Raw genomic sequence first — 49,715 nt, 5'->3', positions numbered from 1 at the left:
TTAGACATAGGCGCATTATCTCCTTAATTATTGGTTGTAGGATACTTCTAATTATAGAGATAATTGCGCTTTTTTTGTATCAAAAATAGGACTAGTGATTATCACCAGTCCTAAATAGTATAGAGCCTCTTATTTTTATACTCAGATATTATCTTTTTTCAATCGCGCAAATATAAGGCGGATTATTTTGTTGGTTAATAAAACCGTATTGTAAGACATGTGCTTTTTGTTGATCGAATTGTTGAAGATATTCAAAGACAACATTGCTTTCTATTCGACCTTCAGGATGGCCAGGGTAAATCACAATTACAATAATACCTTCTGGTGCTAACATTTCAAAAAGTGACTCAATGGCTTGTATAGTAGTTTCAGAAGTCGTCACAATATGTTTATCACCTTTAGGCAAGTATCCTAAATTAAAGATTGCCGCATCAATCGGCAAATCTTCTTGTTTGATGTAGCGTGATACATGTTCATGTCCATCTAAGATCAAAGTAGTGTTGTTATAATCTTTTACTTTCTCTCGTGCTGCTTTGATAGCCGCTTCCTGTATATCAAACCCATACACATGCCCCTTTGGAACATGCTGGGCTAAAAATAATGTGTCATGTCCATTGCCGCACGTAGCATCTACTACTGTGCTAGTTTCATTGATGTGAGAAATAATTAATGACTTCGCAAAAGGTAAAATACGTTCTACTTTCATGATTGTTCTACTTTCTCTACAGGTTGATAATGTTCACCTTGTGCGGAATGACGACGTGCTAATTCTGCATCAATCGCATTCAGCACTTCCCACTTATTAACACTCCACATTGGTCCAACCATTAAATCAATTGGGCCATCACCTGTAATACGATGAATAATCATTTCAGGTGGCAAGATTTCTAATTGATCACAAACTAAGTTGACATATTCTTCTTGTGACATAAAATTCAACATGCCTTTTTCATATTGTTTTACCATCGGTGTACCTTTAAGTAAGTGTAATAGATGGATTTTGATACCTTGAACATCCATTTGTGCGACAGTTTTTGCTGTTTCCATCATCATGTCATAATCTTCACCAGGCAAACCATTAATAATGTGGGTACACACGTTAATATTATGTTTTCTCAATTTAGCAACACCATCATAATATGTCTGCATATCATGTGCACGGTTGATTAAATCGGAAGTTTCTTGATGTACGGTTTGTAATCCTAATTCCACCCATAAATACGTACGTTTGTTTAAATCGGCTAAGTATTCAACCACATCGTCAGGAAGACAGTCAGGTCTTGTTCCAATGGATAAGCCGACAACACCAGGTTCTTTCAACACAGGTTCAAATTTTTCTTTTAACACTTCGACAGGTGCGTGTGTATTTGTAAAGGCTTGGAAATAAGCAATATATTTACCTTCATGCCATTTTTCATGCATGCGTTCTTTAATTTCTTTAAATTGTACATCAATCGGATCTGCACGATTTCCCGCAAAGTCACCACTTCCTGCAGCTGAGCAGAATGTGCAACCGCCATGTGCAACAGTGCCGTCACGGTTTGGGCAATCAAAGCCTCCATCTAATGCGACTTTAAATATCTTTTGTCCGAATCTATTTTTTAAATGATAATTCCATGTATGATAACGTTTATCTTCAAATGCATACGTAAAATATCGACCCATATGACATTTTCCTTTCTTAAATTAATCCATTGTAAGATTTTACCATAAATTGAAGGGACATGTTGAGGAGAAAATCCGAATTAGGTCTTTTATTCATTTGAAAATTATAGTAAGATGATTTGGTTGCAAAATCCAAAATTCAATTCAATATAAATCCTAAACACGTTTCGCTTACAGTTATTTGTCTCTGTTTGCGAAATTTTTATTGGTAAAAATACAGAACGTTTTTGCCTGAGAAAAAGATAAAAAGAATAGAAAGCGGGTGGAACAGTATGAATATGCCTAAATCCATTTGGTGGTTAGTTATTGGTATGGCCATCAATATTATGGGTGCTAGTTTTTTATGGCCTTTAAATACGATTTATATGAGTCAGGAATTAGGGAAGAGTTTGACGACTGCCGGAATGGTTTTAATGATCAACTCTTTAGGTATGGTTGTCGGGAACTTATTAGGTGGCTTTTTCTTTAATAAGCTCGGTGGTTTTATTACGATTATGAGCGGTGCAGTGATTTGTTTATGTGCAACGACATTATTGAATTTCTATCATGGATGGCCTTTATATGCGGTATGGTTAGTCATGTTAGGATTTGGGGGCGGTATCATTATCCCGGCAATTTATGCGATGGCAGGTGCAGTTTGGCCGAATGGTGGACGCCAAACCTTTAATGCTATCTATTTAGCACAAAACTTAGGTGTCGCATTTGGTGCTGCTATTGCTGGGTATGTAGCTGAACTCAGCTTTAATTACATTTTCATCGCAAACTTGTTAATGTATGTCGCATTCTTTATCTTGGCAGTGACACAATTTAATTTACAATATCGCGGTAAAGTTAAAATACCCGATGCAAACCAATGGGCACAAAAGAAATATCGCAAACGTTTTGTGGCTTTGTTATTACTTTGTGTTATGTTTTCAATTTGTTGGATTGCATATATTCAATGGGAAAGTACTATCGCTTCATTCACTCAAGAAATGAATATTTCATTGTCTCAATACAGTGTTCTATGGACAATTAACGGTATTATGATCTTAGTAGCCCAACCTTTAATTTATCCGGTTATTCGCTTACTTAGAGGTAATTTGAAGAAACAGATGTTTGTCGGAATTTGCGTATTCATCGTGTCATTCTTTGTGACAAGCTTTGCGGAGCAATTCTCAGTATTTGTGATTGGGATGATCATTTTAACGCTTGGTGAAATGTTCGTATGGCCAGCCGTTCCAACTATTGCGAATCAATTAGCGCCTGAAGGTAAACAAGGTGCTTATCAAGGTATTGTTAATTCAGCAGCGACGGTCGGTAAAGCATTCGGACCTTTAATCGGCGGTATTTTAGTTGATAGTTTCAATATGCAAGCCATGTTCTTAACGATGATGGGCTTATTGTTTATTTCGATGTTTTTCTTATTTATATATGATAAACGTTTATCACCAGATGAATTTGATGTTTAAACAAGGTATACGTGGTATATCTTGTTTTTTCTTTTTATGGATAAGCAGAGACGTAGAAAATCTTCATTAATATATCAATGAGAATAGAAGCGGTGACTAGGAATTTAAGACTTGCATTAAGAGTTAGAATAAAATATAGTTATAAGTGTATATGGAGTAGTAATTTAATGGACTTATCAAGAGAGCTGGTGTTCGGTGCAAACCAGTTAAGTCATTTAAATGAACTTACCAGCGATTATATTAAGAATAATACAGCTCGAGCTATTATGTATGAGGTGCGTAGAAGATACGAATGAAGGTGGTACCGCGGCACAATGTCGTCCTTCATAAGCAAAGCATAATAGTTTGAGTTGTATTTTTTTATTAGGAGGAAAGCAAAGTGAGTTTTAATCATCAAGAAATTGAGAAGAAATGGCAAGATTATTGGGCAGAACACAAAACGTTCAAAACGAACGATAACTTGGGTCAAAAGAAATTTTATGCTTTAGATATGTTCCCGTATCCATCAGGTGCTGGACTTCATGTTGGGCACCCTGAAGGTTATACAGCAACAGATATTATTTCACGTTACAAACGTATGCAAGGGTACAACGTGTTACATCCTATGGGATGGGATGCTTTCGGTTTACCAGCAGAACAATATGCGTTGAATACAGGTAATGATCCACGTGAATTCACTAAAAAGAATATTCAAACGTTTAAACGCCAAATTCAAGAATTAGGTTTCAGTTATGACTGGGATAGAGAATTAAGCACAACAGATCCTGACTATTATAAATGGACACAATGGGTATTCATCCAACTGTTCAATAAAGGTTTAGCTTATGTTGATGAAGTAGCTGTGAACTGGTGTCCTGAGCTTAAAGCGGTTTTATCTAACGAAGAAGTTGTAGATGGCGTTTCAGAACGTGGTGGTTTCCCAGTATATCGTCGTCCTATGCGTCAATGGGTACTTCGTATTACAGAATATGCAGACCGTTTATTAGAAGACTTAGAAGATTTAGATTGGCCTGAATCAATTAAAGATATGCAACGTAACTGGATTGGTCGTTCTGAAGGGGCAAAAGTTACGTTTGAAGTTGAAAATCATGGCGGTAAAATTGATGTGTTTACGACACGTCCGGACACTATTTATGGTGCGACTTTCGCAGTATTAAGTCCAGAACATGAGTTAGTCTCTCAAATTACAACAGAAGATCATAAAGCAGAAGTGGAAAAATACCAAAAAGATGCTTCTATGAAATCTGATTTGGAACGTACAGATTTAGCAAAAGACAAAACAGGTGTATTCACTGGTGCTTATGCGATTAATCCATTATCTGGTGAAAAATTACCAATCTGGATTGCGGACTATGTCTTATCATCTTATGGTACAGGAGCTGTGATGGCTGTTCCTGCGCATGATGAACGTGACTATGAATTCGCACAAAAATTTGATTTGCCAATCAAAGAAGTTATTGAAGGCGGAGATATTTCAGAAGCGGCATACACAGGCGATGGTCCACATGTAAATTCTGGTGCTTTAAATGGCTTGCATAATGCTGAAGCCATTACAAAAGCAATTGAATTGTTAGAAGAAAAAGGTGCCGGCGAGAAAAAAGTCAATTATAAACTTCGTGACTGGTTATTCAGCCGTCAACGTTATTGGGGTGAACCTATTCCAATTATTCATTGGGAAGATGGCACTATGACAACTGTTCCGACTGATGAATTACCATTATTATTACCAGAAACTGATTCTATCGAACCTTCTGGTACTGGTGAATCTCCACTTGCGAATATTGATGAATTCGTAAACGTTGTAGATCCAGAAACTGGTATGAAGGGTCGTCGTGAAACGAATACGATGCCACAATGGGCAGGCAGTTGCTGGTACTACTTACGCTATATTGATCCGCATAACGATGAAATGTTAGCAGATCCAGAAAAATTAAAACATTGGTTACCGGTTGATTTATATATCGGTGGTGTAGAACACGCTGTACTTCACTTACTCTATGCAAGATTCTGGCATAAAGTACTTTATGATTTAGGCGTTGTACCAACGAAAGAACCATTCCAAAAATTATTCAACCAAGGTATGATCTTAGGTGAAGGTAACGAAAAAATGAGTAAATCTCGTGGTAACGTTGTAAACCCTGATGATATCATCCGTTCTCACGGTGCTGATACATTACGTTTATACGAAATGTTTATGGGACCTTTAGATGCGGCTATCGCTTGGAGTGAAAAAGGTTTAGATGGTTCAAGACGTTTCTTAGACCGTGTATGGAGATTGTTTGTAAATGAGGATGGTTCATTATCTTCTAAGATTGTAGATACTGATGATAAGTCACTTCAAAAAGTTTATAACCAAACTGTTAAAAAGGTGACAGAAGACTTTGATACATTGAACTTCAACACAGCAATCAGTCAATTGATGGTCTTCATCAATGAAGGTTATAAAGCTGATCAATTATACAAACCATATGTTGAAGGTTTCGTTAAAATGTTATCACCAATTGCACCACACTTAGGTGAAGAACTATGGGCTAAATTAGGTCATGATGAGACAATCAGTTACCAACCTTGGCCAGATTTCGATGAAGCATTGTTAGTAGATGACGAAGTTGAAATCGTTGTCCAAGTTAATGGCAAAGTAAGAGCAAAAGTCTTCATTCCAAAAGATGCGTCAAAAGAAGAAATGGAAGATATTGCGTTACACAATGAGAATGTTAAATTAGATATAGGGGATAAAGACATCAAGAAAGTCATCGCAGTTCCGCAAAAATTAGTTAATATTGTAGCTAAATAATAAAGGAGGATGATTAAGTTATGGAATCAATCACAACTGATGAATTGAAAAAGAAAATGTTCGATAATGAACCAATTCATATCGTTGATGTCCGAGAAAACGAAGAAACAGCGAAAGGTATTATTCCAGGAGCAACAACTATTCCAATGAATGAAATTCCTGATAACCTTAATGAATTCAATGAGAATGATACGTATTACATTATCTGTGCTGCAGGTGTTCGCAGTGCGAATGTAGTGAATTACTTGAAAGAACAAAACCCTAATATTCATGCGGTTAATGTAGAAGGCGGTATGAAAGCTTGGGGCGATGAAGGTTTAGAAATTAATAGTATCTAATTGAATGATAATAGCCGAAACTGGTCGTAAAATTACGATGCAGTTTCGGCTATTTTTCATTTTGTTGATTAAATTATGTGAAAAACTATTCAAACTGTCCGGCATTGATACCTGATACACGGCCTGTAACCAATGCGCTTGTAATATTGTAACCACCAGTATAACCATGAATATCTAAAACTTCACCGCATAAAAATAGGCCAGGTGTAATTTTTGACATCATTGTATGCGGTTCAATTTCTTTAATAGAAACACCGCCACCTGTCACAAATGCTTTTTCAATAGGTAACGTACCATTCACTGTAAATGTAAAACCTTTGAACAGTTGTGCAAGCGTCAGGATTTGTTGGTTGGAAATATGATGACCTGTAGTGTCTTCAGCTACACCAGCTTGTTCTAGTATAAAGTTGAGATAGCGTTCTTCTATAATCCCACGCAGACTGTTTTTAACAAGTTTATCTGGTGTTTCTTTAATTAAAGATTTGATACGCGCTTGAACCTCATTTTCTTTTTCGTCAGGGAACACATCTAATTGCATTTGAATGTCTTGTTTCTTTTGAGATTTTTGTTCTTTGTAGACGAATTGGCTGCATCGTAATGCGGCTGGACCACTGATTCCAAAATGAGTGAAAATCATATCCATTTGATGTGTGATACGCGGTTTGCCATTTTTTCTAAGCACTGATAATGCGACATCTTTTAAACTCAATCCTTTTAGAGTCTTCCTGATAATAAAAGGTTCTTTAGAAGTAATTGGGACTTCAGTAGGGAAGAGTTCAGTTATTGTATGACCGAGAGACTCAGCAAACGTATAGCCATCTCCAGTTGATCCTGTTTGCGGAACACTTGTCCCACCCGTCGCAATAACAACGGTCTTACTATGATAAACTTGATCATTTTGATCTGTCACAATAAAATGGCCGTCCTCATCTAGCTTAATATGTTTGACTGCAGTTTCTTCTTTAATTTCAACATTATTATTTTTGAGTTCTTGAACTAAAGTATCTACGACGTCTTGAGCACGGTTAGAAACCGGGAACATTCTGCCGTGATCTTCTTCTTTAAGTTTCACACCGCGAGATTCGAAGAACTCAATAATGGATGCGTTATCAAAGACTGAAAAAGGACTGTATAAGAATTTTCCGTTACCTGGAATGTGGCGAATAATTTCATCATAGGGCAGTCGATTTGTGACATTACATCGTCCGCCGCCTGAAATTTTTAATTTCCTGCCGAGTCCTTTTTTCTTTTCTATTAATAATACTTTTTGTTTGTTTTGACTTGCGGCTGCTGCAGACATTAAACCACTGGGTCCGCCGCCGATAATAATCGATTGATACATATAATCGGTACGCGCTGAAATGAATATGCGCGTCTGCCTCCTTTAAATTTGATTTCTGTATTGTATTTAGGTTATTGTGAAAGCTTAGGTAAGTCATTTGCTTGTTTTGCAGTGTCTGCGATATATTTCTCTGACACTGTTGTGAAATTATTTATATAATCTTTCCTGTTAACACTATTTTAAGCTATAATACTAATGAAAAAAAGTAACTGCTGACAATTGTTGGTAGTAGGATAAGATTAAAATTATTTTCAGATAGGAAGATTGTAATGAATGAAAGTCAAGAATTAGTAAGAGGGACCTTTCTTCTAACGGTAAGTATTTTAATAACTAAAATACTAGGTGTGCTATTTATCATTCCGTTTTATGCCATTATCGGCGGAGAAGAAAACTTGGCCCCGTTCAACTATGCATATGCACCTTATAACATTGCGATTGCGGTAGCAACTGCTGGTGTGCCATTGGCCGCATCAAAATATGTTGCGAAATATAATGCAATCGGTGCATATCATGTCAGTCAAAAGTTATATCGATCAAGTTTTATCGTTATGTCAATCAGCGGTGTTATCGGTTTTATTATTTTATATGCATTATCACCATTGATTGCCAATGTGACACTTGCGCATAAATCAAACATAGAGGGCGGCTGGACTGTCGAAGACATCACGTGGATTATTCGTATTATCAGTACAGTTGTTATCTTCATTCCGTTACTTGCAACTTGGCGAGGTGTGTTCCAAGGATTTAAATCTATGGGACCTACAGCTGTTTCTGAAGTAACTGAACAAGTTGCACGTATTATTTTCATTTTAGGCGGCAGTTATGTCGTGTTAAATGTGATGGGTGGATCAGTATTGATGGCGAATGGTGTCGCTACGTTCGCGGCAGCAATCGGTGCTATCGTCGGTATCTTTACGCTATGGTATTACTGGCGTAAGCGTAAACCGCATATTGATAAAATGGTAGCGTCTGATACCACTGGTTTAGATGTACCATATTCAAAAATGTATAAGGAAATTATTTCTTATAGTATCCCGTTTGTCATTGTGAGTTTGAACTTCCCATTATTCAATATTGTAGACCAATTAACACATAACAATGCGTTAGGTATGGCAGGAGTACCGCAACAATTGCATGACTACTTCTTTACAATCTTGAATATGACAACAAATAAAATTGTGATGATACCAACATCTTTAGCTGCTGGTTTCGCGATTAGTTTAATCCCTTATATCACTAAAACTTATGAGTCAGGGGAATTATCAGAAATGCATCGTCAAATCAGAACATCATTAGGTGTATTGATGTTCATCACTGTTCCAGCAAGTTTAGGTATTATGGCTTTAGCAGCACCGTTATATACAGTGTTCTATAGCAGTAACTTTGACGGAAGTCGTTTATTATTCTTCTACGCACCCGTCGCGATGCTGATTTCTTTATTAAGTATTACAGCATCAATGCTGCAAGGAATTGATAAACAGAAATTGACAGTGTTTGTTATTTTAGCAGCAGTCGTCGTAAAGGTTGTCTTGAACTTCCCATTAATTGTCGCATTCCATACAGCAGGTGCGGTATTAAGTACAGGTATCGCATTATTGTTTGCGAACATATGTAACTTTTATATTTTGAAAAAGTATGCTAAGTTTACATTTACAGAAACTTGGATACAGTTTGCGAAAATCTTTATCTATGGCTTTATCATGATGCTTTGTGTTGAAGCAGCATATTGGGTAACGCAACTGATTGTGTCACCGCAAACTAAAATCGGAAGTCTGATTATCTTAATTGTGGGGGTTGTTATCGGCATGGTTGTTTATGGCGGTATCACGCTGAAAACAAGACTTGCTGACCAATTTTTAGGTGAATTGCCAAGCAAGTTACGTAGAAAGTTGAGAATCTCATAATGCGATTGGATAAATTTTTATCGAACATGGGTGTCGGAACACGCAGTGAGGTAAAACAATTGCTTAAACAGAACGCTGTTGAAGTGAATAACAAAAAAGAAAAACAAAGCAAACGACAAATTGATCCGAATTCAGATATCATTACAGTCAATGGAGAACAAATAACTTATATTGATAAGATTTATCTGATGCTCAATAAACCTGAAGGCTATGTGTCTGCTGTAGAGGATGCAGAACACTTAACGGTTATCGGATTAATTGAAGACTACCAATATTTAGACATATTTCCGGTAGGTCGTCTTGATAAAGATACTGAAGGCTTATTATTGATTACGAATGATGGGCAATTTAATCATGATGTAATGAGTCCGAATAAACACGTATCGAAAGTATATCGTGTTGAAGCAGCACTGCCTGTAACAGAGGAAGATGTACAAAAGTTTGAACAAGGTATTGAATTATCAGATGGACCGGTTAAACCTGCAAAGCTTGAACTAACGGAAAATCCAAGGATTGTGTACGTTACAATTCAAGAAGGACGTTACCATCAAGTAAAAAGGATGTTTCACGCAATTGAAAATGAGGTAACTAAATTAAAGCGAGTTCAAATCGGAAGCTTAAAACTAGATGATAATCTGTCAAAAGGTGCATATCGTACTTTGACGGAAGCAGAATTAGAACTAGTGAAAAACTAATTTCTTAAAGGACAAGGTGATTATTATGGCAAAATCAAGTAACTTTTTTAAAGCAGTACTAGGTATTGGTGCAGCAACTGCAGCAGTATTATTATCAAGAAAAGAAAGCAGAGATCGTCTAAAACAAGAGTATGATAAATACAAAGAAAATCCAGAATCATACAAAGAAAATGCTAAAGAATTAGCGAACCAAGTTGCATCTAAAGCAACTGAAACGTTCAACGAAGTAAAACAAGATCCTAAAGGCTATGCTGAAAAAGTAAAACAAGATCCTAAAGGTTTCTTACAAGAGCAAAAAGCTCGCTTCTCTAATTCAGAAGATGCAGCATCACCAACTTTAGATGATGTTAAACAATCTGATGAAGCACAAAATAATATCAGAATTGTGACTGAAGAAGACTTAAAACAAAATGACAATAAAGGTTCAAACGATACTAAATAATAGCAATTGAACTTTCAGTACCTTAGCGAATAGCTAAGGTACTTTTTTTATTTAAAAATTTCATTCTGAGATGACTGTGATGACAACATTTTGAGATTAAGTCAGAAAATTAAGTAGGTTCCCACTGTTGTTTAAGAATCAGTTAGGGTAAAATATAGAGTGAACTAAAATTTGAGAAGGAAGTTGATCACGAATGTGGAAAGAAAAAGTGCAAGAATACCAAGATCAAATTATTGCTGATTTAAACGGCTTACTTTCAATTGAAAGTGTCAGAGATGATAGCAAAGCTACACCTGATGCACCGCTAGGTCCAGGTCCTAGAGCTGCGCTTGATTATATGTATCAAATTGCAGAACGTGACGGATTTAATGTCCACGATGTCGATCATGTTGCAGGAAGAATTGAAGCAGGTAAAGGTGAAGACTTATTCGGCATTCTTTGTCATGTTGACGTGGTACCTGCAGGTGAAGGTTGGGATACACCACCGTTTGAACCGACTGTAACTGAAGATGCCATCATTGCACGTGGTACATTGGATGATAAAGGTCCAACAATTGCTGCGTACTATGCGGTTAAAATCTTAAATGAAATGAATGTAGACTGGAAAAAACGTGTACACATTATCATTGGCACAGATGAAGAATCAGACTGGATTTGTGTAGATCGTTATTTCAAAACAGAAGAAATGCCTGAACTAGGCTTTGCACCTGATGCAGAATTCCCTGCAATCCATGGTGAAAAAGGTATTACAACATTCGATATTGAATTAGCTGGCGAAGCAAAAGATTCTACTGATACAAATTCAGAAGTTACACTTTTATCATTTGAATCTGGACAACGCTATAACATGGTTCCAGATGAAGCAGTTGCACATCTCAAAGTTAAAAATAACAATTCAGAAGTAACAGAACGTTACCAACAATATCTAGAAGCACATGAACTTGTAGGTAACAGTGAATTAGAAGACGATAAGCTGGTTTTACGATTAAAAGGTAAAGCGGTACATGGTATGGACCCATCTATCGGTTTAAATGCCGGCTTGTTCTTACTCCACTTCTTACGTGGATTAGAATTAGATACTCAAGCAGCTAAATTCGTTGATTTAAGTGAACGTTACTTATTCGAATCTCACTTCGGTGAAAAAATGGGTATGAAATTCCATACTGATAAAATGGGAGACTTAACAACAAATATCGGTATTATTTCATATACATTGCCTGAAGGCGGAAGATTCGGTGTGAACTTACGTTATCCAGAGGGATTTGAATTTGATGAAGCAATTGAAGGATTCAAGCATGAAGTGAATGATTTAGGATTCGAACTTAAACTTGGGAAAGTTCAACGTCCGCACTATGTAGATAAAGAAGATCCATTTGTACAATCATTAGTTCAAGCTTATCGTAATCAAACAGGTGACATGACTGAGCCTTATACAATTGGCGGAGGTACTTATGCACGTAATCTAGATAAAGGCGTAGCATTCGGAGCAATGTTCAGCGACTCAGAGGACTTAATGCATCAAAGAAATGAATATATTACGAAAAAACAACTTTTCAATGCTACTAGCATTTATTTAGAAGCGCTATACGCATTATGTGTGGAGGAATGAGTATGACAAACAAGGTATTTTTGAACGGCCAATTTGTAGATGAACAGGATGCAAATGTACCATACAATGACAGAGGTTATAACTTTGGTGACGGTATTTACGAATACATTCGTATTTATGACAATACATTATTTACTGTAAAAGAACACTTTGAAAGATTTTTACGAAGTGCGTCAGAATTAAATATTGATTTAGATGAAACAATAGAATCACTAACTGACAAAGTAAAAAAACTTGCAGAAGTAAATAATGTTGAAAATGGTGGGGTGTATATCCAAGTTACTCGTGGTGCAGCACCAAGAGATCATGCATTCCCTGGACCAGATGTTAAACCTCAGATGATGGCATTTACAAGAAGCTACGGCAGACCTGTGGAAAAACTAGAAAATGGTATCAATGCTGTTACTGTAGAAGATATTCGTTGGTTAAGATGTGATATCAAAAGCTTAAATTTATTAGGCAACGTGCTTGCGAAAGAATATGCTGTGAAATATAACGCTGATGAAGCAATCCAACATCGTGGCGAAACAGTTACTGAAGGAGCTTCAAGTAACGTTTACGCAATTAAAGACGGTGTTGTTTATACACATCCTACGAATAATTATATTTTGAATGGTATTACGAGACGAGTTATTAAAGCAGTTGCTGAAGAACAAGAAATCCCATTTAAAGAAGAAACGTTTACAGTGGATTTCTTAAAACAAGCAGATGAAATTATTGTTTCTAGTACGTCTGTTGAAGTGATGCCTGTAATTAAATTGGATGGTGAAGCGGTCGGCAATGGTGAAGTCGGTCCAATTACTCGCCAATTACAAAAAGGCTTCGAACAAAAAATTGAGGAAAGTCATTAATTGCATGATTTTCTCCAACTTACCTTGAAAATGTGTTATAATTTTATTTTGTCGCTACTGAAAATTTAATTATTTTCAATAGCTTTCTAGAAAGTAAAATGTGTCTTTTTGTTTCTCATTTTTGGTTGAAAACCAAGGTTAAAAATTATAAAATTAACAATGAGTGCTAAGGACGTAAAAGTATTAAACTTTTTAAAGAAATATAAAATATGGCTCTTGAAATACACTTCTAGAGCCATTTTCTAATTGAAAGCGAGGTGAACGTGTTGGAGCAGTTCTATCAGTTAGGATGGACTTTAGATTCTGCTGGAGGCGCATCCGGAGAGGCTTATATGGCCGAACAAGATGGTCAAAAGCTGTTTTTGAAAAGAAATTCCAATCCATTTATAGCGGCATTATCAGCTGAAGGTATTGTCCCTAAATTAGTTTGGACAAAACGAATAGAAACAGGGGAAGTTGTCACAGCGCAACATTGGAAAAATGGCAGAGAATTAACTTTCGAAGAAATGACTCAGACAAGAGTGGCTAAGTTATTGAAAAAAATTCATAGCTCAAAAACATTATTGACCATGTTGAAAAGAATGGAAATGGAACCTATTACACCAGATATTCTATACAATAAAATCAATACCTCGCTTTCCAGACAGGTACTGACGCACCATGTAGTCAGAAAAGCCTTGACGTATCTTGAAGAGCATAAACCTCATTTGGACCCTCGCTTTTATACAGTCGTTCATGGAGATGTAAATCATAATAATTGGTTGCTATCTGATCGTGATGAACTTTATTTAGTCGACTGGGAAGGTGCAATGTTAGCAGATCCTGCCATCGATATCGGAATGCTGCTTTACAATTACGTTCCTCAAAATGAGTGGTCAGAATGGCTTGAAAAATATGGTTGCAAAGAATCATTAGATTTAAGTAAAAGAATGAAATGGTATACCGTTATTCAAGCGATTGGTCTTGTAGAGTGGTCTGAAGAACAGAAACGTTATAAAGATATGAATATATGGCTGAAATTTTTAAATGAAGTGATGAACAGCAACGTATTTATTTGAGGAGAGTAAGCAAATGAGATTAAGAAATAAACCTTGGGCAGAGGATTATTTGCGCAAACATAATACAGTTGTAGATATGGATGGAACGCATGCTGGCGAGATGTCAGCATGGTTCGATAAATCACAACCGATTTATATTGAAGTCGGTTCTGGAATGGGGCAGTTTATTACAGAACTCGCTGCACAACATCCTGAAGTCAACTTTGTCTCTTTAGAAAGAGATAAAAACGTGATGATTCGTGTGTTAGATAAAGTGTTGGAAAAGGATTTGCAGAATATCAAACTAATTTGTAATGATGCAATGGAATTAACTGATTACTTTAAACCTGGCGAAATTGATCGTGTTTATTTAAATTTTTCTGATCCATGGCCGAAAAAACGACATGCGAAGCGAAGACTAACGTATCACACGTTCCTTGCATTATATAAAACGATTTTGAAAGAAGATGGAGAAATCCATTTCAAGACTGATAATCGAGGATTATTTGCTTATAGTTTAGAAAGTATGTCTCAGTTTGGTATGTATTTTACTAAGATTAATCTCAATCTTCATGATGAAGATGATGAGGATAATATTGAAACTGAATATGAAAGAAAGTTTGCGGATAAAGGTTCACGTATTTACCGAATGGAAGCAAAGTTTCATCATTAATCACTGCATTCAATCGAATGCAGTTTTTTTGCGTTTCTAAAGTTTGAAAATATGTCTATATCAACCTATACTTAGTTATATATCTGAACGTTAGGGTGAGGCTTTTGAAACTAGGAAAATTTAAAATCCATGATTTGAACGGTGGTATGACGCACATGGACGGAGGCACAATGTTTGGCCCAGTTCCGAAACCCTTATGGGATAGAAAAATACCAGCAAATGAAAAGAACCAAGTACCCATGAGTGTATCTCCGATTTTAGTTCAAACAGAAGAACACAATATCTTGATTGATACAGGTTTAGGTGAAGGCAAGCTTACTGAAAAACAAAAACGTAACTTTGGTGTTGAAAATGAAGGATTAATTGAAGAAGGGCTGCAAAAGCTCGGTTTAACATCAGAGGACATTGATATTGTCTTGATGACCCATATGCATTATGATCACGCTTCAGGTTTATCTGATGTAGAAGGTCATGCGAAATTCCCTAATGCAGTTCATTATATACAACAAGATGAATGGCATGAATTTTTAGCACCTAATCTACGCAGTAAAGCAACATATTGGCCTGAACTTAATCTCGGTGATTATCAAAAGCATTTAATTTTATTTGAAAATGAGATTGAGGTTGTGCCAGGTGTTCATATGTATCATACGGGTGGCCATAGTTTTGGACACAGTATAATTACTATTGAAAGTGATGGAGAAAAAGCAGTCCATATGGCAGATATTTTTCCTTCACTTGCGCATATGAACCCATTATGGGTAACATCATATGATGATTATCCAATGCAATCAATCAGAGAGAAAGAAAGATGGCTGCCTTGGTTGATTATGCAGGATTATTGGTTCTTGTTTTATCATGATGCGTCATACTTTGCGCTTAAATTTGATAAAGAAGATCATTCTATCAAAGCAGAAATAAAAAGAAATCAATAACTTAAAACAAATGCAACAAAAAAACAATGTCTCCGTTATACGGAAACATTGTTAGAATAAGTATGCATACCAATATCATTAAACTTCTTTTATGTTAATGATTTTACCATTTGTCGCATCGGCGATAAATTCATAATTACTGATTTTGCCGTGGTTTTTAGTTGTAACACCGCCACGGTATATTTCATAATGAATACCGTCTTGTTCTAATGGTTGAGGTTCTGAGACAATGTATGACCCTGTCACGTTCATAAAGTAGCTTTTCACTTCTTCAATTAACTTTTGCGGGTTATACTTTTTAGTGCCTAAAAATGTGAGGTAAGCTAGTAAACTACTCAATAAAACTGTGATTGGTAATACTATCAATAACAAAATTTTTCTTCGAGACATCTCAATTTATACCTCCACTTACGTTATAACAATATTCTACCATAACATTAGGAGGATAATGAATTATTAAGGAGCGATGAACAGTGGAAATTGCGAAAAATGAAACATTACAACATATTAAAGCTTTAACAGAATTTCATGGTGCACCAGGTTTTGAACAAGATTTAAGAGCGTACATAAAAAAAGAAATGGAACCATACGCTGACGAGTTCATCTATAACCGTATGGGTGGATTTTACGCGGTAAAAAAATCTAAAAAAGAAAATGCGAAAAAAGTGATGGTAGCAGCACATATGGATGAAGTCGGTTTTATGATTACTGACATTACATCAAATGGTATGCTGCACTTTACGAACTTAGGCGGCGTTGCTGCAGATATATGGCAAGGTCAACGTTTAAAAGTCAAAACAAGACAACAAGAAATTATTACAGGTGTTGTTGCAAGCATTCCTAAACATTTCAGAACAGGTAATGAAGGTCAACCGCAAATTAAAGATTTAATGTTAGACATCGGTAGTGACTCTGCAGATGAAGTCAGAGCACGTGGTGTAGAAATTGGAGATTCAATTGTTCCTGATACCTCTTTAATTCAATTATCTGAACATCGTTTTGCGGGTAAAGCATGGGATAATCGTTATGGTTGTTTATTAGCGATTGAAATTTTAAAATTATTTAAAGACAAAGAACTAGATGTTGATTTATATGTAGGTGCAAATGTCCAAGAAGAAGTCGGTTTAAGAGGTGCACGTGCAGCTGCAGAACAAATTGATCCAGATGTAGCATTTGTAGTCGATTGTTCACCAGCTAACGATATGAAAGGTGTACAACAACTTTCTGGTAAACTGGGAGCAGGAACATTAATCCGTATTAAAGATGGAACCATGATTCTTAAACCAGCATTCAGAGATTATTTATTAGAACAAGCACAACAACATGATATTAATACACAATATTATATTTCACCAGGCGGCACTGATGGAGGAGAGATTCACAAAGCGAACATAGGTATCCCAACTGCAGTCATTGGTGTTTGTGCACGCTATATTCATAGCTCCGATTCAGTATTTGATATCAGAGACTATTATTCAGCAAGAGCATTACTTGAAGCATCTATTTTAGGATTAGATGATGAAACCATTGCACATTTACAATATTCATAAATAAGAAGAAAGAAGTGGATAAATATGAAACAATTAGAATCAGTAGAAGCGTTTGAACAACTTAAACAAGGTAAAACTGTATTTATGTTTACAGCAGATTGGTGCGTAGATTGTCGTTTTATCGCACCGAGACTTCCTGAATTAGAAGAAAAACATCCGGACTATACATTTGTGTCAGTAGATCGCGATAAATTTATTGATTTAGCAGCGGACTTAGGAATTATGGGGATTCCAAGCTTTTTAGTTTACGAGAACGGTGAACAAGTCGGAAGTTATGTCAGCAAAGATAGAAAAACGATTGAACAAATCAGCGAATTTATTACGAATATTTAAATAAAAATACCCTTAGGAAATTCACATTTTTTCTGTTCCTAAGGGTATTTTTACGGTAAACTATAAAAAGGTATGTAATTAGGAGTGTTAATATGAATGTCTTTCAAATGAGAGATAAACTAAAAGAACGTTTAAATCATTTAGATGTTAATTTTACATTTAATAGAGAAGAAGATACCTTGCGCATTGCACGTAAAGATAATGGTAAAGGTGTAACGATTAGATTAACACCCATCGTCGCGAAATATAACGATCAACAAGAAAAAATTGTTGATGAGATTGTTTACTATGTCAATGAAACAATTCAACAAATGAGTGATGATGCACTTCAACAAATGGACAATATCAAAGTGATGCCAGTGATGCGTGCAGCAAGTTTCGATAAGGAAACTAAAGAGGGGCATCCGTTTGTGATTGATGCACATACAGCAGAAACAAATATCTATTATGCATTAGATTTAGGAAAGTCTTATCGACTCATTGACGAATCCATGCTGAAACAATTGAATGTGACTGCACAACAAATTAAAGAAATGGCATTATTCAATATCAGAAAATTAGATAACCCATACAAAACAGATGAAGTTAAAGGCAATCTGTTCTATTTTATTAATACGAATGATGGGTACGATGCGAGTAGAATTTTAAACACGCCATTATTAAATCAATTTGAAGAAAACTGTGAAGGTGAAATGTTAGTAGCTGTTCCGCATCAAGATGTTTTAGTTGTGGCAGATATCAGAAATAAAACGGGTTACGATGTGATGGCTCATTTAACCATGGAATTCTTCACGAAAGGTCTTGTACCAATTACATCGCTATCATTCGGATACGATAATGGCCACTTAGAACCTATCTTTATCTTGGCTAAAAATAATAAAAACAAAAAAGATAAGAGTCCAAATGTGGTCCAAGAATTGAGCACAGTAAAAAATCAAAAGAAAAACGATAAGAAATAAGGAGAATAGATAATGAATTTATTTTACAACTTAAACGGCGTAGGAGATGTAGCATTCTTACAAGTAGAACCTGCTGAAGGAGAGTTCGACTATACAACACATGGTGACGTAGTGAGAATTACGTTAGATGGTAAAGCTGTAGGATATAATATCTTCAATGCTTCTAAGCATTTACCAATCGAAGGTAATGGACATATTAAACTTACACCAGAATTATTAGATGGTTTACAAAACGTTTTAAAAGAATCAGGTATTGACGATCAATTAGATTCTGACTTATCACCAAAATTTGTAGTAGGTTATGTTAAAACTAAAGAAAAACATCCAAATGCGGATAAATTAAGCATTTTACAAGTAGATGTTGGAAATGAAACATTACAAATTGTATGTGGTGCGCCAAATGTTGAAGCAGATCAAAAGGTTGTAGTCGCAAAAGTAGGCGCTGTAATGCCTAGCGGTATGGTTATTAAAGATGCTGAATTACGTGGTGTACCATCAAGCGGTATGGTTTGCTCAATGAAAGAATTAAATTTACCGAACGCACCGCAAGAAAAAGGAATTATGGTATTATCTGAGGATTACCAAACAGGACAACCATTTTTCGAAGAATAAAGTGATTGGAAGGAAGTGACATTATGAACTGGTTTGATAAATTGTTTAGTGATGAAGACGAAGAAGAAGTTTATCAAAGAAAATATAGTCAGCGCAGACAAAAATTAGAAGAAAAAGAACGTCGTCGTCATGCATTACTACCAGAAAATAATGATATTTACGAACGTCCAAAAGGTAATTTTAGATTTCCACTTCATGTGAATGATTCTGACAAACAAACAGAATCAGATTCAGAATCCAATCATTCTGAACCAACTTATGAGTCAGAAGAATTTGTTGAAACTTCTTCGTATCAAAAACCAGACCGTCGTCATAGAAGAAGACGTACGTTCTATGATGACGATACACCATCATTTCGTTCTTCACGCAACACACGTAAGCAATCAGAATCAAGAGAACGTGCTCCAGAACAAACGCATCAAAGAGAACATCAAAATAGACGCGTACAGAATTATTCGACACGCTATGATACGAAAGATATTTATTATAAAAGTGGTGAATTCAGAGCTGAAGAAGTACCTTCAGCCATTTTCGGTACGAAAAAACGTCATCCTTTAGAAAATGGTGTTATTCAACGTTCAGAGGGTGTTACTGAAGAACCTAAAAACCAACAAGAAAAAATACCGACAGATCCATTAAATGGTTCACGTAAACAAGCTTCAAAAGCACATGAAGTTGAAACAAGAGAATCCGAAGACACAAAAAATGAAACAGAACAACTGTCTTCTAAAGATTCACAACACCAAGTGAAACAAACACCTAATTATTCTAAAGCGGATAATACAATTAATATTAATAATATTTATGCTTCACAAATTGTTGAAGAAATTCGACGTGAACGCGAACGAAAAGTGTTACAACGCAAAAAATTCAAAGAAGCACTTCAACAAAAACGTGAACAAGAAGATGTCAGCTCAATTCAAAAGGCTATTGATGAAATGTATGCTGAACAAGCCAAACAGTATGTAGAAGATCCAGTCTTCCAAGAAAATGGCTTTGAAAAAGAAAAAGAAGCCAGAGCTGCTGAAGACCAAGAAGGCGAAGAAACACAACAACCTACCTCAGAACACATACAAACAGAAACGTCTGAAGAAACGTCAACACAACCACAAAACGACTTTGACTATGAAGAAGTAGATTTAAACCAAGTTCAAGACATGCATCAATTAGACGAACAAGACGTTAAAGTTGTAGAAGATGCTCCTGAAGAAACACAACAACTTGAATCAGAATCACCTCAATCTGAGACAGAAAATCTAACAGAGTCTCCTGAACCTTTACCAGAAGTTTCTGAAGCACAATATACTGAAATTGAAGATGAAGAAGAACCAGTTGAAAGTGAACAGGAAGAAGTACCAGAAGAACCTGTAAATGGAACTGAAGTGCATGAAAGTACTGAAACCGAACAGGAATCAGAACCAGTACAAGAAACAACAGAAGAATCTGAAGATGAACAGGATGAACCACAAGAAGATAATTCTACGGAAGTTCAAGAACCTGTGTTAGCACCAGATAGTAATACATCTAAATCAGAGGCAACGAAAACTGATGAAACTAAAGAAGAAGTCACAGAAGAAAAAGCAAAATCGAGCCTTGAACCTCAATTGAAACCAGATCAACCAAAATCTGATGATGCAGAAAAAGAAGAGTCAAAAACAGAAATAAAAGAGGAACAAGAAGAATCAGTTGAACAAGAAGAAACTACTGAAAAAGTTTCTACACCTGACTCTAATAATGAAGAACAAGAAGAAAATAAAGCAGAGGCAGAAGAAGTTAAAACTGAACAACCGAAAATTTCTCGTCCAATTCGTAAAGGTGCTAAGCCGTTCAATGTGATGATGACACCATCAGACAAACGTCGTATGATGGATGCACAAAAACGTAAAGCTGCACAAACATCAAAAACACAAACAAATGATTCTGCGGTTTCTTCAGAGCCTGAACAAAGCGTGGCTTCACAAACGACTGAAGTTTCGACTCATGACGACAGTGAACCACAATCATCACAACAAGAAAATCAAAACTCTGATCAACCAAAAGCTGAACAAGGACATATCACAACAAGCGTACAGACAGCAAAAACGACACAATCTAATGCACAAGAGGAAGTTAAGCAACCTGTAACTGCACAAAAGGAACCTGTTCAAGCACATCACGAAGGTATTCGAAAAGGACCTAATTTAAAACTGCCAAGTCTAGATTTATTAGATGAACCAGAAGTACATGAAGTTGACCAAGAGTGGATAGATGAGAAAAAAGAAGAGCTGAATGATGCATTTTATTACTTCAATGTACCTGCAGAGGTTAAGAATGTTACAGAAGGACCTAGTGTGACACGTTTTGAATTATCTGTTGAAAAAGGGGTAAAAGTTTCTAGAATCACTGCATTACATGATGATTTGAAAATGGCTTTAGCCGCCAAAGATATTCGAATTGAGGCACCGATTCCAGGTACAAGTTTAGTAGGTATAGAAGTACCAAATATATCGCCAACAAAAGTGAACTTAAAATCTATTATTGAGAGTCCTCAATTTAAGAATGCAGAATCTAAATTAACAGTTGCGATGGGTAATCGCATCAATAATGAACCGTTATTAATGGATATTGCGAAAACGCCACACGCACTGATAGCAGGGGCTACGGGTTCAGGTAAATCTGTTTGTATTAACAGCATATTACTTTCACTATTATATAAAAATCATCCAGAAGAGTTGAAACTCTTGCTGATTGATCCGAAAATGGTAGAGTTAGCACCATACAATGGTTTACCGCATTTAGTATCACCTGTGATTACAGATGTCAAAGCAGCAACACAAAGCTTGAAGTGGGCTGTTGATGAAATGGAAAGACGTTATAAATTATTTGCGCAATATCATGTGCGAAATATTACAGCTTTCAATAAAAAAGCTTCATACGAGCAACGTTTGCCTAAAATTGTCATTGTAATCGACGAGCTTGCAGACTTAATGATGATGGCACCGCAAGATGTAGAGCAATCTATTGCGAGAATTGCACAAAAAGCACGTGCATGCGGTATTCATATGCTTGTAGCAACACAACGTCCATCTGTAAACGTTATTACAGGATTAATCAAAGCGAATATTCCAACTCGTATCGCATTTATGGTATCATCTAGTGTGGATTCAAGAACTATATTAGATAGCGGCGGTGCAGAACGCTTACTTGGTTACGGAGATATGTTGTATCTTGGTAATGGTATGAATAAACCAATTCGCGTTCAAGGCAGCTTTGTGTCTGATGAAGAAATCGATGCAGTTGTCGATTTTATTAAGGCACAACGTGAACCGGAATATTTATTTGAAGAAAAAGAATTGTTAAAACAAACAAAAGCACAACCTAAAGATGAGTTGTTTGATGATGTATGTCGATTTATGGTTGCAGAGGGCAATATCTCAACATCACTCATTCAGCGTCATTTCCAAATTGGTTACAATAGAGCTGCGCGAATTGTTGACCAACTTGAAGCGTTGGGTTATATTTCAGGTTCGAACGGTTCGAAACCAAGAGAAGTTTATTTGACTGCAGCTGAAATAAATGAGGAATAAGAAAGAAGGAGTTTAAGTATGACACACTATCATTTTGTCGGTATTAAAGGCTCTGGTATGAGTTCATTGGCGCAAATTATGCATGATTTAGGCCATGAAGTTCAGGGCTCCGACATCGACCAATATGTGTTTACAGAAGATGCATTAAGAAATAAAGGGGTTAAAATTTTGCCATTTAACCCAGACAATATTCAAAAAGGCATGGTTGTTATTCAAGGAAACGCCTTTTCAGATGAACATGAAGAAATTGTCCGCGCAAAAGAATTAGGATTAGAAATTATTGATTATCCTACATTCTTAGGCCATGTCATTGAGCAGTATACGTCTGTAGCTGTGACAGGTGCACACGGCAAAACATCTACAACAGGCCTTTTATCACATGTAATGAATGGAGATAAAAGAACTTCTTTCTTAATTGGTGATGGCACAGGTTTAGGTATTCCTCAAAGTGAATATTTTGCATTTGAAGCATGTGAATATAGACGTCACTTTTTAAGTTATCATCCGGATTATGCGATTATGACGAACATCGACTTTGATCATCCTGATTATTTTAAAGATATTGATGACGTTACAAGTGCGTTCCAAGAAATGGCGCATAATGTCAAAAAAGCAATTATCGCATGGGGTAAAGATGACCATTTAAGAAAAATTAAAGCAGATGTTCCTGTTTATTACTATGGATTAGAAAAAGATGAAGATATTTATGCTGATAACCTTCAAATTACAGAACATGGTACGTCGTTTGACGTGTACATTGACGGTAAATTCTTCGACCATTTCTTATCACCGCAATATGGGGATCATAATATCTTAAATACACTTGCGGTTATTATGGTTTGTCATTTAGAAGGTCTTGATGTAAAAAATATTAAAGAAGCGTTAGAAACATTCGGCGGAGTGAAACGTAGATTTAATGAAACAAAAGTACATAATCAAGTAATTGTTGACGATTATGCCCACCATCCGCGCGAAATTAATGCTACAATTGAGACAGCACGTAAAAAATACCCGCATAAAGAGGTTATCGCTGTCTTTCAACCGCATACGTATTCTAGAACAAAAGCGTTCTTGAATGAGTTTGCTGAAAGCTTGAATAAAGCAGACCGTGTCTTCTTATGTGATATTTTCGGATCTATCCGTGAACATGAAGGCAGTTTGACAATTCAAGATTTAATTGATCGCATTCCAGGTGCGCAATTAATCGGTGAAAAAAATGTAAATATATTGAAATCATATGAAGATGCTGTGATTTTATTTATGGGTGCAGGGGATATTCAAAAAGTTGAACGTGCCTATTTAGACAATCACGGAGTAATTAATGAATTTTAATATGTTTATGTTAAAATATGTATGGGTATTAAGTAAAAATAAGACATAAGCAATTTAGGAGGCGTTTTTAATGGACTGGATTTTACCTATAGCAGGTCTAATTGCAGCTATAGCATTTTTAGTATTAGTAATCGGAATTGTAGTTGTTCTTTTATCTGTTAAGAAAAACTTAGATTACGTGGCTAAGACTCTTGATGGAATTGAAGGACAAATTCAAGGGATTACAAGAGAATCAACAGATTTACTTCATAAAGCAAACCGCTTAACTGAAGATATTCAAGATAAAGTGGACCGCTTAAATTCTGTAGTTGATGGAGTAAAAGGTATCGGTGACTCTATCCAAGATTTAGATGGATCAGTGGACCGAGTAACTAACTCAATTGCACATAATATTTCTCAAAACGAAGATAAAATTTCACAAGTCATCCAATGGTCAAACGTTGCGATGGAAATTGCTGATAAATGGCAATACAGAAAACAACGTAGAGAAAGTGCAAACTACAGAGGATAATGGTTAAATGCAGTTCTAATTGGAACTGTGTACCTCATCTGTAGGCTACATTATCAATTATAAGACGTACTAACTGCACTTAAATGAGGTTGAATCAACTTTGTTTAAGTGCTTTTACTTTATAGGAGGCAAATACATGAGAAAGAACGACGAAGCTAGATTAGAAATTTACGAAGTTGAAGCTATGTCTGATACTGTCCGTAAAGATTTCGTTTATGGGTTCATCGCAGGAATATTTATTGGTACAGCAGGTGGTTTTGTGATTAATCAAGTGAAAAAACGTAAACAACTTGAAAAGCAAAATCAACCAGCAGAAGCAAAGAAACCATCAGTGAAAGAAAAAGTGTCTGCACAGACAGATGCGCTTAAAGCAAATGCACAAAGTCAAATTCAAGATATTAAAGATAAAGCACAACAGCTTAAATCTGATGTAAAACAAAAATTCAACAATGATGAACAAGAAACAGATCCAAAAGCATTACGAGCGCAACGTGAAGCAATTCGTAATGAAGCAGCAGCACATGATTTAGCAAATGTTTCTCCGCAAGCTCAAGATGTTCAAACAGACAACAATCCTTTAAAATCTTCACAACCAGATACAGTGCCTTTCCATGAATTTACAGCAACAGGAAATGCATTAGCAGCGAAAGAAAAAGCTAAATTAATTGAAAATGATAATACAGTAGCAACTAAAGTAGCTGAACTATTTGAAGCTAAACCAGTAAAATCAAGTGGTTTTAAAACAGTTCCAGTATTAGTTACAGTTGCAGCTGCAGCAACAGCAGCAGGAAGCAAAAAAGCTGCGGATGCTAAAGCAGCAAAACCTGCAGATGCTGAAAAACGTACAGCACAAACACATGAGAAAGCTTCATTCAATAAAGGTGTTATTACGCATGATAAAGCAACTGCTAATCATTCAGAAGCACACAAAACACCAGAAGCTTCAGGTAAAGTAGAATCTAAGACTGTTAATGATACAAAAACAACGAAAACAGAAACAACTAAAACGACAAACACACCTAAGAAAAATGCATCAACAACTAAGCAGACAGCGAAAGCTACTTCACCGAAAGATGCGACAAAAACTACAAAAACAACAACACAAAAACCAGCAGCAAAAGGAAACAAAACAACGACACAAAAAACAACAACAAAGACAACAAAATCAGCTGCAAACAAATCAACAAAGAAACCTAGTGTAACACCAGCGAATAAGAAAACAACGAATAACACTACAAAGACACAACCAAAAGGTGAAACAACTACGAAGAAAATTGAAAAGAAAACATTCAATGACTAATTGTACCTAAAAGAAATCAACCTTATTCTTTTTGAGGTTGATTTTCTTTTTTACTTTTGGTTAAATCTAGTTAAGGAATTGTGAGAAAATTAATAATAATCGAAACAATTCGATTTATTTCGCTTTTCCTCTTGATTAATGATAAAGTTCTTGCTAGAATAACTGTTAAATTCAATATTTTTATCGCTTTAAAGCGTGATAAATTGGATGCAAAAATTACATAGAGGTGACCAAATAATGAATAAGTTAGAACAGTACAGAAATGAAATTCAAGACATTAATGAAAAGATTTTAGACTTACTAGTAGAGCGTGGTAAGTTAGCACAGAAAATAGGGGATGAAAAGCGTAAACAAGGTACTAAGGTTTATGATCCTGAACGTGAAAAAGTAATGTTGAATGCTTTAATCGAAAAAAATAATGGTCCATTTAACGATAATGTAATTAAACAATTATTCAAAGAAATATTTAAAGCATCCACTGACTTACAAAAATCTGATCGTGAAAAACATTTAATTGTTTCAAGAAAATTAAAAGCAGAAGATACAATTGTACGCTTTGACAATGGTGGAGTTATTGGTGATGGCAACAAGTCATTCATTTTCGGTCCATGTTCAGTAGAATCACAAGAACAAGTCGATGCAGTTGCTCAAGACTTACAAAGTAAAGGATTAAAATTCATCCGTGGCGGTGCTTTCAAACCACGTACTTCTCCTTATGACTTCCAAGGTCTAGGATTAGAAGGATTGAAAATTCTTAAAAACGTTAAAGACAAATATAATTTAAATGTTGTAAGTGAAATCGTAACACCAGCTGATTTAGAATTGGCAGATGATTACCTAGATGTGTTCCAAATTGGTGCACGTAACATGCAAAACTTCGAATTATTAAAAGAAGCAGGACGTACAAACAAACCAATTTTATTAAAACGTGGTTTATCTGCGACAATTGAAGAGTTCATTTTCGCAGCAGAATATATCGCATCACAAGGTAACCAAAATATTATCTTATGTGAACGCGGTATCAGAACATACGAAAAAGCAACACGTAATACTTTAGATATCTCAGCAGTACCGATCCTTAAACAAGGTACACACTTACCAGTAATGGTAGACGTAACACATAGTACAGGAAGAAAAGATATTATGCTTCCAACAGCTAAAGCAGCTTTAGCAGTAGGTGCAGATGGTGTTATGGCAGAAGTACATCCTGATCCAGCTGTTGCATTAAGTGATAGCGGACAACAAATGGATATTGAACAATTCAACAAATTCTATGATGAACTAAAACCACTTGCTGATATGTACGATAGCAAGCAATTACGCTAATATATAGTTAATTGAAAGCCTTTTAAATTAAAGTATTCAAACCTTTGATTTAAAGGGCTTTTTTGTGTTTTGCAAAACATCATATGTGTGACAAAACAGTGACAGCAGAAAGTTTTGTTTTGAGTTTGTGACAAATTATGGTACACTTTGAAAATGTTGTGAAAACTTACTATAATAGTGTTTGAAACGCTTTCAGAAAGGGTGATATTATGACCGTTACTATTTATGATGTTGCAAGAGAAGCGCGTGTTTCCATGGCAACTGTTTCTCGTGTGGTAAATGGCAACCAAAATGTCAAACCAGAAACTAGAGATAAAGTAAATGCAGTCATCAAAAAGCTTAACTACAGACCTAATGCTGTTGCACGAGGGTTAGCAAGTAAAAAAACAACAACAGTCGGGGTAATTATTCCAGATATCTCGAATGTATACTATTCTCAACTCGCAAGAGGGTTAGAAGATATTGCAACGATGTATAAATATCATTCAATTATTTCTAACTCTGACAATGATTTAGAAAAAGCTAAAGAAATTTTTAACAATCTGCTCAGCAAACAAGTAGATGGTATTATTTTCTTAGGCGGAACACTCGATGCAGAATTGGAAAGTTTAATTGAAAACTCTTCTGTACCTGTTGTAGTTTCAGGAACAAGTGATGATGATAATACAGTTGCTTCTGTAAATATCGACTATAAGCAAGCTGCTGAAGAAGTGACTAATCATTTAATCAATTCTGGCGCAAAACGCTTTGCCTTTGTTGGCGGCAATAACTCTGAAAAAGCAGAAAACGATGTGTTATCTAGTTTAAGAGATACACTAGCATCACATGGTTTATCTTTAGAAGATAATCTGACTTTCAGAGGTAAAGAAACATATCGCGATGGTATTAAAGCTTTTGAAGATATTAAAGCGTATCAACCAGATGCAATTTTATCTATCAGTGATGAACAAGCTATTGGTATTGTCCATGCTGCTGAAGATGCGAATATCAACATTCCATCTGATTTACAAATTGTAAGCTTTAATAATACACGTTTAGTTGAAATGGTACGTCCGCAACTATCAAGTGTCATTCAACCGCTTTATGACATCGGTGCAGTAGGTATGCGTTTACTTACTAAATATATGAATAATGAAACGATTGAAGATTCAACGGTCATTTTACCATATCGTATAGAGTATCGCGGTACTACAAAATAAGATGAATAAATTTAAAAGTCTGAAAGAAAGTCACATTACTTTCCTCCAGACTTTTTATTTTCCTTCATTTAATCAGAACCAACTCGCAACCTGGTTCGCATGTTTTAAGTTCTTAGCAGTAATTTCTGCAGTACGTGGAATTTCCATATAATCTAGACGTTTATCCTCCCAAGTCGTTGGCAAATCAGTCGGCGCATAAGTTCGCCATTTTTCTACCCATTCTTTCGGTAAATCTCCATGTTGAATCGGCACATCCATCAAACTCAAGAAGACATGACTCCAAGCTCTTGGAACAACGCGCCAAATGTTATATCCACCGCCACCGAACATCATGACTTTCCCATCTGTATATTCATCTGCCAACGCTTTAATATAATAGGGAATAGCATAGAGTGAATCTAAAGTACAATTCATATGAGTAAGTGGATCGAGATAGTGAATATCAACACCGTGTACACTTAAAATGATATCAGGTTTGAATGATTTAACGACAGGTGTGACTGTGCGTTTAAAACAATCAATATATGAATCATCTTCTGTATAAGGTTCAAGCGGAACATTGACAGAATAACTGAAACCTTGTTCTTTGCCGCGTTCTGTATAATGACCTGAACCTGGAAATAAAAATTTACCCGTTTCATGAATGGAATAATTCAGAATTTCATTTTGTGTATAGAAACTCCATTGCACACCGTCCCCATGATGTGCATCTGTATCTATAATCATCACTTTCATGTTATAGCGTTCAGATAGGTATTTAGCGGTAATGGCGATATCATTGTAAATACAGAAGCCATTTGCGCGGCCTGGCAATGCATGATGTAATCCTCCGCCTAAATGACACCCGTTTTTAACTTCTCCTTGTACAATCATATCAGCAAGTTTTAAAGCACCGCCTACAATACGTGCACTATGTTGATGCATATGTTTAAACTGTGATGTATCTTCGTTCGCAAAACCATATTTTTTGGATTCTACCTCACTTAAAATTCCACGAGAAGCGTGTTTAATCGCATTTACGTAGTCATAAGAATGTATAAGTGTTAATTCTTCATCTGTGGCGATTCTCGGTGTAATAATTTGACTTGAACTCAGTAATCCTGCATCGATTAACAGTTCAGTCGTCAATTTTAAGCGCATTTGATTAAAAGGATGTTCATTACTGAACCGATAGCGCATTAATTGATTTGAATAAACATACCCCGTTTGTTTTTTGTTTTGACTCATAAAATCTCCCCTTTAGTAGAAGAAGCGGTTCATAAAACGTATATCATCAAACGCCTCCATCTGGTCTAATGTGATACGTGCACCGATTCTTGCCATTAAACAGTTTGCTGGATGTCCTGTAATTTCAGGATCATCAGTTGCGAAAATCTCTAAACCCCCATGAGACATCAACTTCTGCATTAATTTTTTATATTCGTAGACATCTAATTTAGAGTTTTTCAAATCCCAGTGCCAATAATACTCAGTTGTTAACACAATATAATCTTCAAATTCATCTTCACTTAAGCTCGTTTTAATGAGTTCATTACCTAATCCTGTACCGCGATGCGGTAAGGCTATTTCAACGGCACCAAGCTCAATTAAATAGGGCAGGTTGCCTGTAGACCAACGTTCTAATGGATCAGGATAATGATAAGTGACATATCCGACAATGGTGTTTTCATGTCGTAAGACGTAAATACGACCTTCTGGCAATTCACTAATTTCTTGAATCGCTTCAAATTGTTCGATAGGTCTTCTAAATGCATCCAAACCATCATCGTAATCCATTTGTTCAAGTTGTTTACGTGGTACAGGACCTTCAATAACATAAGTTGTATCGTGACGTGTGTATGTTTGTTTTACATACGTTTTGACATGTTCCATCTTGCCACATCCTTTTTCATATTCTCCTAAGATGAGAGTGCTCAAATTTACTTTTTCACTAAAATGATATGTTTCCACGTATTAATTTAATTATAATGGTTTTAACATCAATTTACACACAAATCAGAATTATCGCAATTATTTTTGAAAATTTACTATGATTTTTGTATAATGGTTTTTGAAAGCGATTTCAAACAAAGGGGGCAATTCAAATGAAAGTTGATATTTATAAAGGGGGAGAAGGTAATTATAACCTTCAAAACTATGACGAAACGTATCAGAACTTTGATTGGAAAGACGTAGAAAAAGCTTTTTCATGGTATGAAACAGGAAAGATCAATATGGCATATGAATGTATTGATCGTCACGTAGATAATGGCCTTGGGGATAAAGTGGCCTTAAACTACAAAGATGCCAAACGTAAAGAAAGTTATACTTATAAAGAAATGCAGCAATTATCGAATAAAGCCGCAAACGTACTAAAAGATAAAGCACAAGTAGAAAAAGGGGATCGTGTCTTTATCTTTATGCCAAGAACACCAGAGTTATACTTTGCGTTCTTCGGTATTTTAAAAATTGGTGCGATTGTTGGACCATTATTTGAAGCGTTTATGGAAAAAGCAGTCGCTGATCGTTTAGATAATAGTGATGCGAAAGTAATTGTAACAACGAAAGATTTAGTAGACCGTATTCCAAAAGACGACTTACCAAACTTAGAGAAAATTGTCATCGTCGATAATGATGGGGTAGACGATGAATACGTAGATTTTCAACAAGAAATGGAAGATGCTAGCGATTCATTTGATATCGAATGGTTAGATCGTGAAGACGGTTTGATTTTACATTATACTTCTGGCTCTACAGGACAACCTAAAGGTGTGTTACATGTTCAAGATGCCATGATTGTACACTATATTTCAGGTAAATATGTTCTTGATTTACAAGAAGACGATATTTATTGGTGTACAGCAGACCCAGGCTGGGTAACTGGTACTTCATACGGTATTTTCGCACCTTGGCTAAACGGTGTGACAAACTGTATCGCTGGGGGACGTTTCTCTCCTGAAGCATGGTATGGCATGATTGAAGAATTTAAAGTCACAATTTGGTATACAGCACCGACAGCATTACGTATGTTAATGAGTGCAGGAGACGACGTTGTGAAGAAATACGATTTATCATCATTAAGAGAAGTGTATTCTGTAGGTGAACCATTAAACCCAGAAGTAATTAAATGGGCAAAAGAAGTATTAGAACACACTGTTTTAGATACTTGGTGGATGACAGAAACAGGCGGTCATATGATTGTCAACTATCCTTCTATGGATGTAAAACTAGGTTCTATGGGTAAACCATTACCTGGTATTGAAGCGGCTATTGTGGATGACCAAGGTAATGAGTTACCACCGAATCGAATGGGTAACTTAGCCATTAAAAAAGGCTGGCCATCCATGATGCGTAAAATTTGGAAAAACCAAGAAAAGTATGATTCTTACTTTATTGGTGATTGGTATGTATCAGGAGATTCAGCATATCAAGATGAAGATGGATACTTCTGGTTCCAAGGTCGTGTTGATGATGTGATTATGACTGCTGGTGAACGTGTCGGACCATTCGAAGTGGAATCTAAATTAGTGGAACATCCTGCAGTCGCAGAAGCAGGTGTTATTGGTAAACCAGACCCAGTACGTGGTGAAATTATTAAAGCATTCGTTGCTTTAAATCATGGCTATGAACCAGATGATGAATTGAAAGAAGATATCAGAACATTCGTCAAACACGGTTTATCTGCGCACGCTGCACCAAGAGAAATTGAATTCAAAGATAAATTACCGAAAACACGTTCAGGTAAAATTATGAGACGTGTATTAAAAGCTTGGGAACTTGATCTTCCTGAAGGTGATTTAAGTACAATGGAAGACTAATTGTATATAAAAACTAACAATAAAATAGGTTGATCATATGAGCGATATCAAAATAAAATCAATGTTTTGGTATCGCTTTCATTATTGCAAAATAAAGGTTTTACATAAAATTTTATCATCTATTTTTGTAATATTACCATAAAAGTAAGAATACTTAAAAATTAATGATGAATATGTTCGACAATAAATGTATATTTCGATATGATGAATGATGTAAAAGGTTTTAAAAACAGTTGAAGCAGGTCTCTATTTACTGCATTTATCTAAACGTATTTTAAAAGCGTTGAGGGCATAAAAATACGTGGTAAATAAAGTGAACGGATGGTTGCTGAGACTGTAATTCAATTACTAAATAAGGGGCTGAATGAATTGAGTCATTTATCAGATTTGGATATCGCGAATCAAGCTACATTACAACCAATTAAAGACATTGCAGAAAAGATTGGTATTTCGGAAGATGCTTTAGAACCATATGGTCACTATAAAGCTAAAATTGACATTAACCAATTAAAAGACAATGGGGACAAAGGGAAAGTTGTTCTTGTTACTGCAATGAGTCCAACACCAGCTGGTGAAGGTAAATCAACTGTAACTGTTGGTTTAGCAGATGCCTTCCATGAATTAGGAGATAATGTCATTATGGCATTACGTGAGCCAGCATTAGGTCCAGTATTCGGTATTAAAGGTGGCGCAACTGGCGGCGGTTACGCACAAGTATTACCAATGGAAGATATCAACTTACACTTCAACGGTGACTTCCATGCGATTACAACAGCAAACAACGCGTTATCAGCATTTATTGATAACCACATCCATCAAGGTAATGCGTTAGGCATTGACCAACGTCGTATCGAATGGAAACGTGTGTTAGACATGAACGACCGTGCGTTAAGACAAGTTGTAGTAGGTCTTGGTGGACCAACACAAGGTGTTCCGCGTGAAGATGGATTCAACATCACAGTAGCATCTGAAATTATGGCGATTCTTTGCCTAAGCACTGGCTTGAAAGACTTAAAAGAAAGTATCGCTAACATTACAGTTGCATATACACGTGATCGCAAACCAGTTACGGTTGCTGATTTAGAAGTTGAAGGTGCAATTGCGATGATTCTTAAAGACGCAATCAAACCTAACTTAGTGCAATCAATCGAAGGTACACCAGCATTAATTCACGGTGGGCCATTCGCAAATATTGCACATGGTTGTAACTCAATTCTTGCAACTGAAACAGCACGTAAACTAGCTGATGTTGTGGTGACTGAAGCTGGATTCGGTTCAGACTTAGGTGCTGAAAAATTCATGAACATCAAATCACGTAAAGCAGGATTCGAACCAAGTGCTGCTGTAGTTGTTGCGACAATCCGTGCATTGAAAATGCATGGCGGCGTAGCAAAAGATGACTTGAAAGAAGAAAATGTTCAAGCAGTTAAAGACGGTTTAGAAAACTTAGCACGTCATATCAAAAACATCCGTTCATTCGGTGTAGAACCAGTCGTAGCATTAAATGCATTCGTAGCAGATACAGATGCTGAAACTAAAGTAGTTGAAGACTGGGCAAAAGAAAACAATATACGTATTGCCTTAACTGAAGTTTGGGAAAAAGGCGGCAAAGGCGGCATTGAATTAGCTGAACAAGTGAAAGAAGTATTAAATGAAAAACATGATTTCAAAAATACTTATGAACTTGATGAACCAATTGAACAAAAAATCGAAAAAATTGTTAAAAACATCTACGGCGGTAAAAAAGTAACATTTACAAGCAAAGCACAAAAACAATTGAAACAAATTAAAGATAACGGTTGGGACAATTACCCAGTATGTATGGCTAAAACACAATATTCTTTCTCAGATGATAAAGATTTATTAGGTGCGCCTGATGATTTCGAAATCACAATCAGAGAATTACAAGCTAAAACAGGTGCTGGCTTTATCGTTGCTTTAACAGGTGCGATTATGACAATGCCTGGCTTACCTAAGAAACCAGCTGCATTAAATATGGACGTTACAGAAGACGGCCATGCGAAAGGTTTATTCTAATTTAAGCTATAACTAAAACAGGCCCTGAAGTGTGAGTATATTACTCATGACTTCAGGGTCTTTTTGTCATTAAATGTGCTTCTATATTATATTTTTCTGCTTTTTCATACGTAGATTCAGAAATCAATCCTTCTACTCTCATACGCCATAGTACATAATGTTGGCGCTGTAAGCCGATTTCGAGTTCATCTTTAGGTTTAAGTGTGCCGTCTGCTTCATAAGGTGTGTAATAATAAGGACTTTGAACTAATCCGACAAGATAAGCCGCTTCCGGCAAATTCACATCACTTGGCGGTTTCCCGAATAAACTAAATGAAGCGGATCCAATACCCGTAATGTTGTCGCCATTATAATCACGTCCAAAAGGAACGATGTTCAAATACGTATATAAGATTTCTTCTTTAGTCATAATCCGTTCAAGTTTGAGTGCCAATACAATTTCATTTGCTTTACGGTTATAGGTCTTATCATTATTCAACACCTGATTCTTAATCACTTGTTGGGTAATGGTACTGCCGCCTGAAGAGACCTCTGTTTCAAATATATCTTGATAAATAGCTCTCAGTAATGCCTTAGGTAAGATTCCATCATGTTTATAATACAGTGAATCTTCAGAAGCAATTAAAGCTTTAGGTATTAAAGCATTCACGCTTTTCGGTCCAACTAACAATGGGTTTTGTGATTCATCATATTGTGATAAGAAATCCTTTTTAGCATAATTGACTTGTTCATCACCAGGTACATTCAGTACTGCCTCACGTAATTCTGTATCTGTAATATTTTCTGACTGCGCTGTCATACTCATAAAGAAACCGACTAATAAACCGGTTGCTAAACTCAAAGTCAGCAAAATAATAATGAACAGCCAAACAAAAGAATATTTAATCCGCTTATACCATTGTTCAAAGATACGAAGCGGGGTAGAAGCTAAGGGTGCATTAAGTTTGAATGGTTTCATGTTTCGCCTCCGTTAATTAAACATAGTATAGCATAATTGAATTCAAGTTGACTTTTAAAAAACAGTTGATTATAATGAATACAAATTAATATGTTTTGGATAAGGAAAAGTAACTCATTTGATTGTTTTCAGAGAACTGGTGGATGCTGCGAACCAGTAACAACAAATCAGTGAATACACCTGTTGCCTTAATAAAAAGTATCCAACGTTTGACTTAATGAACGTATCATTAATGAAAGTAACCTTTTTAAGTATGGTGGTACCGTGCAATAGATGCGCCCTTACAGAATTTTTCTGTAAGGGTTTTTTATTTTCCAAATTTCTAAAACACAGCAAACACAAAATATGAGGAGGAATATGATATGACAAATGAATTATTACAAGATTTAGAGTGGCGTGGCCTAGTTTATCAACAAACAGATGCTGAAGGTTTAAAAGCATTATTAGATAAAGAGCAAGTGACATTATACTGTGGTGTGGACCCAACTGCTGACAGTATGCATATCGGTCATTTATTACCATTATTAACTTTACGTCGTTTCCAAGAATACGGTCATAAACCTATTGTATTAATCGGCGGCGGTACAGGTATGATTGGAGACCCATCAGGCAGAACGGACGAACGTGTTTTACAAACAGAATCACAAGTTGAAGATAACGTACGTGGTATCGGTGCACAAATGGATAAAATCTTTAATTTCTCTGGTGAAGGTGCAGCACAACTTGTTAACAATAAAGATTGGTTAAGCCAAATTTCATTAATTGATTTCTTACGTGATTACGGTAAACATGTAGGCGTGAATTACATGTTAGGTAAAGACTCAGTACAATCACGTTTAGAAAAAGGTATTTCTTACACTGAATTCACATACATGATTTTACAAGCAATTGATTTCGGTCATTTAAACCGTGAATTTAACTGTAAAGTTCAAATTGGCGGCTCTGACCAATGGGGTAATATCACAAGTGGTATCGAATTAATGCGCCGTATGTACGGTCAAACAGAAGCGTTTGGTTTCACAATTCCATTAGTTACAAAAGCAGATGGTAAGAAATTCGGTAAATCCGAATCAGGTACAGTTTGGTTAGATGCTGAAAAAACAAGCCCATACGAACTTTACCAATTCTGGATCAATACATCTGACGAAGATGTTATCAAGTTCTTAAAATACTTTACGTTCTTAGATAAAGCAGACATTGAACAATTAGAAGCATCTAAAAATGAAGCACCTCATAAACGTGAAGCGCAAAAAGCACTTGCTGAAAATGTTGTAAGCTTTATTCATGGTCAAGCTGCCTTAGATGATGCGATTCGTATTTCAGAAGCATTATTCAGCGGTAATTTAAAAGCTTTGAGCAGTCAAGAATTACGTGAAGGCTTTAAAGATGTACCACAAGCTGCAGTCGGCCATGATACAACAAATATTGTTGATTTCATTGTAGAAGCGGGTATTTCTTCTTCTAAACGCCAAGCACGTGAAGATGTATCAAACGGTGCGATTTACATTAATGGTGAACGTCAACAGGATTTAAAATATGAAATTACTGACGAAGATAAAATTGATAATGAATTTACAATAGTACGTCGCGGTAAAAAGAAATACTTCATGGTGAAATACCAATAATATTATTATTTCAGAAATGAATATAAACAAATAAAACGCTTGAAGAGGAATGTCCTGCTTCAAGCGTTTTAATATGTGTTCAAACGATTATTTTTTACCTAGACGTACATCTAAATCTTGTTTCTTGCCATCACGGATAACTTTAACTTTCAATGTATCGTCCGGCTTTTTATTTTCATATAAGTAAGATCTTAAATCACTATCATCTTTAATTGCTTTACCATCTGCTTCGATGATAATGTCTCCTTCTTTAAGTTCGCTGCTGCCTGAAGCTTTCGCCACATAGACACCATCATTACGATCAGTATCTAATTCACGTTTATAACGTTCAGGAATGTCGCTCATGTTGATTGTACCGATACCAATAGAAGGGCGTTCGACTTTACCATGTTTTACAAGTTGTTCGATTGTAATTTTCACTTCATTACTTGGAATCGCAAATCCGATACCTTCAACTTGTGCCATAGAAATTTTCATAGAGTTGATGCCGACAAGATCGCCATCTAAATTGACTAAAGCACCGCCTGAGTTACCAGGGTTGATTGCTGCATCGGTTTGTAGCACTGACACTTTATTATTACCGGCAGATGTTTGTGTTTCAATCGTACGTTCATTTGCAGAAATGATACCTGATGTCACAGTATTCGCAAATTCTAATCCTAATGGGTTACCAATCGCAAAAACGCTGTCTCCTGTTTTAACTTTTGATGAGTTTGCGAATTGGATAGCTTTAGTGCCCGGTGCATTTTCGATTTTTAATACCGCGATATCAGTTAATGCATCTTTGCCGACTAATTTAGCATCGACTTTTTTTGTATCATGTAATTGAACTTTGATTTCACTTGCACCATCCACCACATGATTGTTAGTAACGATATACGCACTGTCACCGGATTTTTGATAAATTACACCAGAACCGATACCCGCTTCTTGTGATTTACCAGCAGAGCCATTGAAGAAATCTTCTAAGCTTTGTGCTTTCTGCATATTGATTACACCAACAATAGAAGGTGAGACATCATTGATCATTTGATTAACAGATTTATACTTTGAACTTTTACCGTCTAAGACATTACCGCCTTTACTATTTGAGGCTTCTTGTACAGTCGCACCGTCATTTGATGAATTCATCAATTTTGTGGCACCGAAGACAATTAAAGCGCCGACGATTCCCGAAAGCAAAGCGATGAGAATCACACGTAACCATGGGAACGAACGCTTAGGCGGTTGATAATTTTCGTTATAGTATTCAGTCATTGAATTCCTCCCAATATGTTTCTTTTTATTATTATCATATGTTTAGTACATAATTTCTACTATTTTGCTATGACAAACTTTATAAGATGATGACAGAATCAATAGAAGCTTGAAATAGGCTTGTTGCCAAGGGGCGGAAGTGATAGAATTTGTATAGTTAAATAAACAATTTAGTAGGTGACAGAATGTATAAATTTATCAGCAGTATTTTATATTGGATTATTGTCAAACTAAGTAAATCGCTTAAAGTTTATGGACGAGAAAATGTACCGCAACTAAATCGTTATGTGGTCACTTGCAACCATGAAAGTTATAACGAAGTGATTATGCTTGGTATGGCGCTTTACCCAAATCAAATCCATTATATGGCTAAGAAAGAGTTATTTTATAACCCGGCTTTCGGCAACTTCTTAAAATCATTAAATGCTTTTCCAGTGGATCGTGAAAATCCGGGACCAAGTACTATTAAAACACCTGTGAATTTATTGAAGAAAAATAAAACAATCGGTATGTTCCCAGCAGGACATCGTACTTCTGAAGAAACACCATTAAAACGTGGTGCAGCTACGATTGCTATGATGGCAAAAGTACCTATTGTACCTGCAGCTTATGAAGGTCCAGATAAAATTATTGGTCTAGTAACAGGCAAAGCTAAAATTATCTTCGGTGAACCGATTGATACGAACGCTTTACCAGACCATTTAAAAAAACGTCATGAAAAAGTGGACTATATTACACAAGAATTAACTAAACGTACAAGAGCCCTACAACAAGAATTAAAACAGTTACCTAAATAATAACATGACATCAAAGTCAGATGATGGTAGAGAACGCAGCTCCTTCACCGCATCTGACTTTATTTTTATGTGTTTTCAACCATTTTATATAGAGAGAGAAGGATGAACAATGTATAACTTTTTACAACGTCTTGGACGCTCATTAATGCTTCCCGTTGCTGTCTTACCAGCAGCAGCCATTATTATTGGTATCGGAAATTTATTAAAGGCATTAGAGGTTACACCGACTTTAGCTGAATTTATTTTCCAAAGCGGTATCGCAGTTTTAGAACAACTCGGCTTACTTTTCGCGATTGGTGTGGCATTAGGTATGGCCAAAAAGAACGATGGTTCTGTGGCACTTGCGGCAGTTGTTGGTTACTTTGTCGTGACGTCAGTATTAAAAACAGAAACTTTAGCAAAAATTTTAAGTGTAAAAGAAGATAGCTTAAACATCGGTTTTACCGCTATGAATAACCAAAACGTATTTATCGGCTTAATTATCGGTTTAATTGCGGCATTTTGTTACAACAAATTCAGTGGGACCGAATTACCGACTGCTTTGTCATTCTTTAGTGGTAAGCGTTTAGTACCTATTATGACAGCATTCTTATCGGTTATTTTGACGATTATTTTATTATTTGTATGGCCATTCGTGTATAGTGGTATTATTTCATTTGGTAAATGGATTATGGATTTCGGTGCATTCGGTGCATTCCTGTACGGATTTTTCAACCGTTTATTAATTCCAACTGGATTACACCACGCATTAAATTCAGTATTCTGGTTTGATTTAGCAGGTATTAATGATATTGCGAAATTCCAAACAGGAGAAGGTGCGGTTAAAGGTATCACAGGCAGATATATGGCTGGATTCTTCCCAGTGATGATGTTTGGTGTGCCAGCAGCTGCTCTTGCTATGTATCAAACAGCAGATTCTAAACAAAAGAAACGTGTTGCTGGTTTAATGCTCGCTGGTTCGATTTCAGCCTTCTTTGTAGGTGTAACTGAACCGATCGAATTCGCATTTATGTTTGCAGCTCCAGTATTATTTGTAATTCATGCATTGTTAACAGGTTTATCTTTATTCATCGCTGCACTTTTCCATTGGACTGCAGGTTTCTCATTTAGTGCAGGACTGATTGACTTCTTATTATCATTAATCAATCCGGTTTCTAATCATCCATGGATGTTGATGGTACAGGGTGTTGTCTTCTTTGTAATTTATTATGTAGTGTTCAGAGTGGCTATTTCAGTCTTTAATTTAAATACTCCTGGTCGTGGAGATGAAAAGATTGCTGACCCTGTGGATGAAGAAGGTGTATCAAGTGAGTCAGGCAAAGGTGGCAAATATAGCGTAATGTCTACACAAATTATTTCTGGATTAGGTGGTAAAGAAAATATTACTTCACTAACGAACTGTGCTACACGTTTACGTTTAGAAGTGGCAAATATCGATCAAATCGATAAAGCGCAAATTAAACAATCCGGTGCTGCGGGTGTAACAACAAGCGGACAACATAATGTTCAAGTCATTATCGGAACACAAGTACAACAAGTCGCAGATGAAGTAGAAAGACAATTAGAATCAGAATAAAGTCATAAGAACGGAGACGCTTTAAGAAGAGTTGTCTCCGTTCTATTGCTTATTTATGTATAACTTTGTATAATATTAATTATTCTGAATTTTCCGAAGTAGGTGGAGAAATGAAAGCAGTATTATTTGATGTTGATGGTGTATTTTTAAGTGAAGAAAGATGTTTTGATGTTTCAGCATTAACGGTATACGAAATGCTGATGAGTCAGTACTTTTTAAAATTAATGCCGACTGTGACATTTAATTCTATTAATGACAGCGAAATCAACTTGATTCGCCAAGTTGTTTTTGATCAAGATAACATTTTAAATGCGATGAAATCTCGTGGTTTGAATTCCAACTGGGATATGTTGTTTATTGTGTTATCCATTCATTTGATAGATTTACTCAAAACGTTATCGAAAGAGGACAGGGAAGCCTTTTTAACAGCACATCCTTTTACAGATGTGACCATTCAAGAAGTAGGAGACTTGGTCGGTCGTCAACAAGTCGACTTTATGAAGCCGCTTCACTTTATCGAAAACGCAGAATCAGGTAAAACAAAAATTTACCGTGATTTACGCAACTATGCGGCAGAACAACTTGATACAAAACATACTGAGTTATTTGAAATCCGCAGTCCCTTATGGGAAATTGCACAAGAAGTATTCCAAGAATGGTATTTGGGTCATCGTTTATATCGAAAAGTTGAAGAAAAAATACCGAGAAGCGATTTTAAAACAGGTTATATTTATCATGAAGAAGAATTGGCTGAAGCGGATCAACTCAAAACTTTATTAAGTGACTTAAAAGCAGCTGGCTATACGCTCGCAGTTGCGACAGGTCGACCAAGAACGGAAACGTTAGTGCCATTTGAAGATAAAGGCTTTTTAAAATACTTTGATGAGTCACACATTGTATCAGCGAGTGAAGTGTTAAAGGCAGAAGAAATGTTCCCTGAACTTAAACCATTAGGTAAACCGAACCCGTTTTGTTATGTTGCCGCATATAACGGTAACAATGAAGCGGATTATCAAAATTACGCCGAACAACAAGAACAGGTATTTGCTGGAGAAGAGATATACATAGTCGGTGACTCTCTTGCAGATTTATTCAGTGCACAAAAGACAGGTGCAACGTTTATCGGTACTTTAACCGGTTTAAAAGGTAAAAAAGCAAAAGAAGAATTAGAATCATATCACGCAGATTATATTGTGGATAATGTATTAGATATTCGTTCAATTTTATTGTAATGAAAAACCGGCAAACTTGGATATTATTTCCAGTTTGCCGGTATTTTTGTGATTATTATTTATTTAAGTCTACAAATTGAATAGATTCAAATCCATCGATTTGATGTAATGCAGCGATAACTTCGTCAGAAACAGGCATATCGACTGAGATAATCATCATCGCATTACCGCCTTGTGTAGTACGTCCTAAGTGCATAGAAGCGATGTTGATATCATATTCACCTAAAATTTGTCCTGTGCGTCCTACGATACCTGGACGGTCTTGGTGATGAATGACTAATTGATATTTTTCTGGTTTGAAATCAACAGGGTAGTCATTGATTTGAACGATACGTGGACCATAGCCGTTTAAGACAGTGGCACCGACTGTTACTTTACGATCACGGTTAATCATTGTTAATTCAATATAGTTGTTGAATGAACGTGATTTCGCATCTTTTTCCACATTATAAACAACGTTTTGTTCATTTAATAAGAAGAGGGCATTAACCAAGTTTACACGTTCAGCTAGATCTTGAGATAAAATTCCTTTAGCAATCGTACGTGTTAAAATATTTGTATCTTCTTTAACTAATTCACCGCTGAATTTAATTTTCAATTCACGTGGTGCTTTACCTAATAATTGGATACATACTTTGCCGACCATATCACATAAGTTCAAGTATTCTTGTAACTCATTATCTTCTTCGCCAAAAATCATTTTTGGTGCATTGACCGCATGTCGGACATTACCTGTGTGGAAGAATTCTTCTATTTCATTTGAAACAGAGACGGCCACTTTTTCTTGAGCTTCAACTGTTGAAGCACCTAAGTGCGGTGTTACAACAATTTTATCATGCTTAGTTAAAGGTGAATCAGTTGCAGGTTCATGTTCAAATACGTCAATAGCAGCACGTGCAATTAAACCTTTATCTAAAGCATCAACTAAAGCTTGTTCATCAATAATACCGCCACGTGCAACGTTGATGATTTGTAAATTTGGTTTTGCTTGAGCAAAGAAATCAGCATTGATTAAACCTTTCGTTTTAGGTGTCAGTGGGGTATGGACTGTTACAAAATCAGCACGTTGTGCAATTTCATCAACTGAGGCACGCTCGATATCTAGTTCTTTTGCTTTTTCAGCAGTTAAGTAAGGATCAAATGCGATAATTTTCATACCAAAACTTTTCGCACGTTTAGCGACACCTAGACCAATACGTCCTGTACCGATGATACCAAGTGTTTTATGATACAACTCTGTACCCTTAAATTGAGAACGATTCCATTTACCTTCTTTTAATGATTGGTTGGCTTCAGGTATTTGACGCGCCATCGCAAGTATCATTGCCATTGAATGTTCTGTTGCTGAAATGGTATTACCATCAGGGGCATTAATCACTAATACACCATGCTTTGTAGCTGCATCTCTATCAATATTATCGACACCGACACCTGCACGTGCAATGATTTTTAAATTTTCAGCAGCTTCAATGACTTCAGGTGTTACCTGTGTCTGGCTTCGTATGATTAAACCGTCATATGCTTTAATTTTTTCTATTAGTTCATCAGGAGAAAGTCCTGTATCAATATCTACTTCGAAATCTGGATCGTCTAATAAAGTTTGTAAACCATCTTTAGCGATGGGATCTGATACTAAAATTTTATACATAAGCTTTTACCACCTCTAAATATGCTGTAGTACCTTTGCCGATATATGTTTGATGACGTATTTCTGAAAGTACAATTTCTAATGCGCTGATGCATTGTAAAATGTCGGCAGTATCGATTTGACCTAAATGACCAATACGTAGAATTTGACCTTTTAATTTACCTTGACCGCCAGCAATTGTGATATTGAAACGGTCTAGCAATTCATTTTTAATCGTTGAGACTTCGCTTGGAGAATTTGGCACAAATGCGGTTACAGTTGGTGAAGCAAATTCATCTTTAACAAGTAATGGCAAGTCTAAAGCTTTTAATGCAGCTCTTAAACCATCTCTGATGACGTTATGGCGTTCTATTACGTTTTTAAAGCCTTGTTCTTCAATCCAATCTGCATAGGCAGCGACACCTTTATACAGACTCACATTCGGTGTAAATGGTGTTGAATTTTTTTCAGCAGAAGCAATATATTTATTGAAGTCTAAATAAAAACGAGGTGTTTTAACTTCTGCAAAACGTGCTTTAGCACGATCAGAATAAGCCGCAAATGCCAAGCCTGGTGGTAACATGATTGCTTTTTGACTTCCTGACACTAAGACATCAATGTAGTCACGTTTTAAGTTGACATCTACAGCCCCGACACAGCTTACACCGTCTACTACAAAGTATGTTTCTGGGAAGTTTTTGTGAATCGCTTTACCCAATTCATGAATAGGGTGAAGGACAGAAGTCGATGTTTCACAATATTGACTGTAAACGGCAGTTACAGGTTCTGGTAATGCTTTTAGATATTGAATAAATGCCTCAACGTCTACTGCTGCTCCCCAAGCTACTTCAAAGACATGTACATTTTTAAAATATGTTTGAGCGATTTGTTTATAACGATTACCAAAGGCACCAGAAACAATTACAGCCACATGGTCATTCGGATTTAACAGATTAACCATACTTGCTTCTAAAGCGCTTGTCCCACTGGAAGTAAAGATTAAAACGTCGTTTTCAGCCCCGAATACAGGTTTTAACCCTTTATATGCTTTTTCTGCAATTGCTTCAAATTCTTTTGTGCGATGACCAATCATCGGTTCTTGAATGACACGTTGAATGCGTTCAGGAATCGGAGTTGGTCCAGGTGTCAATAACAATGGATGATGATACATATAGATTTCCCCCTAATGTAAGATTCATTAATCTTACCAAATATTCTGAAAATAATAAAGGCAATTTAAGTATACTTTTACTTAAAATTGATGATTTTATATTAAACTGATATTGTAAGCGTTTTAATATAAAATAACAAGCAACCCAACCAAAGTTGGGTCACTGTTATAGAATGACTGCATCGATTTCAATCTCAACATTACCTCTGATTGAATTAGATATCATGCAGTTATTGTCAGCAATTTTTAAAAGTTTATCTAATCTTTTTTCGAGTGCTTCTTTTTGATCAGCATCAACAGTAATTTTAGGATGATGCGTAATTTTCTCCATTTTGAATTTACCGTTATTGAGAGAAGCGGTCCCGACTGAAGATTGGTTAATAGAAATATCAGTGAAATGCGCACGTTCTAGAGTTGCTGCTAATGAAATGATATAACAAGAAGAGGCAGCAGCAATTAACATTTCATCTGGATTTGTACCTTCGCCAACACCTCCAAGCGAGCTTGGAATAGAAATAGACTCGTTTAAAACATCGCCTTTAACAGTGCCAGTTTCATCTCTGCCGCCGCTCCATTGCGTTGTCACAATAAAATCATGTTCTGCCATATCTCTTTGACCTCCGTTTAAATTATGATAGATTGTTTTTACAATCATATTAAAAGGGTGAATAACATGGAAAAAGTCATTCCGAGTGAGGATTTTCAAATTATTGCACATCGTGGATTTTCATTAGACTATCCAGAAAATACGTTACTGGCTTATAAAGCAGCATTGAACGCTTCAGTAGATATGCTAGAAATTGATGTGCATTTAACTAAAGATCATCAACTCGTTGTTATCCATGATGATAAAATAGATCGAACTTCTAATGGAAGTGGGTATGTTAAAGATTATACGCGAGATGAATTAAAAAGCTATGATTTCGGTTCATGGAAAGATGCGACATTTATAGGCGCAAAGATTATGACATTTAAAGAAGTCGCAAAGTTAGTTGAACCACATGATACGACTTTACTGATTGAGATTAAGAAGCCAAGTAAATATCCAAATATAGAAGAACAATTATTAAAAGAAATAGAAGATGCCCATTTAGATGCAGATAAGGTCATTATCCAATCATTTGATGAAAGAAGTATAGAGAAAATTTCTAAACTTACACGAAAGTATTCTCTTGGTGTGTTGTTAAGTAAGAAAAAATATTTGTTTAAAATGCCGAATTTTAATAAATTAGCTAAATTTTGTGAGTATGCTAATCCTAATTATGAACTCGTTAACCAAAAGTTTATAGAAAGGGCACACTTGCATCACTTAAAAGTATTGCCTTATACAGTCAATGATATCAATGATATTAGAAAACTAATGATTGATGGGGTAGATGGCATCATTACAGATGGCCCAAATCATTATTTTGAATTAGATTGATTAATTAGAATACCACTTGTATAATTAAATTATCTAATTAACAGAAGGGAAGATAAGAGAAGAACGATTGAGAACTCATATCTGTTTTTCTCGAACAACGATGAAATTTAACCTCAAACCCATCCAAAGACTGGATAAAAAAGAGTTATTAAGCTGGGTAATCATCATTATAGGAGTTACTATCTATAGAGTAGTAAAACGAAAAAAAGCCAAAGCGCATCGTGCATAATAAAAGGATGTCTGATTTTACAGGCATCCTTTATTTTTTATTCATTTTTATGTCTGATATATTGAATCGTTCATTAATCATGTTATAAGCCCAAGGCAGATACTTTGTGAAACCATAAAAGAATCCAAATAACGCAAAAATCGCTTCACCATTATCTTGGGTAATTGATAATAAAATCAAAGTACTAACAAATACATACACGTTAACCACTAAAACGATAAACGCAAAACTTTTTATTACGTTATCTACTTCGTCATTTTTAAAATATTGATACGTCATAATAATAGCTGAAAGTACAAAAGAAATCGCAAGGGATAAAGATAATGCAAAGCCGAAGTTGGCTATAAAAGCATCAATGATCACTTTTAATATTGATTTTTCAAAATAACTTTTATCAAAGTATTCAGTAAAACTTGGTAAGAAGATGAAACCAGAAACAAGATAAACACCTGCCAGTATCATAATCAATCTATTATTTTTCAACCAGTTTTTCACGTTGCATATCTCCTTCTATTTAGTAATTATATTATGACGCAAACAACTGAATAATACTAGCGCTTATAAAAGGGAAGGGGAAAATTAACATAAAAAAATACTGCACCTTTTGAAAAGATGCAGTATCGAAATCTCGAAATTATTATTTACCTGAGTAGTACTCAACGATAAGTTGTTCGTTGATTTCAGCTGGTAATTCGCTACGTTCTGGAATACGTACGAAAGTACCTGATAATTTTTCTTCGTCGAATTCTAAGTATTCTGGTACGAAGTTGTTGATTTCAACTGATTCAAGGATGATGTCTAGTTTTTGAGATTTTTCTCTAACTGAGATCACTTGACCTGGTTTTAAAGTGTATGATGGGATATCAACGCGTCCACCATCTACTTCGATGTGTCCGTGGTTTACTAATTGACGTGCTTGACGACGTGTACGTGCTAAACCTAAAGCATATACAACTGCGTCTAAACGACGAGCAAGTAAACGCATGAAGTTTTCACCGTGAACACCAGATTGTTTACCAGCGATATCGAATGTGTTACGGAATTGTCTTTCAGTGATTCCATATAAATAACGTAATTTTTGTTTTTCACGTAATTGAATCGCATATTCTGATAATTTTTTTCTTTGGTTTGGACCATGTTGACCTGGTGCGTAAGGGCGTTTTTCTAACTCTTTACCAGTACCGCTTAAAGAGATACCTAAACGACGAGATTTTTTCCAGTTTGAACCTGTAAATCGAGCCATGTTAAGACTCCTCCTTTTGTTTTTTGTAGTTGTTATGAAAAAACAAAGAAGAGTATTGTATGCTTAATAGGATATATTGTTTTGTGTGTCCTCGCCTCATAGCTCCGGTTACACGGCACGTCCGCGTTGGGAACAACATAGAGCCTATTAATATACAATTGCTACTTTCGTTATTTCACACAAAGAGTATTGTACCATTATGACGAATAAAGTCAAGGGTTTATCTATATTTCCATGCAAAACAATTATTTCACTGTTCGTGCAATTTGTTCTTCAAGAATTTTCATTAATGAGACTAGGCCTTCTTCATCAGTTTGAGTAAAGCGTCCTGTGATCGGTGCATCAATATCTAATAAACCGATGACTTCACCGTCGCGATGCAATGGAATGACAATTTCTGATCGGCTACGTGCATCACATGCGATGTGATCAGGGAATTGGTGAACATCTTCTACACGTTGAACGATATCTTTTTCAACAGATGTTCCGCAAACACCACTGCCGACTTGAATAGGTGTACAAGCAGGTCTGCCTTGGAAGGGCCCTAAAATGAGTTGTCCTGCTTCCATTAAATAAAAACCAATCCAATTAATATTATCTAAGTTTTCGTTTAAAAGGGCAGAAGTGTTACTTAGCAAAGTGATTAAATATTTTTCATCTGCATTTAAACCTTTCATTTGTTGTGCAATTGATTGGTAGTTTGTCGTCGTTTGTTTCATAAATAATGACCTCTTTTCTGTCTAGCATTTTCCATATTATAATATGGACATCTATAAGACTTCAATTTAAGGTGCTTAATCAGCAATTCGTATAAAGAAAATTAATATTTTATTTTAATGAGGCAAGAAATTACGCTATAATGAGAAGTGATTAAATAGGAGGAGAAAACAATGGCACTGTATATCATCTTAGCAATTATAATTATTGCACTTATAATTGTCGGTATCATGTTCTATCTCCGTTCTTCAAAACGTCAAGTGGTCGAAAAAACCGAAGAGCGCAAGATAGAGGTTGAGAAACTAACATTAGACGATCGTCTGAGAGAGTTGGACGATTTAACCCTTGAGGGTGAAACACAACTAGAATATGACCGCTTAAAGCGCGAATCATTAAAAAATACTAATGATAATTTAAGTCCGGTTGAAGAGAAAATTCATAATGCGGAAGAAAACTTTGATAAATTCAAATTTGCTGCAGCACAAGCTGAGTTAGACGATGCAAACGCATTAATGGATCGTTATGAAAGTCAACATGCAAAATTAACTGAAGAAGTTGAAAACATTTTAGCTTTGCATAAAGAAAGTGACCGCTTATTTGAAGAAAGCAAAGTTGCATACCGTGAAATGAAACGTGATGTTTTAGCAAACCGTCATCAATTCGGTGAAGCGGCAGCACCATTAGAAAAAGAAATTGAGTTGTTCGAACCAGAGCTTGTTAAGTATACTGAGTTAAAAGAAGAGGGGAACTACAAACAAGCTTATGAGCATATTAAAACGCTCAATGAAGACATCAATTACTTACAAAAAGATATGCAAGAAATTCCGGAATTAATCCGAGAAGCGCAAAAAGAACTTCCAGGTCAATTCCAAGACTTGAAATATGGTTGCAGAGACTTGAAAGTTGAAGGCTATGATTTAGATCATGTTAAAGTCGACAGTAACTTACAATCAATGAAAACAGAGTTGAGCTTTGTTGAGCCGATGATCAGTCGTTTAGAACTTGAAGAAGCAAACGACAAATTAAACGCTATCAATGATCAACTTGATGAAATGTATGATTTAATCGAGCATGAAGTGAAATCAAAAAATAAAGTAGATGAAACGAAAGAAGTTATCACAAATGACTTGTTCCGTGCGAAAGATACAAATTATACATTACAAACGGAAATTGAATATGTACGTGAAAATTACTATATCAATGAGACAGACATTCAAAATGTACGTCAATTTGAAAATGAAATTCAAAACTTGATTTCAGTTTATGATGAAATTTTAAGAGAAATGTCAAAATCGACAGTACGTTATAGTGAAGTTCAAGACAACTTAGCGTATATCGAAGATCACGTTAAAGTGATTAATGAAAAACAAGAAAAACTTCAAAATCATTTAATTCAATTACGTGAAGATGAAGCTGAAGCAGAAGATAACTTGTTACGTGTGCAAAGTAAGAAAGAAGAAATTTATCGTAAGTTATTAGCTTCTAACTTAACAAGTGTTCCAGAACGCTTCATTATTATGAAAAACGAAATTGACCATGAAGTGCGTGAAATCAACAGTCAGTTTGATGAACGTCCAATCCATGTGAAGCATTTGAAAGATA

43 protein-coding genes and 1 other annotated feature (1 of these 44 only partly in view) are annotated in these 49,715 nt (G+C 35.8%); of the genes, 29 read left to right on the top strand and 14 right to left on the bottom strand.

Going from position 1 to position 49,715, the window contains the following annotated elements:
- Positions 1 to 148: 148 nt before the first annotated feature.
- Positions 149 to 706: a tRNA 5-(aminomethyl)-2-thiouridylate-methyltransferase MnmM gene (gene mnmM / locus KRR19_RS08125; protein ID WP_070626315.1), complete on the bottom strand. Its 558-nt coding sequence runs from the start codon at positions 704 to 706 to the stop codon at positions 149 to 151.
- Positions 703 to 1,665, bottom strand: a complete 963-nt coding sequence (gene mnmL / locus KRR19_RS08120) for a tRNA modification radical SAM protein MnmL/YtqA (RefSeq protein ID WP_002481235.1) — start codon at positions 1,663 to 1,665, stop codon at positions 703 to 705. The genes mnmM and mnmL overlap by 4 nt, the downstream gene beginning before the upstream one ends.
- Before the next feature lie 272 nt (positions 1,666 to 1,937).
- On the opposite strand from mnmL, the gene KRR19_RS08115 reads away from it, so the two are divergent.
- The 3 genes from KRR19_RS08115 to KRR19_RS08105 all read left to right on the top strand — a co-directional run bounded on the left by KRR19_RS08115 (position 1,938) and on the right by KRR19_RS08105 (position 6,248).
- Positions 1,938 to 3,116: an MDR family MFS transporter gene (locus tag KRR19_RS08115; RefSeq protein WP_216733579.1), complete on the top strand. Its 1,179-nt coding sequence runs from the start codon at positions 1,938 to 1,940 to the stop codon at positions 3,114 to 3,116.
- 137 nt (positions 3,117 to 3,253) lie between these two features.
- Positions 3,254 to 3,444: a binding site (T-box leader), on the top strand.
- A 51-nt stretch (positions 3,445 to 3,495) separates the two neighbouring features.
- Positions 3,496 to 5,910, top strand: coding sequence for a leucine--tRNA ligase (gene leuS, locus KRR19_RS08110; RefSeq protein WP_216733578.1), 2,415 nt, complete (start codon positions 3,496 to 3,498; stop codon positions 5,908 to 5,910).
- Positions 5,911 to 5,930: 20 nt separating this feature from the next.
- Complete coding sequence (locus KRR19_RS08105) at positions 5,931 to 6,248, top strand: rhodanese-like domain-containing protein (RefSeq protein ID WP_002481231.1); 318 nt, start codon at positions 5,931 to 5,933, stop codon at positions 6,246 to 6,248.
- Between the two features lie 85 nt (positions 6,249 to 6,333).
- Here the strand turns inward: KRR19_RS08105 and KRR19_RS08100 are convergent, their stop codons facing one another.
- Positions 6,334 to 7,590, bottom strand: a complete 1,257-nt coding sequence (locus tag KRR19_RS08100; protein WP_207021155.1) for a BaiN/RdsA family NAD(P)/FAD-dependent oxidoreductase — start codon at positions 7,588 to 7,590, stop codon at positions 6,334 to 6,336.
- Positions 7,591 to 7,859: 269 nt separating this feature from the next.
- On the opposite strand from KRR19_RS08100, the gene KRR19_RS08095 reads away from it, so the two are divergent.
- From KRR19_RS08095 to KRR19_RS08060, 8 genes are all read left to right on the top strand, one after another.
- Positions 7,860 to 9,494 carry a putative polysaccharide biosynthesis protein gene (locus KRR19_RS08095; protein WP_070463358.1) on the top strand — a complete coding sequence of 545 codons (1,635 nt, stop codon included), beginning with the start codon at positions 7,860 to 7,862 and terminating at the stop codon, positions 9,492 to 9,494.
- Complete coding sequence (locus tag KRR19_RS08090; RefSeq protein ID WP_023015990.1) at positions 9,494 to 10,189, top strand: pseudouridine synthase; 696 nt, start codon at positions 9,494 to 9,496, stop codon at positions 10,187 to 10,189. The genes KRR19_RS08095 and KRR19_RS08090 overlap by 1 nt, the downstream gene beginning before the upstream one ends.
- A 25-nt stretch (positions 10,190 to 10,214) precedes the next feature.
- Positions 10,215 to 10,631, top strand: a complete 417-nt coding sequence (locus KRR19_RS08085; protein ID WP_057509789.1) for a YtxH domain-containing protein — start codon at positions 10,215 to 10,217, stop codon at positions 10,629 to 10,631.
- Positions 10,632 to 10,824: 193 nt separating this feature from the next.
- Positions 10,825 to 12,240 (top strand): dipeptidase PepV, encoded by a 1,416-nt coding sequence (gene pepV / locus KRR19_RS08080; protein WP_156666925.1) that lies wholly within the window; start codon positions 10,825 to 10,827, stop codon positions 12,238 to 12,240.
- Between the two features lie 2 nt (positions 12,241 to 12,242).
- Positions 12,243 to 13,091, top strand: coding sequence for a D-amino-acid transaminase (gene dat / locus KRR19_RS08075; protein WP_023015988.1), 849 nt, complete (start codon positions 12,243 to 12,245; stop codon positions 13,089 to 13,091).
- Between the two features lie 266 nt (positions 13,092 to 13,357).
- Positions 13,358 to 14,149, top strand: a complete 792-nt coding sequence (locus KRR19_RS08070; RefSeq protein WP_023015987.1) for a phosphotransferase family protein — start codon at positions 13,358 to 13,360, stop codon at positions 14,147 to 14,149.
- Between the two features lie 13 nt (positions 14,150 to 14,162).
- Positions 14,163 to 14,801 carry a tRNA (guanosine(46)-N7)-methyltransferase TrmB gene (gene trmB / locus KRR19_RS08065; RefSeq protein ID WP_002481222.1) on the top strand — a complete coding sequence of 213 codons (639 nt, stop codon included), beginning with the start codon at positions 14,163 to 14,165 and terminating at the stop codon, positions 14,799 to 14,801.
- Between the two features lie 104 nt (positions 14,802 to 14,905).
- Positions 14,906 to 15,736 (top strand): YtnP family quorum-quenching lactonase, encoded by an 831-nt coding sequence (locus KRR19_RS08060; protein ID WP_207021158.1) that lies wholly within the window; start codon positions 14,906 to 14,908, stop codon positions 15,734 to 15,736.
- A gap of 78 nt (positions 15,737 to 15,814) precedes the next feature.
- Here the strand turns inward: KRR19_RS08060 and KRR19_RS08055 are convergent, their stop codons facing one another.
- Positions 15,815 to 16,126 carry a hypothetical protein gene (locus KRR19_RS08055; RefSeq protein WP_156666922.1) on the bottom strand — a complete coding sequence of 104 codons (312 nt, stop codon included), beginning with the start codon at positions 16,124 to 16,126 and terminating at the stop codon, positions 15,815 to 15,817.
- 83 nt (positions 16,127 to 16,209) lie between these two features.
- On the opposite strand from KRR19_RS08055, the gene KRR19_RS08050 reads away from it, so the two are divergent.
- The 10 genes from KRR19_RS08050 (at position 16,210) to ccpA (ending at position 28,424) form a co-directional block, all read left to right on the top strand.
- Entirely contained in the window at positions 16,210 to 17,286 is a 1,077-nt protein-coding gene (locus KRR19_RS08050) for a M42 family metallopeptidase (protein ID WP_002481219.1), read from the top strand.
- A 24-nt stretch (positions 17,287 to 17,310) separates the two neighbouring features.
- Positions 17,311 to 17,619, top strand: a complete 309-nt coding sequence (locus tag KRR19_RS08045) for a thioredoxin family protein (protein ID WP_002481218.1) — start codon at positions 17,311 to 17,313, stop codon at positions 17,617 to 17,619.
- A 92-nt stretch (positions 17,620 to 17,711) separates the two neighbouring features.
- Positions 17,712 to 18,578: a DUF1444 domain-containing protein gene (locus KRR19_RS08040; protein ID WP_002481217.1), complete on the top strand. Its 867-nt coding sequence runs from the start codon at positions 17,712 to 17,714 to the stop codon at positions 18,576 to 18,578.
- 12 nt (positions 18,579 to 18,590) lie between these two features.
- A complete protein-coding gene (gene ytpR, locus KRR19_RS08035; protein WP_002481216.1) occupies positions 18,591 to 19,190 on the top strand; it encodes a YtpR family tRNA-binding protein in 600 nt (199 codons plus the stop codon).
- 23 nt (positions 19,191 to 19,213) lie between these two features.
- Positions 19,214 to 22,756, top strand: a complete 3,543-nt coding sequence (locus KRR19_RS08030; protein ID WP_156666921.1) for a DNA translocase FtsK — start codon at positions 19,214 to 19,216, stop codon at positions 22,754 to 22,756.
- Between the two features lie 18 nt (positions 22,757 to 22,774).
- Complete coding sequence (murC, locus tag KRR19_RS08025) at positions 22,775 to 24,088, top strand: UDP-N-acetylmuramate--L-alanine ligase (protein WP_002481214.1); 1,314 nt, start codon at positions 22,775 to 22,777, stop codon at positions 24,086 to 24,088.
- 70 nt (positions 24,089 to 24,158) lie between these two features.
- Positions 24,159 to 24,599 carry a DUF948 domain-containing protein gene (locus KRR19_RS08020; protein ID WP_002481213.1) on the top strand — a complete coding sequence of 147 codons (441 nt, stop codon included), beginning with the start codon at positions 24,159 to 24,161 and terminating at the stop codon, positions 24,597 to 24,599.
- A 136-nt stretch (positions 24,600 to 24,735) separates the two neighbouring features.
- The gene (locus tag KRR19_RS08015; RefSeq protein ID WP_002481212.1) at positions 24,736 to 25,899 is read left to right on the top strand and encodes a hypothetical protein; all 1,164 of its coding nucleotides are present in this window, start codon (positions 24,736 to 24,738) and stop codon (positions 25,897 to 25,899) included.
- 234 nt (positions 25,900 to 26,133) lie between these two features.
- Positions 26,134 to 27,225, top strand: coding sequence for a bifunctional 3-deoxy-7-phosphoheptulonate synthase/chorismate mutase (locus tag KRR19_RS08010; protein ID WP_031262773.1), 1,092 nt, complete (start codon positions 26,134 to 26,136; stop codon positions 27,223 to 27,225).
- Between the two features lie 209 nt (positions 27,226 to 27,434).
- The gene (gene ccpA, locus KRR19_RS08005; protein ID WP_002481210.1) at positions 27,435 to 28,424 is read left to right on the top strand and encodes a catabolite control protein A; all 990 of its coding nucleotides are present in this window, start codon (positions 27,435 to 27,437) and stop codon (positions 28,422 to 28,424) included.
- Positions 28,425 to 28,496: 72 nt separating this feature from the next.
- Here ccpA and KRR19_RS08000 read toward each other — a convergent pair whose 3' ends face one another.
- On the bottom strand, positions 28,497 to 29,651 hold the full coding sequence (locus KRR19_RS08000; protein ID WP_023015983.1) for an acetoin utilization protein AcuC: 1,155 nt from the start codon (positions 29,649 to 29,651) through the stop codon (positions 28,497 to 28,499).
- 12 nt (positions 29,652 to 29,663) lie between these two features.
- Complete coding sequence (locus KRR19_RS07995; protein ID WP_002481208.1) at positions 29,664 to 30,296, bottom strand: GNAT family N-acetyltransferase; 633 nt, start codon at positions 30,294 to 30,296, stop codon at positions 29,664 to 29,666.
- Between the two features lie 212 nt (positions 30,297 to 30,508).
- Here KRR19_RS07995 and acsA point away from each other — a divergent pair, with 212 nt between their 5' ends.
- Both acsA and KRR19_RS07985 read left to right on the top strand, forming a co-directional pair.
- The gene (acsA, locus tag KRR19_RS07990) at positions 30,509 to 32,221 is read left to right on the top strand and encodes an acetate--CoA ligase (protein ID WP_002481207.1); all 1,713 of its coding nucleotides are present in this window, start codon (positions 30,509 to 30,511) and stop codon (positions 32,219 to 32,221) included.
- 369 nt (positions 32,222 to 32,590) lie between these two features.
- Positions 32,591 to 34,258 (top strand): formate--tetrahydrofolate ligase, encoded by a 1,668-nt coding sequence (locus KRR19_RS07985; RefSeq protein ID WP_105978464.1) that lies wholly within the window; start codon positions 32,591 to 32,593, stop codon positions 34,256 to 34,258.
- Positions 34,259 to 34,310: 52 nt separating this feature from the next.
- Here KRR19_RS07985 and KRR19_RS07980 read toward each other — a convergent pair whose 3' ends face one another.
- Positions 34,311 to 35,216 (bottom strand): biosynthetic peptidoglycan transglycosylase, encoded by a 906-nt coding sequence (locus KRR19_RS07980; RefSeq protein WP_002481205.1) that lies wholly within the window; start codon positions 35,214 to 35,216, stop codon positions 34,311 to 34,313.
- Between the two features lie 362 nt (positions 35,217 to 35,578).
- Between KRR19_RS07980 and tyrS the strand changes: the two genes are divergently transcribed.
- On the top strand, positions 35,579 to 36,841 hold the full coding sequence (gene tyrS / locus KRR19_RS07975) for a tyrosine--tRNA ligase (protein WP_105978463.1): 1,263 nt from the start codon (positions 35,579 to 35,581) through the stop codon (positions 36,839 to 36,841).
- An 87-nt stretch (positions 36,842 to 36,928) separates the two neighbouring features.
- Here tyrS and KRR19_RS07970 read toward each other — a convergent pair whose 3' ends face one another.
- Complete coding sequence (locus KRR19_RS07970) at positions 36,929 to 38,098, bottom strand: S1C family serine protease (RefSeq protein WP_002481203.1); 1,170 nt, start codon at positions 38,096 to 38,098, stop codon at positions 36,929 to 36,931.
- Positions 38,099 to 38,283: 185 nt separating this feature from the next.
- Between KRR19_RS07970 and KRR19_RS07965 the strand changes: the two genes are divergently transcribed.
- From KRR19_RS07965 to KRR19_RS07955, 3 genes are all read left to right on the top strand, one after another.
- The gene (locus KRR19_RS07965; RefSeq protein ID WP_002481202.1) at positions 38,284 to 38,895 is read left to right on the top strand and encodes a lysophospholipid acyltransferase family protein; all 612 of its coding nucleotides are present in this window, start codon (positions 38,284 to 38,286) and stop codon (positions 38,893 to 38,895) included.
- Positions 38,896 to 39,004: 109 nt separating this feature from the next.
- Positions 39,005 to 40,471 (top strand): N-acetylglucosamine-specific PTS transporter subunit IIBC, encoded by a 1,467-nt coding sequence (nagE, locus tag KRR19_RS07960; RefSeq protein ID WP_002481201.1) that lies wholly within the window; start codon positions 39,005 to 39,007, stop codon positions 40,469 to 40,471.
- A 110-nt stretch (positions 40,472 to 40,581) separates the two neighbouring features.
- Positions 40,582 to 41,703: an HAD family hydrolase gene (locus KRR19_RS07955; RefSeq protein ID WP_156666918.1), complete on the top strand. Its 1,122-nt coding sequence runs from the start codon at positions 40,582 to 40,584 to the stop codon at positions 41,701 to 41,703.
- Positions 41,704 to 41,758: 55 nt separating this feature from the next.
- Here KRR19_RS07955 and serA read toward each other — a convergent pair whose 3' ends face one another.
- From serA to KRR19_RS07940, 3 genes are all read right to left on the bottom strand, one after another.
- Complete coding sequence (serA, locus tag KRR19_RS07950) at positions 41,759 to 43,351, bottom strand: phosphoglycerate dehydrogenase (protein WP_002481199.1); 1,593 nt, start codon at positions 43,349 to 43,351, stop codon at positions 41,759 to 41,761.
- Positions 43,344 to 44,501, bottom strand: coding sequence for a pyridoxal-phosphate-dependent aminotransferase family protein (locus tag KRR19_RS07945; protein WP_002481198.1), 1,158 nt, complete (start codon positions 44,499 to 44,501; stop codon positions 43,344 to 43,346). Before KRR19_RS07945 ends, serA begins: the two co-directional genes overlap by 8 nt.
- A 166-nt stretch (positions 44,502 to 44,667) precedes the next feature.
- A complete protein-coding gene (locus KRR19_RS07940) occupies positions 44,668 to 45,108 on the bottom strand; it encodes an OsmC family protein (protein ID WP_070863811.1) in 441 nt (146 codons plus the stop codon).
- 66 nt (positions 45,109 to 45,174) lie between these two features.
- Here KRR19_RS07940 and KRR19_RS07935 point away from each other — a divergent pair, with 66 nt between their 5' ends.
- Positions 45,175 to 45,924 (top strand): glycerophosphodiester phosphodiesterase, encoded by a 750-nt coding sequence (locus tag KRR19_RS07935; RefSeq protein ID WP_002481196.1) that lies wholly within the window; start codon positions 45,175 to 45,177, stop codon positions 45,922 to 45,924.
- Positions 45,925 to 46,183: 259 nt separating this feature from the next.
- Here KRR19_RS07935 and KRR19_RS07930 read toward each other — a convergent pair whose 3' ends face one another.
- The 3 genes from KRR19_RS07930 to KRR19_RS07920 all read right to left on the bottom strand — a co-directional run bounded on the left by KRR19_RS07930 (position 46,184) and on the right by KRR19_RS07920 (position 48,115).
- A complete protein-coding gene (locus tag KRR19_RS07930; protein ID WP_002481195.1) occupies positions 46,184 to 46,648 on the bottom strand; it encodes a hypothetical protein in 465 nt (154 codons plus the stop codon).
- Positions 46,649 to 46,790: 142 nt separating this feature from the next.
- Positions 46,791 to 47,396 carry a 30S ribosomal protein S4 gene (gene rpsD / locus KRR19_RS07925; RefSeq protein WP_002481194.1) on the bottom strand — a complete coding sequence of 202 codons (606 nt, stop codon included), beginning with the start codon at positions 47,394 to 47,396 and terminating at the stop codon, positions 46,791 to 46,793.
- A 245-nt stretch (positions 47,397 to 47,641) separates the two neighbouring features.
- Positions 47,642 to 48,115: a GAF domain-containing protein gene (locus tag KRR19_RS07920; protein WP_107540277.1), complete on the bottom strand. Its 474-nt coding sequence runs from the start codon at positions 48,113 to 48,115 to the stop codon at positions 47,642 to 47,644.
- Between the two features lie 171 nt (positions 48,116 to 48,286).
- Between KRR19_RS07920 and ezrA the strand changes: the two genes are divergently transcribed.
- Positions 48,287 to 49,715 carry the 5' portion of a septation ring formation regulator EzrA gene (gene ezrA / locus KRR19_RS07915; RefSeq protein WP_002481192.1) on the top strand. The gene runs 275 nt beyond the window's last position, so 1,429 of the gene's 1,704 nt are visible here — the first part of the coding sequence; its start codon is at positions 48,287 to 48,289; its stop codon lies off the right edge, out of view.

Origin of the sequence: Staphylococcus sp. CWZ226 (assembly GCF_018986355.1) — a bacterium.
GTDB lineage: Bacteria > Bacillota > Bacilli > Staphylococcales > Staphylococcaceae > Staphylococcus > Staphylococcus simulans.
The sequence above is the reverse complement of the archived record's forward strand: the minus strand, read 5'-3'. Positions and strand labels throughout refer to the sequence as shown.

Bases quoted from the DNA above. Each gene is read 5' to 3' on its own strand.
- mnmM (WP_070626315.1), bottom strand. From the start codon at position 706: ATGAAAGTAGAACGTATTTTACCTTTTGCGAAGTCATTAATTATTTCT.
- mnmL (WP_002481235.1), bottom strand. From the start codon at position 1,665: ATGGGTCGATATTTTACGTATGCATTTGAAGATAAACGTTATCATACA.
- KRR19_RS08115 (WP_216733579.1), top strand. From the start codon at position 1,938: ATGAATATGCCTAAATCCATTTGGTGGTTAGTTATTGGTATGGCCATC.
- KRR19_RS08105 (WP_002481231.1), top strand. From the start codon at position 5,931: ATGGAATCAATCACAACTGATGAATTGAAAAAGAAAATGTTCGATAAT.
- KRR19_RS08100 (WP_207021155.1), bottom strand. From the start codon at position 7,590: ATGTATCAATCGATTATTATCGGCGGCGGACCCAGTGGTTTAATGTCT.
- KRR19_RS08095 (WP_070463358.1), top strand. From the start codon at position 7,860: ATGAATGAAAGTCAAGAATTAGTAAGAGGGACCTTTCTTCTAACGGTA.
- KRR19_RS08090 (WP_023015990.1), top strand. From the start codon at position 9,494: ATGCGATTGGATAAATTTTTATCGAACATGGGTGTCGGAACACGCAGT.
- KRR19_RS08085 (WP_057509789.1), top strand. From the start codon at position 10,215: ATGGCAAAATCAAGTAACTTTTTTAAAGCAGTACTAGGTATTGGTGCA.
- pepV (WP_156666925.1), top strand. From the start codon at position 10,825: ATGTGGAAAGAAAAAGTGCAAGAATACCAAGATCAAATTATTGCTGAT.
- dat (WP_023015988.1), top strand. From the start codon at position 12,243: ATGACAAACAAGGTATTTTTGAACGGCCAATTTGTAGATGAACAGGAT.
- trmB (WP_002481222.1), top strand. From the start codon at position 14,163: ATGAGATTAAGAAATAAACCTTGGGCAGAGGATTATTTGCGCAAACAT.
- KRR19_RS08055 (WP_156666922.1), bottom strand. From the start codon at position 16,126: ATGTCTCGAAGAAAAATTTTGTTATTGATAGTATTACCAATCACAGTT.
- KRR19_RS08045 (WP_002481218.1), top strand. From the start codon at position 17,311: ATGAAACAATTAGAATCAGTAGAAGCGTTTGAACAACTTAAACAAGGT.
- KRR19_RS08040 (WP_002481217.1), top strand. From the start codon at position 17,712: ATGAATGTCTTTCAAATGAGAGATAAACTAAAAGAACGTTTAAATCAT.
- ytpR (WP_002481216.1), top strand. From the start codon at position 18,591: ATGAATTTATTTTACAACTTAAACGGCGTAGGAGATGTAGCATTCTTA.
- KRR19_RS08030 (WP_156666921.1), top strand. From the start codon at position 19,214: ATGAACTGGTTTGATAAATTGTTTAGTGATGAAGACGAAGAAGAAGTT.
- murC (WP_002481214.1), top strand. From the start codon at position 22,775: ATGACACACTATCATTTTGTCGGTATTAAAGGCTCTGGTATGAGTTCA.
- KRR19_RS08020 (WP_002481213.1), top strand. From the start codon at position 24,159: ATGGACTGGATTTTACCTATAGCAGGTCTAATTGCAGCTATAGCATTT.
- KRR19_RS08015 (WP_002481212.1), top strand. From the start codon at position 24,736: ATGAGAAAGAACGACGAAGCTAGATTAGAAATTTACGAAGTTGAAGCT.
- ccpA (WP_002481210.1), top strand. From the start codon at position 27,435: ATGACCGTTACTATTTATGATGTTGCAAGAGAAGCGCGTGTTTCCATG.
- KRR19_RS08000 (WP_023015983.1), bottom strand. From the start codon at position 29,651: ATGAGTCAAAACAAAAAACAAACGGGGTATGTTTATTCAAATCAATTA.
- KRR19_RS07995 (WP_002481208.1), bottom strand. From the start codon at position 30,296: ATGGAACATGTCAAAACGTATGTAAAACAAACATACACACGTCACGAT.
- acsA (WP_002481207.1), top strand. From the start codon at position 30,509: ATGAAAGTTGATATTTATAAAGGGGGAGAAGGTAATTATAACCTTCAA.
- KRR19_RS07980 (WP_002481205.1), bottom strand. From the start codon at position 35,216: ATGAAACCATTCAAACTTAATGCACCCTTAGCTTCTACCCCGCTTCGT.
- tyrS (WP_105978463.1), top strand. From the start codon at position 35,579: ATGACAAATGAATTATTACAAGATTTAGAGTGGCGTGGCCTAGTTTAT.
- KRR19_RS07970 (WP_002481203.1), bottom strand. From the start codon at position 38,098: ATGACTGAATACTATAACGAAAATTATCAACCGCCTAAGCGTTCGTTC.
- KRR19_RS07965 (WP_002481202.1), top strand. From the start codon at position 38,284: ATGTATAAATTTATCAGCAGTATTTTATATTGGATTATTGTCAAACTA.
- nagE (WP_002481201.1), top strand. From the start codon at position 39,005: ATGTATAACTTTTTACAACGTCTTGGACGCTCATTAATGCTTCCCGTT.
- KRR19_RS07955 (WP_156666918.1), top strand. From the start codon at position 40,582: ATGAAAGCAGTATTATTTGATGTTGATGGTGTATTTTTAAGTGAAGAA.
- serA (WP_002481199.1), bottom strand. From the start codon at position 43,351: ATGTATAAAATTTTAGTATCAGATCCCATCGCTAAAGATGGTTTACAA.
- KRR19_RS07945 (WP_002481198.1), bottom strand. From the start codon at position 44,501: ATGTATCATCATCCATTGTTATTGACACCTGGACCAACTCCGATTCCT.
- KRR19_RS07940 (WP_070863811.1), bottom strand. From the start codon at position 45,108: ATGGCAGAACATGATTTTATTGTGACAACGCAATGGAGCGGCGGCAGA.
- KRR19_RS07935 (WP_002481196.1), top strand. From the start codon at position 45,175: ATGGAAAAAGTCATTCCGAGTGAGGATTTTCAAATTATTGCACATCGT.
- rpsD (WP_002481194.1), bottom strand. From the start codon at position 47,396: ATGGCTCGATTTACAGGTTCAAACTGGAAAAAATCTCGTCGTTTAGGT.
- KRR19_RS07920 (WP_107540277.1), bottom strand. From the start codon at position 48,115: ATGAAACAAACGACGACAAACTACCAATCAATTGCACAACAAATGAAA.